Source organism: Orenia marismortui DSM 5156 (genome assembly GCF_000379025.1).
In the GTDB taxonomy this organism is placed as follows: domain Bacteria; phylum Bacillota; class Halanaerobiia; order Halobacteroidales; family Halobacteroidaceae; genus Orenia; species Orenia marismortui.
In genome coordinates, this window is the sequence record NZ_KB900617.1 from 858,687 (window position 1) to 916,357 (window position 57,671).

A 57,671-nucleotide genomic window follows, 5' to 3' on the forward strand; every position below is an offset into this window, starting at 1 on the left:
TCAAACTATATAGAGTTCGAAATTTTAACACCTATCCTAACTTCACTACTTACTAGTTCTTCCTGTCTCACCTTAATATCTTAATCCCTATATTCATAGCACTCCTGAGCACGTCTCTAAGCTCTCACCAATNGCACCTCTCAGTTTACCATTACTTAGGTTATGGTGTTCTCTAGGTTATCCATACTTTACAGTTATGATTTCCTGTTTGTAATTCTACTAGAACCCACTATAGTACTAGTGTTTAAACCACTCAAAATTAAGATATCATTAGTAATCAAATCTTAAACTTCAATAACCTAGATATCCTTCGCTATAATCAACTTTCGTTGATTTTTTTCTCACTACTATGATATCTTCTGAACTCTAATATATCATCACTCTGGCTTTCCTGTTGGAGTTATACCATCACTTATCTCTATAGATTTCTATAAAGAATTATATTAGAGATTCCCTCGGTCAATTACGTAAACCCTACAATCATTCCGACCCTAATCACACCTAGTTTTCTAACATGGGCACTTCCAGTTACACGTATTTACCAGCGCTACCTGTCTCTCCTTTGTACAGAGCCCCAAGCTAACATTGGACTTCCCCGTTTTTATGGCGGGTCGCCAAAGCTAAATGCCACCTCTGGTTCACATATTGTTCCGGACTGATTGCTCATCTCAAACTCTTCAGATTCTACCTCACGGTAGACACCCTACTACTGTTGATTTCACACACCGTACTGGCGAAAACAGCATGGATAGGATTTTCACCTACTGTTTACTAAATCTACGAGGCACACATAAAAAAGAAGTAGACAGAATCTACTTCTCTCTTATTAATAAATCTGCTATTTCATTATCCCCCATCAAATCTTCAATATTTTCTAATCCTAACTCTTGGAGAGTCTTTAGAACATTCATATTGTCAAAAGGAGTCATAATTAAAGAATCTTCACCTGATTCATTGATTATCATAGTAGCTTTCTCTTTGTCAATATTTGTTCTTGGCCCTCCAACACAGCCACCATCACATCCCATTCCTTCTACAAAGTTAGCATCTATATATTCTTCTGAATTTAATTTGTCTAATATATCTTTACAGTCTTTAACTCCATCAACCTTTTTAGCTTTAAGTTTTATTAACCGTCTTGGAGCTATTCTGTTAACAACAGTTTTTACGGAAAAACTCACTCCCCCTGTCCTACCATAGATTCTTCCAGCAAAAGATGCTTGATCCTTTTCATCAGCAGGTAGATCCTTTATATCAATCTCTAAAGCTTTAAATATCTCATCTAATTCACTATAAGTTAATACAAAATCAATTGCCTCTTTTAACTCCGGCTCTTTAGCTTCAGATTTTTTAGCTATACAAGGTCCTATAAATACTACTTTAGCTTCAGGATATAATTTTTTTAACATTCTGCCTGATAAAACCATTGGTGAAACTGAGGGAGACAGATGTTCAAATACTTCTGGATATTTACTTTCAACAAGTCTAATCCAAACTGGACAGCAACAACTTGTTAAAAAGAAATCTTTTTCACTTGTCACCAATTCATCAAATTCAAAGGCTTCTTTGATTGTTAACATATCTGCAAATAAAGCTACTTCTACCATATCTTTAAATCCCATATATTTTAATGCAGTTCTTATCTGCCCTAAAGAGATATGATCACCAAATTGACCTACTATTGATGGTGCCACTGCAGCATATATGGGGGTTTTTTCATCTTTTAAATAATTAATTATCGGCATAAATTCTATCTTATCTGCTATTGCTCCAAAGGAACAACTACTAACACAGGTTCCACAGTTTAAACATTTATCATTTACTATTAGTGGCCCTTCTCTCCTCTTATACATTTGTGCTTCATATTTACAAGCTTCATAACATTCCCTATTTTCAATCTCCTTACCACAGGATTCACATCTGCCCTCTATCTTAGTTACTATTGGCTTATCCACATGAGAAATTTCTTTAATCTTCTTTAATTCATCAGAAAATGGCCTATTTCTACTCGGATCAAGTCCCATCACCACTCGAATATGATCTTTGATAAATGAATCCTCTTCATCTGAATATCCATACTTTTCTTTAATGTATTCTACTAATTGATCTAAATCTTCACTCTTTAATAGCTTATTATTCCATTCTCTCTTAACTACTTCTCTAAAAATCTCCATCCGTTTGCTTTGAAATTCTGTGAATTGCTCCTCCATAATTTATCCTCCTAGCTAGTTTCTATTATTTTGTCCAAATTAAAATTAAAAATTATATAATTTAAAAGTAATCATATTCAAAAACAAATTAGGATAAGCTTTGATACCTATCCTAACCTCTCTAAACTTAATATTTTAAAATTAATTATTAGTTTTGACTAAATTGTAAGCTTTAAGCACAAATTCACGAACTTCTTTATTATCAGACCAATCTATTGTATTACTATCTGACATAATATACTTTAAAAATATAATCCATTCTTTTTCTTCTAATGAGTATTGGCTGGTATCTATAGTTTGTGATTTGAGGTAATTCCTTATAATCTCCTCCCAGGGAACAGGTTTATTATCCTTTAATGTCCCTTGTTGGCAAGCTTGAAAATAAGCCCATAAAGCCGGCAAAAATAGTGAATTATCTTCTTCATTAGGACTATTATCTTCTTGTGATTGTAAGGTTACTTTAATATCTTCTGGATCAATTGGTTCTGCAGAATTAATCTTAAAGTATTTCTTACACCTAATTCTAGTAGAAGCCTTGGAATTCTCCATACTTCTCCCCCCTTTTTATATGTTGTGAAGCGTAGGGAAAAACCCTACACTTCATAATCAACTTGAAACTCCTCAAAATCTTCTTCTATCATTGTTAAAATCTTCAATAGGCCCTAAGTCTTCAATTTCTATATTTTCAACATCAGCTTCAATAACTAAGTCAAAACAAATACCAATTGCTCTATCAATATTAATTACTTCTTTAGCATTATTACAATCCTTTCTTCTTTTACCTTCTAATTCTTGAGTCATCTAATCACCTCCCCTTTCCTTTAGTTTATATTATGAATTAATGGTAAAATATGTTACAAGCTGATTGTATTATTCATAAAAAAAAGACAGACCCTTTGGTCTGCCCTTAGTTAAATATTATATTCCTAAAATTTACTTTACCTTTGCTATTAAAGATAATAATTATTATCTAACAGCTATTATTAATCTCAAACACCTAAATGCTTCCTTTTTTCCATATTATGCTGATTGAATATATAACAAAGTACAAAAATACTAATCCTTATTCTATCAAATCATAAGTAATACAGACAGGTTTATTATTTCTAGGATCAGTTACTATTTCAGCATTAATATTAAATACTTTTCTTAAATTTGATTTTGTCATAACTTCCTCTGGTTCTCCATCACAGACTATCTTTCCATCCTTGATAGCAACCATATAATCAGCAAACCTGGCTGCATTATTTAGTTCATGAATTACTAAGACGACTGTTCTCTTCTCAACTTTATTTAACTTTTCTAATAGCTTTAAAACCTCTAATTGATGTGCTAAATCTAGATATGTAGTAGGCTCATCTAATAATAGAATTTCTGTCTGTTGAGCTAATGCCATCGCTATCCAAACCCTTTGCCTCTGACCTCCAGATAATTCATCTAATAATCTGTCTTTATAGGGTTTCATTCCTATTACCTCTAACACACCATCAATAATTTGATAATCTTCTTCTTTTAGCTTAGCAAAGCCACTTTGATAGGGAAACCTACCATAGGCTATCAACTCCTCTACCGTCAAACCCTTAGGAGCTTGTGGACTTTGTGGTAAGACTGCCATTACTTTAGCTATATCCTTTGAATCCTCAGTAATAATATCCTTGCCCTTTAAATAAACACTACCACTTTTGGCCTTTAAAATTCTAGCTATTGTCTTTAATATAGTCGATTTCCCACATCCATTAGGTCCAATAATAGTAGTAATCTTCCCCTGAGGAATCTTTAAATTCAATTCTTTTACAATCTCTACATCGCCATATGCTATTGATAAGTCTTGCGTATTTATACAGTTCATCTATAGTCACCTCTACTACTCTTTAATCATTAAATAAATAAAATAAGGAACACCAATAATCGACATCACAATTCCTACTGGCAACTCTATAGGCGCTAGCAGATTTCTAGCTATAGTATCTGCTGCTAAAAGAAGTAAAGTTCCCACTAATGATGCAGTTGGTATTAACATTTTATGTTTGGCTCCAACTAATCTTCTTGATATATGTGGAGAGATAAGACCTAAAAATGAAATACTACCAGCAACAGCAGTAGCTACTCCAGCTAAAGCAACACTAGCAAGCAAAAGTACTCTTCGCTCTTTTTCAACTTCAACTCCTAAGCCTATTGATAGCTCATCACCTAAATTTAAAACATCTAGATATCTTGATTTATAAAAAGTAAGAACAATAAAAAATAATAGCCACGGTAGAATTGTAAATACATACTTCCAATTACTTCCCCAAATACTTCCACTAGTCCAAACCATTACCCGATTAAACTCCTGAGTAGTAAATTTTAATTGAAAGACTATTAACAAAGCCTGAAAAGCCGCATTGATACCTATACCAATTAAGATAAGTCTAGTGGCATTAATACCTTTCTTCCAAGCAAAAGTATAGATTAAAAATGAACCTAATACAGCCCCTAATAAAGCTATCAGAGGCATGGTAAAGATTGTGGTATTACTGATTCCAGCATAAACATTTCCATTCATATAATAGATATATATCACTACAGCCAAGGCTGCTCCAGAGTTAATACCTAATATTCCAGGATCAGCCAAATCATTTTTGGTAATTGCTTGTAATACTGTACCTGATATAGCTAATCCAGTTGCAACAAGGATTGCTAAAATGATTCTAGGTAGTCTAATACTAAAGATTACAATTTCCTGTTTATTTGTTCCTTGTCCTAGTAAAGTTTTGATTATATCCCAAGTATCTATAGAGAAAGAACCTAGATTTAAGCTGATGATAAAAGTTAGGATAATCAAAGTAATCAATATAATTCCAGTTAAAATAAACTTCTCTCTTTTATTTGTGCTCATCATAGCCCTCTAGACCTCCTTCTCACAAGATAAATAAAAAATGGAACTCCTATCAAGGCCGTTAGAGAACCTACTGGTGTTTCATAAGGATGATTAATCATTCTTGCTATAATATCACTATAGACCAATAAATTAGCTCCTAATACCAAAGAACATGGAATAATATATCTATAATCTGGACCTATTATAATCTTTACAACCTGAGGGATTATCAATCCTACAAAAGTAATATTTCCTGCTACTGCTACTGCACTTCCACTTAGTAATATTACAATCAAAATACCAATAAATCTTATTCTATTAATATTCTCCCCAAGACCAATGGCTATCTCTTCTCCCAAACTTAAAACAGTTATTTTTGGGGAAAGAATAATAGCAGCCAATAGACCAAAAATCCCTACAATAGATAATAAATTAACTCCTGACCACTGAGCCCCAGCTAGACCTCCTGTAATCCAAAAACTCAATTGCTGAGATAGATTAGCATACATCGCCATAGCTGTAGCTAGTGAGATTAATAATGTTCCCAAAGATGTTCCTGCTAAAACAAGCTTTACTGGATCTATCCCTTTTACAGATTTAGAACTTAAAAAATAGATAAATAACCCACTAACACTGGCTCCAAGAAAAGCCAAGAGCATTAATCCTACACTGCCTATACTCTGTTGCAGTACAAAAGCAATAGCTACTGCAAAGGTTGCCCCTTGTGTAATTCCCATAATAGAAGGTTCAGCAATAGGATTTCTAGTTATTCCTTGCATAATCGCCCCTGATACAGCCAAAAAAGACCCTACCAGCGCAGCAGAAAAAGCTCTAGGCATTCTGATATCTCTAATAATTTGAGAATCAACTCCATCTCTTACCTCAAAAATACTAGAAAATACTGTAGATAGACCAATATCCTTAGTTCCTAAGGATATTGAGACTCCTATACCTAAACAAAGAATAAGTAAACCAACTATTATTAAAAGAGAACTTATCACTATTCTACTTTTATTTCTGTTATTATTTATAGATTCAACCATCTCCATCTTTACTGTCATTCCTCTCTTTATTAAAAAAGTGACTACCAAGGTGTTTATCTCCTTTGCTCTCACCCCTATATACTTCTATTTATTTTGATAATTTCTCTGCTATTATGTCTAATAATAGCTTTCTACCAATTGGATTATAGCCTTGACCAAAGTATGGAGTACTCTCAAAAATACTGACATTACCTTCTTTAACAGCTCTAATACTCTTCCAGACTGAGCTTCTTTCTAAGTCCTTTTTAGCTCCTTTTGTTGCTATAACTATGATATGATCAGCATCAATTTCAGATAGACCTTCCATAGTTACAACTGGTAGACTTATTCCTTTTTGATCAGGAAGGTTAGCTGGCTTAGCTAATTTCATATCCTCATAAATAATTGCACCAATACCGCCATTACTAAAGATATAAAATTGACCACCACTAGCTAATACTGTTAAGTAAGTCTGCTCACCTTTTGCTTTAATAATTTTTTTGGCTATATCTTGAGCCTTGTTATCATAATCCTCTAGCCAATTTTGAACCTGCTCTTCTTGTTTAAATAATCTAGCCAATTCATTCATTTTATTTTTCCAATCATTAGCATAGTCTTTTATCATAACTACTGGAGCAACCTTCTTTAACTGATCATAGATCTTCTCTTGCCGTCTGCTCATAATAATCAAATCTGGATTACTCTCTAAAATTCCTTCAATATCCATTGTATCCATCATAGAAAAACCAACAATCTTTACCTCTTTCATTTGGTCTTCAATATAACTTGGAAACTCACTTGTATTATAAGGATCAGTATTTGCTGTAGCAACTAAATTTTGTTTCATAAGTAATAATTCCTCGCTAGAACCTGATATGTCAGCAATGCGCTGTGGATTGGCAGGTATGAAAACCTCTCCTGTTATTGTATTAACTATTCTTCTTTTATCTGCCCCTTTATTATCTTTAATGTTGTCTGTAGCTTGATTTTGACATCCACTAAGAACAATTAAAGCTAATAGAACAAAACTAATAATTCTTATCTTTTTCATCCTAACATCACCTTTTTTTTTTAGGGATTACCTCTCAACTTTATTATCTATAATAGTTTAAATGTCAAACTCACCTTTAATTAAAGATGAGTTTGACTAAATAGACTTTTTGATTTTGACTATTTACTTATCATTAATTACTATCTTCATAAAAATAATTCTAGAATTTTCGTTCTATACCTAAGTAGACATTTCTAGCAGGCATAGCATAAGCACCAGGTGTTACCCAACCACTACTACCACTACTTCTTACCTCATAGGCTTCGTTAGTTAAGTTATTCCCCTTTAAAACAAGCTTAGTCTTATTATCAAGATGATAATTAACTCTCATATCTACAGTTAAATAAGACTCTGAAGTAAATCTTTCTAAGCTGCGCCCATTAGCACCTTGTAAAGCTAATTCAGCATTCCATAAATCCTGATCATAACGAAGCTTCATATGATAACCATGTGGTGTACTATTATCAAGATCTTCATAATAATCGCTATCAGCACCATCTTTATTTTCAATCTTTAAATAAGAGTATCCCATCGCTAGATTCCAACGATATGATAGCTGGCAGCTTAAATTAAGATCAAAACCATACTTTTTCTGACGATCAATATTAATTGCTAATGTTCTCCCATCATCACTAGTTCCATAACTGATAGCATCTTCTAATTGGCTACTAAAAATACTAGTTTGTAGCTTAGTCCCTTTACCTAATTCTGTATTTAAACCTAAAGTTATAGTATCTCCAGTCTCTGGGTTAAGATCTGGGTTCCCAACCATCCATTGAGTATCAGAAAAAAGATCTTCAACTAAAGGAGCTTTTACAAACTGCCCCCAGGATAGATAAAAATTAGTATCATTATTAATTTCACGATTAGCTGTTAGGTTTGAAGTGCTATGTCCTCCAATAATACTATGATCATCATAACGACTTCCAGCAGTTAAAGTCCATTGATCTGTTACTTGCCATTGATCTTGCAAATACAGAGCTTTAGTAATATAAGAGTTATTAATTCCCTGACTACTATAATCAGAGTCTGTCTGTCTCCACTCTGTACCATAAACTAATTTGTGAGAGTCAGTTAATGTTGAACTTTGTTGCCAGTCCCCACCAATAGCAATATTATCAAGATCATAGCCAGAACCATTACCATAATCAATCTCCTTCTTAGAGGAGTTACGATAGATACGGACTAAACTATCACTTCCTAAATTATAAGTTAAGGCAATATTATTATCTACCGATGTTCCATTTCCATCAGGATAATAATAAACATCACCACTAGAATAACCTTCTGGTGCCCAACTAAAGCCAAAATTACGATCTGTATAATCAAATTGCAATGATAAAGAACGTTGATTGTTTAACTCCTGATCTAAGCTTAGAGTTAAAGATTTCTGGTCATAATAACTTTGATCCATCGTCTTGATTTTACCGGTCTTAGCCTCTTTATACTCAAAATCATCTTGTTCTTTTACTTCTCCAGTAATATAAAAACCTAATCCATTATCAAATTTATTCTCTGCAGTCAGACTATGTTTCATAAATCCCCAGCTTCCTGTCTCTTGGGAGAAGGAGACTCTTGGTTCAGTTGCTTCCTTGGTAATAATATTAATTACACCACCTACAGCATCACTACCATATAATGAAGAACCAGCTCCTCGAACAACCTCAATCCGTTCAATATTTTCAATAGGGATATTATTAAAATCTACCCCCCCTTTACTACCACTCTTTACAACAAAATCCCAGTTCATTCGACGACCATCTATCATCACTAATACTCTTCGATCACCATTTAGTATTGGAGTAGAACCTGTAGGATCAGTCTCCATATTCACATTAGATTCACTTAAAATTTGTTCTAAATTGACAAATCCACCTTCTTCAATATCTTCACTAGTAATTACAGTTACATCAGCTCCAGCCTCTGTCTCCTTAACAGCAATTCGGTTAGCAGTAACTACCAGAGTATACTCCTGTTCATCAGAGCCACTCTCCTCAGCAGTAACTGCTGTTGTTGTTAAACCAATCAATAAGAAAAATAAAGAAATTGATGCTAAAATCCTTCTATAGTTTTTCAATTTTAGTTCCTCCTAATTATTTTTGATAGCAAACTTTAAATAGCACTTTAAAAAAGAGTAATATATATAACACAAAAAAGAAATCATATAATTATCCACAGCCCCTGAAAGCAGTTGCCCTTTACTTCTTGAGAAAGTACTCTTATGGTATAAAAAACTAATTATTATTTGATTTTAATCGGTGAAAACCTGTGACAAAAATATCAAATTCTTATCACTTTGTATATACTAAAACATTTAACACTCCTTATGTAAGTTATTACAAATAGTTATTTCAACTCAAACACAATAGCAACACGCATTGTAACCAGATTATTACCACTTCTTTTAGGTATCGGTGGAAAAGGTGCCGACCTCTTTAAGGTAGCTATGGCTTCATGATCAAGACTTGGATATCCTGAGGAATTAACCACTCTTGATTTTTCCAACCTTCCATCACTCCTAATCACAAACTCTACTAAAGCCTTTCCTTCAAACTCTTGATCCCTTGCATATTGCGGATAACGCTTAGCAGCAGCAATCCTTCTTAGCACCATCTGGAAATAGCTTTCAGAAATCTCTTGTTTTTGCACACTATTTTGAGCTAAAGAGTTGTCAACTTCTTTAGTTGTTTGTTTTTGATTATTGGCAATTGGCCTTGACTTCTGTGCTCTTTCTTCTGCTACTTGTTCGGTAATTGATTCAGACTCCTTGACTACTTCCTCTACCTCTTCAGAAACAGGTTTTGGCTTTTCAACCGCTTCCTCTACCTCTTCAGAAACAGGTTTTGGCTTTTCAACCACTTCCTCTGCCTCTTCAGAAATAGGTTTTGGCTTTTCAACCACTTCCTCTACCTCTTCAGAAATAGGTTTTGGCTTTTCAACCACTTCCTCTACCTCTTCAGAAATAGGTTTTGGCTTTTCAACCACTTCCTCTACCTCTTCAGAAACAGGTTTTGGCTTTTCAACCACTTCCTCTACCTCTTCAGAAATGGGTTTTGGCTTTTCAACCACTTCCTCTACCTCTTCAGAAATAGGTTTTGGCTTTTCAACCACTTCCTCTACCTCTTCAGAAATAGGTTTTGGCTTTTCAACAATCTCTTCCATATTTGTAGAGGATGGACTATTTTCTCCAACCCGCTCTGGAGCTGGTGCTGCTGCAAACTCGATAGACATTTCTGTTGGAATTTCTACCACAGTGGAAGAATCATCATGAAATTTCCATGCTAAACCTATCAATAAACAGTGGATTACAAGAGCAAGCAACAAAGCTGGTCGAATAAAATTATCATTTCCCTCCATCGCTCACACCTGCTACTTGCTCAGTAGAGATGACTAAGTCTTCCCCATTTGACTGTCGTGCAATATCCATTATCTTTACTACAAAACCCATTGGAACACTTTTATCTGCTTTAAGTACAACCTTTTTTGATTGCTTATCTACTAGTTTTTGAGTAAGTAAATTATGTAATTGCTCAATTTTCAATTCTTGTTGATCTAAAAAAATCTGTTGCTGCTGATCGACATAGATTACTAATGGCTCATTCAGCTCTTGATTCTCTCCAGTTGTCGCTTCTGGCAACTTAAGCTCAATACCACTATCAGTTACAAAGTTAGAGGTTAACATAAAAAAAAGCAAGAGCATAAATACAACATCAATCAACGGAGAAATATCCAAAGACATCTCTACACCCTTTGGTCTCTTAAAATCCATACTCCATATCCTCCTTAGTTTCACCAAGCTCCGATTGCTTTTCTCCTAACCATTCTGATAAAAGCTGAACAGCTTCTTTCATATTGTTATAATAACCATCCAGCTTACCTTCAAAGTACTGATAGAATAACATAGCCGGAATAGCAACTGTTAAGCCAGCAGCAGTAGTAATTAAAGCCTCTGATATTCCTCCAGCCAATACACTAGGATCAACACTTCCTCCTAATTCATAAATCTTCATAAAAGCTTTGATCATACCAGTCACAGTTCCCAATAAACCAATCAACGGAGATACATGGGCTATAATCCCTAAACCTCTAATATTCTTACCCATCTTTTGTAGCTCTTTGGAGCCTATTCGTTGTAAAATTCTATCTCGTTCTTCCCGTGGTTTCTGGTAATTTTTAATTCCAGTACTTAGAACCTGAGAAACTGGACAATTAGTATCTTCGCAAACTTCCTTAGCTTCTAAGGTTCTATGTTGATAAACTAACTGTTCAACCTCTTCTAGTGTCTTGTCAGAGCAATCTTTTACTTTACTAAAATAATAGCATCGCTCTAAAACAATAGCTAAAACTATGGTAGAACAAATTAATAATGGGTACATAAAAACCCCACCTTTTTGAAATAACATATAAATATTCATATTACTTACCTCCATCTTCAAAGTAAAATACAATCATAATAACACTTAATATTTTTAATTCATCATATAAGAAAATTTTAAGAATAAACCTTTTTAACCTGAAACGAAAATCATTTTCATTTTCAACCACAAATTATTTTATCAGCCATTTTTATAAATGTCAAATGATTATCTTGTTGTATATATATAAATTTATTGGCATTAGTCGGATTAAACAACAAAATGGACTATAACTAAATAATCTTTTTAAAGCAGACCAAAATCTGGTCAAAACTTGATTTTAATAAAGTAAACCTTTTAACTATCAATCTGACCACTTGTCATTTAGAAAATTTAGTTATCCAGCTTCCTGCTTATTAGCTTTTATGTAAATTTATTTACTAAAATTAATCTCTCAAAAATGGTTAATACCTAAAAAATAGATTACAATGATAAATTTTAAAGGTGAATATAGACTCCTTTTCTACTATAAAGATATTGATAGGTAGAGTAGATAGTTTAGAACTTAGTAGAGATAATCTAATTATAGATGCGCTATCAATCAGCAAATTGAGATAAAATTTAAAGTTAAAAAGATCAATTATAAATGAATTGAAGAACTATAGATTAATAATTGAGGATTTAAGATAATTTGTGTATAATATGATTTATGACCAAAAAATGATCAATTTCTTATAATCTACTTTCTAAATTTAGTGACATATAAAATAATATTTCTAGTGAGCAAATTTAATTTTAATATAATAAATATAAGTGATTATAAGAAGCTAATAAAATATAAGATAGAAGGGATAATATGGAGAAAAGAAAAAAATTATATCAACTTGCAGGACCTATTTTTATTGAGGTTTTACTATTTATGCTACTGGGAATAGCAGATATATTTATGTTAAGTCAATTTGATGATAGGGCTGCTGGTGCCGTAGGAGCAGCTAATCAGATAATTGCTAATTTAAATTTAGTATTTGCAATAATTTCAGCAGGAACAGCGGTTTTAGTAGCTCAGAATATTGGAGCAAGAAGAACACAAGAAGTTGAAAAGATAAGTGCTATATCTCTTATTGTAAATCTGTTAATAGGATTGATTATAAGCATTAGTATGATTTTTGCTGGAGAATACATATTGACTAAAATGGGAGTTACTTCAGACTTGATGAAGTATGCTTCTGAGTATATTGAAATTGTAGGTGGAGTATTATTCTTCCAAGCACTATTAAGTCCTTTAATTGCTATTATTAGAAGTCATGGTTATGCTAAACAAGGGATGATGATAACTGTTGCTATGAATGTTATAAATATTTTGGGTGATGCAATCTTTATATTTGGTTTATTTGGGGCACCAATTTTAGGTGTTAAAGGTGTGGCAATAGCAACTACTTTCAGTAGAATAGTGGCAACAGTAGCTGCTTTTATCTTCTTATTTAAAAAGCTATTACCAGTAACTATATTCTCTCATTTAAAGGAGAAACCAATGAAAGTACTTAAGAAACTATTTAAAGTAGGATTTCCAGCAGCGATGGAAAATATGTCATATAACGTATCTCAGACAGTAATCATGAGCATTATACTGATCAACCTTGGTGAATTACCATATATAACAAGAACTTATGTTTGGACAATAGGTTGGTCTGTCATGCTATTTTCAATAGCTATTGGACAAGCAAGTCAAATAATGATTGGCCAGCTGGTAGGGGCCAATCAAATAGATGCAGCTTATAAAACTGGTATTAATAACCTTAAAATTTCTATGCTTATTACAACCTTAGGTAGTATAGTGATATTCTTTTTTGGAAGTTTTTTTATGAGCCTTTATACCGATAACCCCAAAATTATACTGTTAGGATCTTCAATTCTGATGATAGATGCCTTTTTGGAACCAGGAAGAAATTTTAATGTTGTACTTATTAACAGTTTACGGGGTACTGGTGATGTAATTTTCCCTGTGGTGATGGCCATTATCTCTATGTGGGGGGTTGCAGTTTTAGGTGGATACTTCTTTGGAGTAGTTTTGGGCTATGGACTTCCTGGTATCTGGGTAGGGTTGGCTCTTGATGAATGGATTAGAGGAATCTGTATGTTACTTAGGTGGCGTAGTAGAAAGTGGACTAAGAAAGTAATGGTGCATAGTAACTGATTACAAATATACAAAAAAAGATAGACCCTGCCAGGGTCTATCCGAATTAAATATTATATTCCTAAAATATCCTTAACCTCTGCTTTAATTGCTGTAGTATTACAATTTCTATTATGTCTAATCTCTTTCTCTTCCAATCCTTTTAATCCTCGATGAATCTCTAATCCAGTTACTTCATTTAATTTCTTTAAGATCTTAAATTCATTCTCTGCTGCAACATCTCCCTCTAAAGCTTCAAGTACTGACTTGCTAAACTTATAAGGATTTGCTGTAGAATCAATTATTGTTATTGTATTATCCCTTGTTTCCTCTACATACTTTTGATAAGAATCAACTCCTACAGCAGTATGAGTATCTAAAGTATAATCATATTCTTTAAAAACTTCTGTAATTATATCTTGCGTCTCCTCTTCTGTAGTCCATTCCCCTACAAAAAGACCTTGAATCTTCTTTCTAGTAGCTTCATCAACCTCAAATTTTCCAGTCTCTTTTAAATCTTTGTACCATTGATTAATCTTATCAGCATCATGTCCAGTCATCTCAAATAAAAATCTTTCTAAATTAGAAGAAATTAAAATATCCATTGATGGACTGATCGTCTTATGAAAATCACGATTAATATCATAAATACCTGTATTTAGAAAATCCGTCAAAACCTTATTTGTATTAGATGCACAGATAAATTTATTAACTGCTAATCCCATCTGTGAAGCATAATAAGCTGCTAGGATATTACCAAAGTTACCTGTTGGTACAGAAATATTTATCTTCTCTCCTTTACTTATGCTTTCATCTCTTAGTAAATATGCATAGGTTGAGAAATAATAAATAATCTGTGGTACTAATCTACCCCAGTTAATAGAATTAGCTGAAGAAAATTGATAATTGTTTTGATTGATTAAATTGTTAAATTCTTTATCAGCAAAGATCTCCTTAACAGCACTTTGACAGTCATCAAAGTTACCTTCAACACTAACAACTACAGTATTATCACCTTCTGTTGTCAACATCTGAGCTTCTTGCACCTTACTAACTCCATCATCAGGATAGAAGACAATAATCTTTATTCCATCTACATCCTTAAAACCTTCTAAAGCCGCCTTACCAGTATCTCCAGAGGTAGCAACTAGAATTACAACCTCTTTATCTGAATCAGACTTATTAATAGCCTTTACTAACAGATGTGGTAATATTTGTAATGCCATATCCTTAAAAGCAGCTGTTGGACCATGCCATAGCTCTAATATGTACAGATTATCATCTAACTTCACAACTGGAGCTATATCCTGATCTACAAAACTATTTTCATTATATGCTGCCTCAATAACCTCTTTTAATTCTTCTTGACTATAATCTGTTAGGAATTTTTCTAATATTTGATAAGCAATCTCTTGATAATTAAGCTCATTCATCTGATAAATCTCATCTTGACTAAAAGCTGGTACAGTTTCAGGTACAAATAATCCCCCTTCAGGTACCATCCCTAAACGAATTGCTTCTGCTGCACTAACCCCTTCATAATTTCCCCGTGTACTGATATATTTCATCCTACTCCATCCTTTCTGCTCGAATATATTAGTTTGCTTAATTATATCAAAGGAAGGTGTAGTTGACAATGTAGAATTGATAATTAATGGATTAAAAATTTTAATCTATTCTATAACAAGAAGATTGCCACTATTGTTGTTACTACAAGACCAATTACAACTGGTACTAAATTTCTTCTAGCTAATTCAAAAGGGCTTACATCACAAATAGCCGCTACTGGAATAATTGCCCATGGTACTAAAGTACCACCTCCTACCCAAATAGCTGCTATTTGACCTAAAGCAGTGAGAGTATCTATTCCTGAGCCAATAGCTGTAGCAAATAATTTTGCTACAGAACCTGCTAAAGAAATACCTGAAAATCCTGAACCATCTAAACCAGTAATGGTACCTACAATTGTTAAAGTTATAGAGGCAATAGCTTTGTTAAGAGGTACAGTTTGGGCTAAAACAACTCCTAAATCGTTGACTAAACCAGTAGAACCTTCTGGTAAGACATTACCAAATACTGATACAAACCCCATATCCCCCATATAAAAGAATGCTGCTATTGGAATTACAGGGGCAAAGACTTTAAAACCAAACTGTAAACCTTTAATCAAATATTCTGTTATTTCTTCTAAACCTTCATTTTTATACGCTAATAAAGTAATCAAAGTAAAAATAAATATAGAGGTTCCACCAATTAAAGCAGTAGCATCTCCCCCCTGTAAGTTAGCCAAGACCATAACTATTATATCTATAGTAAACAATATAAAAATTAAAATTGCTAATATTCTTTTGATATTTGTTGATAAAATTCTTTTAAAAGACTTATTATTACTCTGATCTTCACTATTACTATCAAAATCTCCAGCTTTAATCTTTAATAGACCCTTTTTCATATCATGCCTTAAAAATAAGAAAGCTGTTAAAGTGGTTACAAAGCCCATAACTAATACTAGGGGAATACTTGCACTTATTACATCAGCGACGGGAATACCAGCTGCATCAGCTGTTAACTTGGGAGCTCCTTGAATTACCAGGTCACTAGATAGAGCAATACCATGCCCAAATAAATTCATAGCAATAGCTACTCCAATAGGTGGCAGCCCTACTTTAATTGCTACAGGTAATAAGACAGCTCCCATTAATGCTGTAGCTGGAGATGGCCAGAAGAACAAAGATATAAGCATCATTAAAATACCAATAACCCAATAGGCTAAAGTCGGAGTCTTTATAAATTTAGTAAAAGGTGAGATCATAACTTCATTGATTCCTGTATCTTGAAGCACCTGACTCATAGCATAAACAATTGAAATAATCAAAATAGTACCCATTAACTCTTTAATAGCGTAAATCAAACTACTAAATACACCAATTACTGATTGAGATAAAGAACCTGTAGCTAAAAGTCCCAACATAAATACTCCAATTAAGCATACCAAGGTAGTATCTCTTTTTCGAACCATGGTTCCCACAATAAATAAGATAAAAAGCAAATAAACCCAATGCAATATATTAAGGTTAATATTCATAGACTCCCCTCCTTTCAATAGAAAATATATTCTCTGATTTGCATTAGCTTATGCCTATAAAAATCAATTAGTGAAAGAAGTTAAGAGGACTGATGATTTAAAACTCTAGCTAATATACAATTCTATTATCTTAATAAATAAGAATATTAACTAATATCCCATAAAATCATTAATTAAATTTATACTCAAAAAATAAAGACTGCTGATATGAACGTTCATATCAGCAGTCTTTATTTTTCTTATTTAATTTTCACTACTAATCCTTACTTCATGCTATTTCCTATTAACTTAAGACTTTCTCCTATCTGATTTAATTCTTGAATTACTTGTATTACATTTTGACCATCTTTTTCTGATTTTTTCTTAAGATATATCTCTTTTATCTCTTGCCATCTCTGCTGTTGTTCTTCTGTCATTCTATTACTGATCTCATAGAATTTCAACAAACTTGCTTCTGCTTCAGTTGCCAAAGTCTGAGCATCATTAATATAACTATTCTCTACTAATCCCTTGATTTCATTGTCATTCATAATTGGAACTACTTTTTCTACTATTTTGTTAATATTTCTATAAGAACCTTGTAATTTAAATGGTGGTTCTGTTCTGTATTCATCACTTTGAGATGAGGAATAAATATACTCCATATTTACCTTCAAAATTTCATCTCTTATCTTCAGACAGCTTTCTAATACACTTAAAGCCTCTTCTATTTCTTCCTCAGTATAGCTTCCATTTAAATCAATATCTCCCCTATCTCCAGTATCAATAGCTTGAATCAATTTATAAATATCTCCAGAATCTTTCATATAGATATTATTTAAGTAAGTATTTGAAGTAACAGCATTCTCTATATAACTGAGCTTAAAGGCCTCTTCATTCTCCCTTAACATATCACCTAAGTTATAAACATCAGCTCTATTTGCTAACATATCAGGAATCTTAAACTTATCACCACTTTCAGTATAAGGATTTCCTGCCATTACCACAGCAACCTTCTTACCTCTAAACTCATAGGTCTTACTAACCCCATTATAAACACCTTCAATCTTTCTCTGCCCATCACACAAAGAGATAAACTTCTGCAAAAATTCTGGGTTTGAATGCTGGATATCATCTAAATAAATCATTACATTATTTCCAAGTTCAAAGGCTAAATTTAATTTTTTCAACTCTTCTCTCGCCCCTGCATTTTTAGCTTCTGCTGGATCAAGAGAAGTAACACCATGACCAATTGTTGGACAGTTCACCTTGACTAACATCATACTCAATCTATTAGCAACATACTCCATTAGGGTAGTTTTACCATAACCTGGTGGAGATATCATTAGTAACATCCCCATGTTATCAGTTCTCTTATTCTTTCCTGCTGTACCTATCTGTTTTGCTAAATTATCACCGATTAAAGGTAGATAAACTTGGTCTATTAACTTACTTCTTACAAAGGAGGTTAAGACCTTAGGTTGTAAATCATTAAAATTAATTTTATTTTTTATCTCTTCAATCTTAGCAAATTTTAATTGCTGGAATTTTTGATATTGTGGTATAATCTTATTTTTGAAATTATCTAACTTATGAAGAAAATCTATCAGATTAATTTGATATTTACCATTATCAATCACCTTATGAGTACCTACTAACTTATCTATAATCATTTCTGATTTTTTATTAATTGCTCGTCGATTGGAATAGTCACCTAAGATTAAACTCACTAAGACTTCATAGATATAGTCATTAAACTCTAACTCTTCTTCATATAAGTAAGATTGAACCCATTCATTCACTAAAATATATCTTCCTTCTAAGTCATCACTTAAATTCTCTAAGGATTTTTTGAAGTCTTTTTTTCCTCCCTTTGAGATTAAAAAGTTATCAAAATTCTCATATATCTCTGCTGCTTCTACACTCAATACAAAAGTTTCATTCTGACTTATCTCTTTTGCTAAATATTCAGCAATTTTTTGATTATCATCAGTCTCTATCCAGGGATTTTCATCTACAAAAGATTCTACCTCTTTAGCTAGACTTGGAATAAATCCTTCTATTAAGCCACGTTTAGAATATTTTGAGATCATATTTACAGTCTTTAATCTATTTTGAAGCTTCTCTTTTCTTTCTTGAATTAAGCCAAATTGCCAAAATAAATTGGCTACAGCTCTAACTTTTGGGTTATAAGAAGCTAATTCTAACTCCCAATATATATTAACTAGAGTAGATAATATTTTATACGCATCATGATCATGAACACCTTTAGTATAATACTCATTAGAATGCTCTTGTATATACTCTTTTATAATCCTATTTAAAGTCTGTTCATCTTTTTGATACAACTCTTCTAAAGAATTATTCTCTTGATAATTTTTAAAGATATTATATGCTAAAAACTCTCCTCGATATACTTCTTCATTTTCAGAGATAACTTTCTGGTCCCAAACCTCTTGATAATTGCTAAATTCTTCTGCATCTACCTGCTCCCAAAAGTCGGTACCAGAAATATGAAAATAGAATCCATCCTCTTTTTTAAGTAGACTAAGCTCAGGCTTTTGATTGTTTACAAGGAAATGATTATTCCCAAACTTAATAGTATTCTCATCTAAGAATAGTTCCTTTTTATCCTTTAATTGCTTAATACTCGACTCTTTTAAAGACTTTAACTTATTTTCAATATCATCGGCTTTAGTACTATCACCAAGCTCTATCAACTGTTCTATAATATCTCTTATCTTATCTACCATAGGGCTAGTTGATAATAGTTCATTAATAGAACTTACTTCTTCAAAAGATTTTACCCTGTTTTTCAAACTTTTAAAGATTCTATCGGCAGCATTACTCAAAGAATCTATCTTTTTATTCTTCTTTTCAATTAATTGTTGCTTTTTGGACTCAAAGGTTGAGATTACTTCATCCCTTTTTTCAGTTAACATTACTAAAAATTCATCAAAATCAGAAAATTTACTTTCTAACTCATCAATCTGAACTATTATTTTGGACATATAATCTTCGGTTTTTTCTACATTAGTAGATAAATCTAAATAGTTGGATACAGAATGAGTCAACAAATTCAGCTTGGAATAAAACTCCGCCTCTTTTTCTCTAGCATTCAAATTATCTATCTTATTCTTTAATTTAGATTTACTTTGATTCAAATTGGAAAAAAGCACAGAAATCTTATCGATTATCTCAGAAGTCTTAGTTGCATCTTCAATCTTTAAAGTATTTACTATATTAATTAGCATTTCTAATTCTTCTGATACTTTGACTATCTTTTGATTCAGTTCTTTTCCATCTACAAGCTTTTCAACTGTAGTTAAATTATTCTCTATGGACTTTACCTCTTCAATATAAGGATTTAAGCTTTCATCTTTGAGGAGAAAATTAGTACAATCCAATGATAATTTATCATTCTTCTCTTTTATCTTTTTAGATAGATCTTCAACCTTCTTCTCATCAATAAATTGTAAATCCTTAAGTGCTGAGATCTCTCCTCTGACCTTTCTTATTTTAGTCAGATATTTTACAAAGTCATTGATATTTTCAAAGCTAGTATAGCCAATAGCTTTACTAATATCCTCGACCTTCTCTTTGACCTCATTATAGCTATTAGTTGTATTCTCTTTAATCTTAGTAACCTTATCAAACTCTTTAATCGCAATTGCCCCTGCTTCTTTAATTTTAAGCAGTGACTCTTTTATATTAAAGGCTTCCTTTTTGTCTAGCCAGAAATAATTATTGATAATATTTTCAGCATCTTTTACTATATCTACATATAAACCATAGTAGCTATCATCTTTTTGAGATAAGCTATAAAGCGAATAACAATCAGCCATCAATCTAACTATCTCTTTATTTCCGATATTATATAAGAATTCGTCCTTCTTCTCATCCTTTTCTTCTAATATATCTTTTACAAAGGAAGTCTGCCAAATTTGAATGGTATGATTTCTTTTAGGCTCTTGTCCTGCTTTAAAGATAATCAATTCTCCATTATCAAAATGTGAATATCCATTACAAATTATTGGCGTTTCAATATCTTGATGAATTATATTATAATTATGAATATAGTACTCTCCTGTTACTATATCATAGAAGATATATTGATAGTCTTCACCATTTATAGAAGCTTTTTTATTTTGAAAGACTACATTCTGATAATCTACTTGAAATTTTTTAAAACCTCCTGCTTGTAAAAAGATACCATCAGGAAAGATTATTCCATGGTCTTCTGGCAATAAAACTACTGATTTTGCTATAGAATCTATCCGCTGTACTTCCTTCGTCTTCTCATTAAAGACAATATATCTATAATTCTCTTCTTGGTAGGGTTTTATCTTAAGTAAAATAAGATTTCCTACTATAGAATAGAAGATATCAGCATCATCAAGCTTTTGATCTTTTTGCTCTACTTCTTCTGCATAAATACCTTCTCCAGAATTTGTATTATCCTCTATCTTTAAGGTTAACGTCCCACCAATAGTTTCTACAAATATACGATCTTCAATGGAAATATGGGGATGAAGACCAGCAACCTGGTCTTCTCTTGTAGTTATTTTCCATTCTATTTCTTGTTGGGTAGGATATAAAATCTCATGACTAAACCTATTACCCAAATACTCTATACTTTTATCTTCTTTGATTACCCATTTAAAACTCTTGATATCATCTACCTTATCTCCATTTTGAAAGACCATATAAATAAAATTATCTTTCTCATGAAATTTCGTAAAAAAACTATCTTTATAATATTTATACAACTCTTTAAAATCACTTTTAAATTGCTTATCATTTAATAAAGAATAATCTTCACGAACAAATCTATCGCCATTATAAGTATATATAGAAAATACATCACTCAATTTACTTTCTGACTTTAATCCTAAGTGAACATTATATCCCAAAATAACTTTATTTCCTACTGGGACTATATCTCTAGGGATACAACTATTTTCTGTAACTATAGCTTCACTCTTCTTTAAGGTGTTTTTTATTTCGCCATATATCTCTATTCTCTTTTGATCTAATTTCTCTAATTTTTCTTTTAACTCTTTAGTTCTTTCAGTTAATCTATTTCTAATAACATTGTAAGAAGCAAAATTCTCCTGTTTTTTTTCTTGCTTAACTTCTTCCCCCATATCTATATCTATCCCCTTACCCAATTATTGATTTTATTGGATCATTTTCTACTCCAAGTTCTTTAGCTTTATCTAAGATCTTAGTTATAGCTGTGCTTGGAGTGCCATTAGAATCATCCATATATTTCATTATAGCACTAGAAATTGTAAGGTTCTTTATTGCTTCAGTATCAACATTAAAACTATTGATTAAAGTTTTTAACTGCTTTTGAAAATTATCTATATCTCCATTAAAAAATGTATCCTTTACATCGGTTAAGACATTAGAATTATTAACCAATCTATCAACTTGCTTTCCAGCACTAATTGAATTTATTAGCTTATCAAAGAAGATTGAGTCTCCACCAACGATATCAACATTAGCATTCTTCAATCCGTCTTTCATTATTTCTGCTTGTGCCCTTGCTATCTCTGCTTTAATACCTATCTCTGCTAGTTCTACTTCCTTATCCTTATTTAGTTTTAATTTAAACTCTTCATGCTCTTTTCCTACAGAATCCAACTTTTTCATTGCTTCTGCTTTTCTGTTAATTCCTTCAGCTTCTGCTAATGCCTTTTCTCTAGTTACTTGTGCTTCTGATTCACCTTTAACTTTAATTGCTTTAGCTTCTGCTGCTGCTTGCATCTCTTCAACTTTAGCTTTTGAAGCACCTTCTGCTTCAAAGGCCTCTGCCTGTGCTTTCATTACTCTAGAATCAGAGATTCCTTGTACTGAAGCTTCCTCTGCCTTAGCATCTGCCATAATCTTAATAGACTCAGCCTTCTTATGGGAGGTCTTTAGTTCAGTATCTGCCATTATAACCTCTTTTTCAGCTAATTCTTGAGCACTTTGTTTTTCTGCCTCAGCAAGTTTGATCTTGTCAATTGCCTTAACTTCTGCATCACTTTCAGCCTTTGTAACATTTACCTGCTTATCTCTATTAGCCTGAGCTATCTCTATAGTATCCTTTATCTTCTCTTCTTCCTCTGCTACTGATTTCTCAACCATTACTCTTTCTCTAACTACTTCTTGCATACTCTTCTTCTCTTTTTCTAAATCCTTTTCCTTAGCTATTTTGGCAAGAGAAACTACTTTCTCTCGTTCTGTTCTTTCTATTTCTGTCTCTTTTTGTGCTCTTTCTTGTTGTACAGATTCTGTTCCTTCTTTGGATACTCTAGCAATAATTATCTGTCTATCTTTATTCTCTTCAGCAATTGAAATCTCTTCATCAGTCTTGATTCTTGTTCTTTCTGCTTTTAATCGCTCTTCCTCTTCTACAATTTTTATTTGAGAATTTTCTCTAGATTTCATATTAGCTATTTCTCTCTTTTGCTTCTCTTCTGCTTCAGTCTGCTGTCTTTCCAATTCTAAAACAGCCTCTCTGGCACTTACATCTTGTTTAACAATTGTCTTCTCTTTATTTCTTTTAATTTCATTTGATTTCATTGCCTGAGTTGCAGTTAATTCAATAATCTTTTTAATACCTTCTGAGTCAAGTACATTATTCTCATCTAAATTCTCTACCTTTGTCTGTTCTAAATAATCAATGGCAGCATCATCTAATACATAACCATTAAGATCAGTTCCTATCACTTGAAGAATCTCTTCTTTAAAAGTATCTCTTTCAGTATAAAGTTGCGTAAATTCAAATTTCTTTCCAACTGTTTTTAAAGCTTCTGAAAATTTAGCATCAAAAAATTCCATTAAAGTAGCAGTATCAGATGCTTTTTTAGTTCCTAAAGATTTAGCAACTCTTAGTACATCCTTCTCTGTATGATTTACCCTTACAAAGAAAGCTACCTTGATATCGGCTCGTAAATTATCTTTACATATCAGTCCAGCTTTGCCACTTCTCTCGATCTCTACCTTTTTAATAGATACATCCATCTTCTCCCAATGGTGCAATATCGGAATAATCCAGGTTCCAGTAAAGGAGACCTTTGACCCTCCAATTCCATTCTTTACAATAGCAGTTCCTTGATCTACTTTCTTATAAAATAGTGTTAATAATATAGGAAAGGCTATAAAAATTAAAAAGGCCACTCCTCCAACAACATATAATATCATTTTTAACATTAAACATTCCTCCTTGACACTATATAATTTTTATGTAAAAAAAGCTTATCTCATCTTAATATAAAAGATCTTTAGAGACATAGCTTATATAAACTTTATAAATAAATTCACTTACTTCCCACCAGCTCAAAAAACTCCTTAGCTATTAATAATCTAAAAAATTATAATACCGCCACAGACTAGACCCCAATGTCATAAAGCTATACTGCAATAAAAAAGAACTTAATGTTAATTATCTTAAATTTATGAAAAGTTCCTCTCTCTTAAGAATAAGAGAGAGGTTAGGAGATTTCTTTTATCACGGAGTGGTCGTTAGACCCGTAGAGAGAGTTGTGAGTTTTTAAAACCTCGAACTCTCCCCTTAATCCCCTCTCTTCATCCCAAGCGAGGGGAAAAACATAACCCCTTTCAAAACATTTGTGAATTAATGGTATTGTAAATTGATGACATTGGGCTGAATCCTGTGGCTAATAAATTACTCATAAATAGTTGAACATTTAACTATTTCATCTTTCTATTAAATATTTAACTTCTCTTTTACAATATATAGTTCTTTCCCTTGAACTTTTGATACTACAATTATTTGACTACCCTTCAAAATGTTTTCTCCTAAAGACTTTACATTAATTACAATAGGATATCCATTAACTATAATTTCAGCCTGAGCAATATTTCCAGAATTCAAACTGGACTTCAAAACACAGCTCTGACCAATAATCTTAATATCACTTCTGTCTTCCATAGAGGCAAAAAATCCTTTCAATGGCTCTGTAAGTCCTTTAGTTATAAAAATTGATATTATAAAATTCTGTACAAATATTAAAATCCCCAAAAAGGAGTTTGGAGAAATATTCGTATAATAAACTAACATGGTCAAAGACCATAGTACAAGAAATAAAATAGTACCGTAAAACATAATAGGCACAGCACCAATATTTAAAAATTTTAATATCTTTACAGAATAATATTTTACTGTTCCCAGCTCTGATTTTATTTCTTCAGGATCAATTCCACCATCAAAGTACATATTAGATGAAAAGTCCACCTCTAAGTCTAATTCAAAATCTATAGTATCAAAGGAGAATATGCCCAATATTATTAAGAGCCAGTAGGTTATTACCATAATTAAAAAAATAGAAGGTAGTATATTGATTCCAGTAAAAGCAAATTGAATATATTCCATAATGTCTCCTTTCTATTTAGTGTCAGGCAATTCTTTATTCTTAGGAAATTGTTTTTGACATAGGCTTAAGGATTTATTTTTAAACCTGAAGCTAAAACTCGTAGTGAGTAAATCCACAAGTCTCAATAATTCCTTGTCTTTAAATTTTGAGCTTCGGTCTTTGATTTTAAATTTTTAATTCTAAATCATAAATTGCCCTTATATTCGTATTGATTTATTCGATTTGCCATCTTCTGTAAGTCAGCAATACTTAAATCAAACTCCTTCTTGGCCTGACTTGAAGATGTTTTAACTCTTCCTAATTTTATTTTCATATTATCTATATCTGTCATTGCTTTTTCATTAATAGATAGATATCTATCTATAGAATCTAGTTCGCCTAAAATCATCCCTTTTCTCTTTTGCAAAGATATAAGCTCTTCTCTCATCTCAGTCGTTAAATCTGCTTTGTTTTCCAACATATCGATCCTAAAGTTTATGTAACCTAGATTAACATCTTCTATTGATTGATAAATATTCTTTATCTTTTCTAAATTATCTAAAATATTATAATAAACTTCTTCGGTTACGCTCATAAATCTTTCATAAGTTATCTCTTCTTTATCTAGCTTAATATCTAGGATATTTTTAAACTTTTCAAATTTATCAATTAACCTGAGTAATTGATTTAAAGCCAGCCTAGCACTTTCTTTATAATATTTAGAACTTGTTAAATCACTAAATTGTAATTTTAACTCTTCAATGAACTCTATAATTCCTTTATTGTATGAAATTGAAGCTTCTGATAGCTTTATATCTTCCAAATCCTTTAATGGAGATTTTTCAGTTTTAGCTTTGAACTTTGTTCTATCTAATCTCAAGTTTAAAACTTCGACTAATAACGCTCCTACTATAATTCCAAGTCCAAATTTTTGAAGCGAGTCTGAAAAGAAAATAACTTCTATAGCTATTACAAAAGGGATCAATTTCTTTATGATTTTTTTCTTATCCACCTTTATACTCCTTAATTATTAACTTTCTTATTATCGATCTTATCTTCATCGAGCAGATTTATATTTTTAGCCTTAGCAAAACCTTTAATTTTTTCTTCCCCTGCTGTAATAAGTTCGTTAAACTCTTCTATTGACTCTTTCATCTTTGGTAGAGATTTAAGCCTAAAACTTGTTATTTCATCCATTGCATCATTTATGTCTTTAAAAGCCTCTTTTAATTTATCGGCTTCCAACATAGATGAAGAAGCTTGCTTTTGAATTTCAATTCCCTGTTCTTTTAATTTTTCAGCAGTCCCAGCTATTAAATTATTGGTAGCAGCATTTAAAGCGTTTATCTTATCTAATACAAGTTTCTGATCTGCAAGAGCTTGAGAAACTATTATCGCTATTTCTAAAGCATTTACTGTGACCATCTTTGCTCTATCTATTCCCCTAATTAATTCCTTATTATTCTTCTTTATAATTTCTATCGCAAATATCCCTTGTTGGTTTATAGACTGTTGTTGCTGTAAGTCCATTACCCTTTGTCTTAGAGGGAATTGTATCTCTTCCATTAAAAATTTCCTTTTATCTTCATCTCTTATAGATTCTATTTCTACTGATAACCTTTTATCAATATAATTACCCATTTCTATATATTTACTTAATCTCTTAGTCAAATTATACATATCTTCTTGGTCATAAGTTAAAGTAATATTATCTCTTTTTAATATCCCTTTAGATTTCTCCAAACTTTCTATAATCTTATTAATTATTTCTTCTGAACTCTTATATTTATCAAAGTATTTATTCACTGGATTGAAAATTTTAAATATTCCCTTGCTTCTTTTTGTAAAATCAATATCACTTGGATCTAAATCTTCTACAGTAGACTTTAGTTCTAATAAAGAATTAGCTACTCTTTCTCCATCTGAACTTTTTGCAGAAATACTCTGAACAGATGTCTTTAACTTGGCACTATTTAATGAACTTTCTTTCTGCACATCTATTCCAAGCTTATCAATATTGCTAATCGCTATATCTCTTTCTTCTACTTCTTTATCATTTAGCATTAATAAGCTTTCAATAAAGTCTTCAGATTGCTTTTCAAGTTCAGTTAATTCCTCTTTAGGAACACTATTTTCTTCCTCAATCTTCTCTTTTAGCTCTCTATCCTCTGGTAAAATCAAAGAAAAATCATTACTCATTATTACCCTCCCTATTCTATCCTGATAATTTTTTTCTTATTTCTTAGTCTAAAAATATAAGCAAGTTTGTAATTAAAATCATTTTATTTTAAAATTTTACTTATAATTGCATTTTTAATCTATCATGTAAAATTATAGATGTCAAGCGATTTTATTATTAAAAAATCAGCTCCCAATTTGCATCAAAGCTTTAAATCTCTAATTATTAAATTTTGATAATTTAGTTTGTACCAAGTTAAAATAAGCGTTTTTGTTATTTGTTTGATATTTTATTATTTATATCTTTTAATACTATATATTACAAATCTCTATTCGATTCTTACTTTTATAATTACTAAAAACAAAAATTAATCTTTAAATCATAGAGCTAAATCCCTTATTAATCATCAAAAACCCGACCATTAATGGTCGGGTTCTTTTAACTATATTTTTTAACTCTTTATCAAAATCATCTTATTGCTCTATCATTTCATCTTCATCTAATTTAGGTTTCCATAGTATTTGCAGATAATAACTAATAACTAAGAAGACTACCCCAAATCCAATGAATAATAATATCTTCCAAATTGCTTCTACATTTGCTAAATCTATCATAAACAACTTTCCAACTACCACAAATAAGGTAGCTACTGCTGTACCTATAAACAATCTCTTATCTAATCTAAGCCCAAAAAGTAAGATACTTATCGCATATATTCCCCAAGCTACTGTTACAGATCCTTGCCCATTTGCTAAATGAACAAACTCTTTATAAAGTAATATTAACATACTCAAATAAGAGAAAAATCCATATACCAAGGCTTTAGTCTTATCACTTTCAAAATAAGCATAAATTGCAATACAAAGTATTACTAAAATATCAGCTAAGGCCATTATATTAAGAATTGGTACTCCCAATCTTATTTTAAATATTCTATAAACTACCCAAACAGCTAATATAGCAAAAACAACTTGAGAAGAAAATTTAGCAGTTAAATCTAGACTTCTTTTAGCATCAAAATGTAGTAACAAACCTAGTATTGTCCAAGAGATAATTATATAGCTATAACCATTATGCAGACCTTCAAACTCTCTGTAGAATATTCCTGCTAATAATAAAGCCGATAATAATTTGTAATACTTTAGCTCAATTTCTTTTCCGTATAATTTAATTGTTCCTCCTATAAGAGCTATGACAATTGCCTCTGTAATCACAGCAAAATTCAGTATTGGATAATCAACTAAGTTTAAAAATATCCTAGCAGAAATCCAAAGAGCTAAAGCTCCAAAGACAAAGTCAGCACCTACCTCAAGATCAAAGTTATCTTTTCTTTTAGCAATAATATAAAGAATAGTTGCTTCTATTACCCAAACTAACATTGTATACTCATAACCCCTAATAAAATTAGATAGGAATTGATATGAACAAAGCAAGAATAAAATATGAGATAATAATAAATAGAGATTCTTCATTCTCTTCTCAACAATTTTCTTTCCTACTAGCGCTATACTAACTAAAATAATAAAGTCTGTTAATACTCCAAAGCTAAGAGCAGGTAGATAACCACTTATTCTTGAACTTGCTCTAGCTACTATCCAAATACCTAAAATTGCAAAAACTAAATGGCTAAAATCATTTAAATAATTAAGCTTCTTCTTTTTAGCAATCAAATGTACTATTATTGCTTCAACAGTCCAAGCTAACATAATATAACTATAACCAAAAGTAATTAACCCTCTAAATAACCAAGCTAAAAATAGTAGATTAGCACCTACTAGATAATATCTCTTATCTACAGAGTTTAGCTTCTTAGATATATACACAGCACTTGCTATAATAAGCAGATTAACTATAGAACCTATACTTATGAGTGATAAACTATCCCATCCTAAAGTTATTCTTAATCCTACCCATAAAGCCATTAAAATAAAGGTTAAATGGGCAGTTAACTTCAAATAATTGTAATTTTTAGACTTAGCTATTAAATGGACTATCAAGCCTTCTATTAACCAAGCTAAAAGTACATAATTATAAGCTAAAATTGATAATTCTCTAAATAACCATCCTAAGATCATAACTAAAGCAATTACCCTATAAAGAATTTTTTCTTCTCTCTTTATAATTTTACTTATGCCTAAAGCTGAAGTAATAATTAATAAATCTACTAAAGCGGTCAAATTAAAAACAGGTGTTGTTAGATAATAATAACTAAAGCCTCTTATTAATCTATAACCTAAGATCACTCCTAAAATCATAAATACATAATGAGCACTTAAGGTCATAAATCTATCAGAATCTCGATAAGCCAAAATATGAATAATAACTGCTTCTAAGACCCAAGCAATCATCACATAATTGTAGCCTGGAAGTGCTGATAATTCCCGCCATGCTAAACCAAAAGCAGCTAGATAACTTCCAATCTTATAAAGAGTATTATTTTTGCTTTTAACATTATCTAAGCTGGACATTATAAATCCAACAGCAATGATTATAATATCAGCTAATGACTGCATATTAAAGACGACCATTCCATTAACTGTTTCTGTTATAAACCAGTACCCACGCCATAATAGTAACGCTCCAAAAACTAGATGTGAAGCATTCTTAAGCAGTTTATTATCATACTTTTTCGCAATTATATACTCTGCTAAAGCTTCAGCTGCCCAAGCAATAGCAATTAGGTGATATCCGTTTGGAACTGGTGAAAGTTCACGCCATAATAGAGTTAAGATTGCTAAATGACCAAAGAATAATTTATAGATCTGTGATACCCTTTTATCCTTAATATTTTTAGTAGTAACTAATCCACATATAATAATTACTATATCAACTATGGCTTGAGTATTTAAAATAGGAAGACCTATTAAATCATTCATAGCTAATCTTAATCCTAGCCAAATAGCTACAACTACAAAGATTAAATGAGACATTAAATTCATAATCTTATCTTTAAGTTTAATTGACACTAATATCAATGCTGTTGTTTCTAATGCTAAAGCTGCAATCAAAGTATTCCCCTCTACCAAAATAATCAATGTCATAGTAAGTAATACAAAAGCCATTAGAATATGTACATACTCTAACTTTTCTTTTACTTTAATTTTTTTAAGAATGAAAGCAACTGCCTGATAAACTACACTTCCAGCTAAAGCAATTCCCCCCCACCTTAAGCTACTATTTCCTAAATCCCAAATTCTATAACCAACCTTCCAAAGCTTCATTGAATATAACAATGAGATTAATGGAGTTATAATTACTAATAGATTCACATGCCTATTTACAAAAGCCATCATATCCTCTGAAAGATGATCCTTTAAAAAATCTAAACTAGGTTTAGACCATTTATTTTTATTCTTTGACCATAAAACCTCACGTAATACTGGAATAATCCAATATATAAGCCAAAAGAATACAATTGCTACCTGAACTGCTCTTCTTTCCGCATAACTTATATCACCAATTAAACCTAAAGAGATTAAAGGCCAACCTCCTAATACAGATACCCATAACAATAAAGGCCATCCTTTATATAAGTAGACCAAAGATGTTCCACCTACAATAAAACATAGATATAACATTAAGTTAACTAAGCTTCCCTCTCCACTGTATAATAAAAATGGAGTTCCTACTCCACCAACAAAACCTATTAAAGCTAATACAACCTCTTCTTGCCTAATTGATAGGTAATAAGCATATAATGTTACTGCTAACATAAATACGAAGGCAAGTAAATAAGGAACTATTTCATATAATTGAAAGGCTGCAAAACCACTAGCATATAAGGCCGCAATCCCTCCTCCAATTAGCACCTGCCCAAATCTTGCTCGCTTACTATACACTCTAAGTCCTATAACTTCAAGGGTAATTCCTATTGCCAAGCCTATACCAACCTTAATCTGTGGTGTAACCCATCCCTGATTAAGTGAATACTTAAATAAAAATATAATCCCTAATAATAATAATCCAATCCCTATCTTATTTAACCAATATTCAAAACTAAGCATCTTTTCAAAATCAAATTTTGATCTCTTACTCCAAATAGCTCTATCAAAGGGCTCAATCACCTTTCCTCTTAACATTTCTTTAAACTTTTTCATTCTGTCTGCTCGTTCTTGTTTAACCTCTTCATCAAGTTGATTTAATCTTTGCTCAACACTTGTATCACTTTTAATATTATCGTCTAGATGATTATCCTCTTCTTCTTTTACAGCAAATTGCTTCCAATAATCCTCCTTTGAACTATCTTGGAGATTATTAACTTCTTCCTTTGTCTTAACTATAGTCTGCTCCTCTATATTATCTACTGTAGTATCTGATTCTTCTTCAGTATCAGCCTCTTCTTCTACTTCTATTGCAATACTAGTTTTATCTTCTATACCAGCCGCTGTGACATCTACTTTCTCTTTTTTCTTATCTTCTATAATCTCTTCTTTTATAACTTCTCCTTTTTCTGTTTCATCTACTGCCTTTTGCATTTCTTCATTTTCTAATTCTACCTTTTCCAATTCTTCTCTAACTGAACTTTCTTTTAATAATTGTCCATCAATTTTTTCTTTAAAATTACTAAATTCTATAACTTCACTCTTTAAATATCTAACTTCCTTTCTTAAATTTTTAATCTCATTACTTAAATTAATTAAAATAATTATAAAAATAATAATTAATATAAAAGAAAACACTATCCCCACCCCTTATCTTATTATTAGCTATCTACTTATAACACTCTCTTAAACAACTATATAAGCTGAACTAATAATTTTCATAAAAAATATAACTAAAAAACTTGTTTTGTTACAAATTTAACTAATCTACACGAATAATTTTAAAAAATTAAATTATATATAGAACATAAGAAAGAATTTAAATTTACTTAGAAACAAATTGAAACCCAAGCTTTTTTTGACGCTGATTAAAACCTGATTAAGTTCTGACCTTATTTATTCCGTTAGCTAATAGCCAATAGCTAACATACCTGCGTAAATCACCCAAGAGTACTTCCTCAGTCATTCCTCTCTGGGTTTGGACAGATCCCCCTTCATGAAATTTAAATTTTAGGTATATAAATTAATTCTTCAGTCCTTTATTCGTATTAATTCGTGGCTAAAAATTATTTTAGTAAATACTTATGTTTTAATGAAATTTTTTAAATTCAATCTATATAATAAGAAAAGTCAAATCAATCTATAACTTTAATTCATCAAAATAAGCTAATTACTGAAATATAACGGAAGTTAAAATTTTACAATTAAAATTATAGCAATTATTTCATCAAAAATCAATTTTATCTTATGTGATTATAAATTGTAATATGATGATTAAAAAAGATATTGCGACAATTTTAGCTTCTGGCTGTTGGCTACTAACCGCTGGCTTAGAGCTTATAAAAACAATACTAATAGCTAGAGGCTAACAGCTATAAGCTAGTGGCCAAAGTATCTCTTTATACTCAAAATATAACTCTCTTATTGACTCAAAAATCATTTTGAATAATTTGACAATACGATATTATACATGTATAATATATAACAAGTAGAATATAAATTAAAGGAGTGATACTTATCTCTTTAAAACATGGAATCTTAGGATTATTATCCTACAATGATATGACAGGATATGATTTGAGTAAATACTTTGATCAATCTCTTCAATTCTTCTGGAGTGCACAAAAAAGCCAGATCTATCGAGATCTTGGTAACCTTGAAGAAAAAGAATTTGTAGTATCCAAAATAGTCCATCAAGAAGGTAAACCAGATAAAAAGCTTTATTCAATCACTAAAAATGGAGAAGAAGAATTAGTCAATTGGATTAATCAATATTCTTTTGAAGATTCAATGAAAATCAGAGATTCTTTTTTGATGAGAATATTTTTCAGCGCTAAAGGAAATAACCAAAATTTAAAAATAGCATTACAGGAATATATTCAACAGCATCAAATCTATCTAGATAACTTAGATAATATAAAAAAGAAGTATATTAAAGAAGATTATCTAGGAGATAGTAATGACTATATTTATTGGGCGATGAGTATAAAAAAAGGATACTATAACTTTAAAGCCAATATTGAATGGGCTAATGATATTTTAGAGATGTTAGATAACTTATAGGAGGTGGATAATTTGGAGAATATATTAATCTTAAATGGTAGTCCACGAGGAAAGAAAGGTAACACAGCTAAGTTAGTTGATAATTTTATTACAGGTCTTAAAGAAGAGAGTTCTAATCTTATTATTGAAAATATTGAATTATACAAGAAGAATATCAATTCTTGTACAGGATGCTTTTCTTGCTGGAATAAGACTCCTGGTAAATGTATTTTTAATGATGATATGAAAGATCTAATTTCTAGTTATGTTAATGCAGATTTGGTAATTTGGGCTACCCCACTTTATCATTTCGGAATGACTTCTATAATGAAAAGGTTCACTGAAAGAACCTTGCCAATTAATAAACCAGATATAGTGAAATATGATGAAACTTATACCCACCCTCAAAGATATGATATGAATAATAAAAAAAATATACTAATATCTACTGCTGGTTTTCCTGAAGCTCATAACTTTGAAGTATTAATAGATCAGCTAAACAAAATAACTGGAGGCAAAGTTAGTGAAAGTATTCTAACTGTCATGGGGGAACTATTATCAGTCAAAGCCTTAGAAAACAGAATATCCTGGTATTTAGATGCTGTTCAGCAAGCAGGTAAAGAATTTATATCACAAGGCTCCTTAAACAAAAAAACAAAAGATCTTTTGAAAAAAGAATTAGTTCCTATCGACGATTTTGTTGAAATGGCTAATTTAACTCAGAAAACAGAAGAAAAAATCACAACAGAAAAATCACAAAAAGGATATAATCTATTAAAGTTGATGGGCCATAGCTTTGTTCCCAATAATGCAAATGGCATTGATGCTATTTTAGAGATGGAATTTACAGACTTGAATGAAAGCAACCACTTTATTATTAAAGATAACAGCTGTCAACTAAAAAAGGGGCCTAGTAATAACTTTAGTGCTAAGATCATTACAGGCTATGAGATTTGGCAAAAGATTTCTCAAGGAGACTTAGATGGACCTCAAGCAATGATGGATGGACTTTATAAAATAGAAGGAGATTTTGATTTGATTCAAAAATTAGACAGAATCTTTGGTTCATCTAAGGGAAAACAAGATAATAAAAATCAAAAAATAAATATAGATTCCCGATTAGTTGGTCAAAAAGCAATGGGAATCTCCTTTATTCCTTGGGTCTTCTCTTGGATCTTCATTGAATCAAATCTCTTAGCAGGAGTTTTATTACCTCTATTACTTAGTTTAGGACTGGTTGCTATCAAAAAGAAAAAATATGAGCTTACTTATTTTGAAAAAATGAACACTCTATATTTCTCAATCTTATCCATTATTAGTCTTTTTGATTATCAGCTATTAAGTAATATAGGCATTGAGCTTAACTACTTTGCAGTAGCTTCAATCTGGGGTCTATCAGTCTTATTTAACACTGCTTTGACCAGCGATTATTCAAAGTATGACTATGAAGAAGATCTAGAAGATAATCCTATATTTATTAAAACCAATGATATTCTAACTCTATTTTGGGCATTAATGTTTGTTGGTCAAGGTGTAGCTATGATTATTTTAAAGAATTATAGCTATTTAAAATACTCTCCACTACTATATATATTAATTTTAGTAGCCATTAAATTTACTAATTACTTTTCCAAGAAATATCCTGAATATATTGCAAAAGGAAAGCTTAAAAAAAATATCTTCTCCTCTTAATTCTACAATAGAAGAATGAACAGATATAAAATAGCATAAGAAAGATTTCAACAATTCTTCAAGAAACGATAGTAATAAAGTATAACCTGAAGGTCTTCCTAAAGGATAACCTTACTAAAGTATGACCCAAAGAACAGTCCTTAATACTACTTCAATCTTGCGCAATTAAAATTGGAGAATCAGTGTTAAAAACACTATGCTTTGATTAAAATTGGAGGTGATTTTATGAAAAGAGCTAGTAGTAGCTTATATTTATTAATTATATTAATTCTTTTGTTAATTGGAGTGTTAGAGGTTAATGCTATGAGCAAAAAAACTTATGCTAAGTCTACTTTAAAAATTAAGGTAGCTAATGGCAAAGATTTCAGTGTAGTAGGAAATGTTAAGATCGTTGATGACTTTCAAATGACTCCGCTAGATAGAAAGAGAAGAATCTGGATATACCTGCCACCTGATTATAATCAAAGTAATAAAAGATATCCTGTTCTTTATATGCATGATGGTCAAAAGGTCTTTGATATGCCTGTAGGACATCGTGTAGAATGGGAGGTAGATGAAAGTCTGGAGAGATTATTTAACGAGAATAAGACTGATGGAGTAATCGTAGTAGCAGTAGAGCACGGAGGGGAAAGCGGGAATTATTATAGATATCGTGAATACGCTCCTTGGAGCATTTATAATAGTCAAGGAGAAGCTCCTCCAGTAGAGGCAGATGATTATGTAGAGTTTATCGTTAGTAAATTAAAACCTTATATCGATAACAATTATAGAACATTGAAAGAACGTGAGCATACTGGAATCGCTGGTTCTTCTTTAGGAGGATTGATCTCTTTATATGCAGGGCTTAAATATCCAAATGTATTCTCTAAAATAGGTGCTTTTTCCCCATCTTTATGGGTTGGTTATAATGAGTCTAGTAAAGGAAATGGAATGATCTTTGATTGGATACAAACTAGAGAAATACAAGAAGAGATGAAGATATATCTCTATGTGGGGGGACAAGAAGTTGGTGGTAATTTAGAACAAAGCAAGTTCTTTAGGAATAATGTAGTTTCCTTTTATAATTTGTTACAACAGATAGGTTTTAAGAAAGATGATTTAAAGCTAGTAATAGATGAAGAGGGCAATCATTATGAAAACTACTGGGCAAAATATTTTCCAAAAGCCTATCTCTGGTTATTTGAATAGTTAAATTCATCATCTAAATTGCAGGTTGGTATTTTAGCTGCTAAATTACACTTTAATTTAAAAATAAGTAATTGGTGCTAACCATAACTATAGTTAGCGACTTTGGATGAAGTCTTTAAAATTATAAACAAAAGAAATGCATATTATCCTAAAGATTATAAATATAAAAGTAGCATTTTAGGTCAAGTTATAGGGGATATCGAAATAGTAGGTAAAAATAATGGAACTTAAACAGAATTATGTCTAAAGAAAGGAAGAGGCTCTAGCTAGAGCCTCTTCCTTTCTTTAAACTAATTTTTCAGCTCACCATCAATACTAATTGTAACAATTTCTACTTCTAAATCTGATTCAGCTTTTCTAACTGCTTCTTCTGCAATTCTTACCATTCCACCACAGCAAGGAACTTCCATCCGAGCCACAGTAATACTATTTAAATCATTATTTGCAATAATAGAGGTTAATTTATTTACATAAGCCTGCCCATCATCTAGCTTCGGACAGCCCATTGCTACTGCTTTTCCTTTTAATAATTTCTGATGATAATTTGCATAAGCAATTGGAACACAATCAGCGGTAATTAATAAATCGGCATTTTTAAAATATGGAGCCATTGGAGGTACTAAGTGAATTTGAACTGGCCATTGTTGTAATTCAGATTGAATTTCTACATTATTATTATCCTTTGAATCTTTATCCATAACCTTCATTTGCTTACCTGGACATCCACCCTTAGCCTTCTTCATTACTCTCATTCTACTTCCTGGACAGCCTCCACTACTATGATTTGAAGATGAATCAGAATTATTAGCTTCATGCTCTTTTTGGGCTTCCATCATTTCTTCTACTGCCTCTTCACCTCTTAAACTTCTAACATGTTCTGCCGTTGCATCTAAGTCAAACTCTTTAGCTTCCCGTTCTGTAATAACTAAAGCACCTGTTGGACATTCACCTATACAATCACCAAAGCCATCACAAAAACTCTCATTTACCAACTTTGCCTTACCATTCACAATCTGTAATGCTCCTTCATGACAACCTGTTACACATAAACCACAACCATTACATTTATCTTCATCAATTTCAATAATCTGTCTTGTAGCCATATTAATCTCCTCCTTAAAAATTCAATTTATCCTAAACTATTTTATATAAAATTGCATTTGTTATCAATAAACTCTTAACTTAATTAAATTATAATCCTTTTCTAATCTTACTTCTGTGAAGAGTATCACATAGAGTAAATTTGATTAATTTTAAATTTTAATTGTGGTTATAATAGTTATATATTTAGCTAAACAAAGGAGGTAATTGTAGTGAAGAAGAAGGTATATCTTGAAAATATAGAATCAGAAGAAGATTTAGATCTAATTAAAGGGAATTTAAAAGAAATAGATGAAATTAAATTTGTTAATGTAGATGCTAAAGATAATAGCATCACTGCTACACTAAAAAAGCAGATTACTGATCAAAAGATTAAAGAAGGAATCAAGACTGTTAGTGACTGTCATGTAGAAAAAATTTATGATTTAGACTGAAATAACCTAACTAAGGATTAGCTAATCCTTAGTTAGGTTATTTTTATTTTAATTTATAATTTATCTCTTAGCTCTTCTATTTCATCTCTAATTTGGGCTGCTAACTCGAACTACAAGTTTGCCCTACGAGTCTTAAAAATCCAAGACTCTTCGTAAGAGTTCAATCATCATAGTTTAGTGCGTAACTCCTCAATCTCGTCCCTTATCTGAGCTGCCAGTTCAAACTCAAGGTTCTTCCTACGAGTTTTTAAAATACGAAAAACTCTCCGTGACTATTAAGTTTACAACTTATTTCTTAATTCTTTAATTTCATCGCGAATCTGTGCCGCTAACTCAAATTCTAAATTCGCCCTACGAGTCTTAAAAATCCAAGACTCTTCGTAAGAGTTCAATCATCATAGTTTAGTGCGTAATTCTTCAATCTCGTCTCTAATCTGAGCTGCAAGTTCAAACTCCAAATCCTTCGCTGCTTCTTCCATCTCTTCTTCTAATTCTGCTATCTCCCTTAAAATCTCTGCTTCTGACATCTCTTCTAGCTCTTCTTCATCTAGCTTGTAATCTTCTCTACTTTCAACTACCATATCAACTGGACGAAGTACCTCTCTAACCTTCTTCTTAATAGTCTGAGGAATAATATTATGTTCTTCATTAAAATCCATCTGTAACTGACGACGACGGTTAGTCTCTCCAATAGCTTCTTTCATTGAATCGGTCATCTTATCAGCATACATAATCACTCTACCATTAGCATTACGAGCAGCTCGTCCAATTGTTTGAACCAAAGATGAAGTTGAACGTAAAAAACCTTCTTTATCTGCATCTAAAATAGCGACTAAAGACACTTCAGGAATATCTAATCCTTCTCTCAATAGATTAATACCCACCAAAACATCAAATTTACCTAAACGTAAATCTCTAATAATCTCTAATCTTTCAATAGTATCTATATCTGAATGAAGATATCTAACTTTAATTCCTGACTTTTCTAAATAATCTGTTAGATCCTCTGCCATTCTTTTAGTTAAGGTTGTAATTAATACCCTTTCATTTCTAGTAATTACTTGATTAATCTCACCTAGCAAGTTATCAATTTGATTTTTAATAGGTCTTACCTCTATCTCTGGATCAATCAAACCAGTTGGACGAACAATCTGTTCTACAACCTGCTTACTTCTTTGAAGCTCATAATCTGCTGGTGTAGCAGAAATATATACAACTTGGTTAATCAAGCTTTCAAATTCATTGAATTTTAAAGGGCGATTGTCTAAAGCAGAAGCTAAGCGAAAACCATACTCTACCAATCTTTCTTTTCTAGATCTATCCCCTGCATACATCCCTCCAATTTGAGGAACAGTTTTATGAGATTCATCAATGACTAATAAAAAATCATCAGGAAAATAATCAAGTAAAGTTTGTGGTCTAGAACCAGAAGCCCTTCCTTCTAAATGTCGAGAATAATTCTCTATCCCAGAACAGAACCCTACTTCTGACATCATCTCCATATCATACTTAGTTCTTTCTTCTAATCTTTGAGCTTCTAATAACTTCCCTTCACTTCTTAACTCTTCTAACCTCTCTCCTAACTCTCTTTCAATTTCTTCCAAAGCACGTTCAATCTTATCTTCTGGAGTAACAAAGTGGCTAGCAGGATAAATTGTCAATTCACCTAAATTACCTAAAATTTCACCTGTCAAAGTATTAATCTCTTTAATTTGATCAATCTCATCTCCAAATAATTCAACTCGATATGCCTTATCTTCATACGCTGGAATAATTTCTATAACATCACCTTTCACCCTAAAAGTCCCTCGGGCAAAATCAATCTCATTTCTTTTATATTGAATCCCTACCAACTCACGAATTATATCACTTCGATCTTTAATCATTCCTCTTTCTAAATAACAGGTCAAATCTAAATAATCAGCTGGATTACCCAATCCATAAATACAGGAGACACTAGCTACAATAATTACATCATCACGCTCAAATAAAGAACTAGTTGCCGATAATCTCATCTTATCAACCTCTTCATTAATTGAAGCATCCTTTTCTATATAAGTGTCTGTTTGTGGTACATAGGCTTCTGGTTGATAATAGTCATAATAACTAACAAAGTATCCCACTTTATTTTCAGGGAAGAACTCCTTAAATTCACTACATAATTGTGCAGCCAAAGTCTTATTATGGGCTATAACTAAGGTAGGCTTTTTTACTTCCTCGATTACATTTGCTATAGTAAATGTCTTTCCTGAACCAGTTACCCCTAATAATGTCTGTTCCTTCATTCCTTCCTCCATGCCTGAAACTAATTTTTCAATTGCTTTAGGTTGGTCGCCTTTAGGAGAATACTCTGAAACCAGCTTAAAATTAGGCATAATTTATTTTCACCTCACCTTTTTATAATATAAAATTTAGTTTATTTAGGAGTTAGGTGTTAGGCTCTAGGTTCTAGTAAAACATAATACCTAACACCAGAAAATATTACAATATATTATTATAACCGAAAAAGCACCCACAAAAGCAGGTGCTTAGTAAATCTAAACTAAATTCAAAATCTATTCAAGCAAATCTGACACATATACCATCTTAACTCCCATATCTTCAATAGTAGGAATTAATTCTTGAATAGCTAAAGCAGTATTAGATCTAACATGTCCAATTATTACTAACTCTTTCTTTTCTAAGGCTATTTTAGCTAAACGAAGTATCATCTTCTTAACTTCCTCTTTTTTATCAATATTATCAATAAATAAATAATTTAATGTAGTTGGAACACCATATTCTTTAGCAGTTTCAAAGCCTACAGACTTCTGTGAAGTACTACTATCTAGATAGAAAAGATCTCTTTTCTTTAATACCTCTATTATAGCCTTCATTACATGGCTATCAGCAGAAGCTTTAGATCCCATATGATGATTTGCACCCACTACTTCTACTAAACTATCTAAGTTTTTCTCAAATACCTCTTTAATCTGCTTAGAATCCATCTTGCTATAAATAGCACCCTTACCTGGATCTACTTCTGGATTAGTAGGCTCTAATGGTTGATGTAAGATCAATTCATGATCTGACTCTCTAATCAATCTAGCATCCTTGTCTGAATATGGTCTAAAAGGTAAAACTGCCATAGTCAAAGGTCTTTCAATACTTAACATTTCTTCTGTTCCCTGCCTATTAAAGCCCCAATCATCAATTACAATTGCTAATTTAGCTTTTGGTTCTGGCTGAATAAATTCAAGATGATGAGTCTTAAATTCTGCGCTATTAGATTGTGCTTTAAATGCAATATCTATAACCAACCTTTGCTCTGATTCATCTTGACTCCAATCAGCTTTAACTATTGGAAAGTTTTGATCTAGCTTATTAATTAGTTCATCCTTCAGACTAGATAAGAGTCTAATATTTGTATCAAAAAGAGGAACTTCTAACTTACGATAGTTATATCTCCAAGTAAATTTATAATCTTCTCTCTGAACTTCTTTATCCTTTTGTGATGATTCTGATATCAGTATCTCTTTATCTAGATTAAATTCTTTTAAAATAGAATCTAATTTATTATCAAATTGATTGCTAAGTTTACTATAATCTACCTTTATACTCTCTAGTTCTGTATCTTGATTAGATGTTGTTGGTTGACTATCTTGAGAACATGCTGACAATAACAACAATAGAAGCATAGAAAGTAAAATAGTCAATAACTTATCTATATCCATCGCTATTACCCTCTCTAATTTAATTTTTCTTCTAAAATTTCAATAGCTTTCTCTAGTTGATCATCTATTTCTGTATCTGGATTATACTTAATCTTTACATCAGGTTCAATACCTTGGTGATGAATAAACCTTCCAGCTGGAGTATAATACTTAGCTGTAGTAAGCTTTACAGCTGAACCATCAGCTAAAGGAACTACACTTTGCACTACCCCTTTACCAAAGGTCTTATCTCCAACTATTACTCCTCGATGATTATCCTGAATAGCACCTGTTACTATTTCAGAAGCACTAGCACTACCACCATTAACTAAGATAACTAGAGGTTCATCAATACTCTTAATCCCTCTAAATAATGGTACTGCTTCTTTTGCTTTACCTCTTTCTTTCACGTAAACAACTGCTCCTTTATCAATAAAATTACTTGCTACTTTAGAAGCTTCACCTAACAGTCCTCCTGGATTATTTCTTAAATCAAGAATAAATGCTTTAGCTCCTTCTTTATGTAGCTTATCAATCTCATCAGCAACCTTTTCTCCTACATGATCAATAAATTGAGTTAAACGAATATAACCAATATTTCCTTCTTTCATCTCTGAAGAAACATAAGACAGCTCAATATCTTCTCTTATAATCTCTACATCAAATTTATTAAACTTATCTCCATTTTCTTTTTCTTTATTAGCTTGATCCTCTTCCTGATCTATTAACCTTTTTATTGTTAGAGTTACTTTAGTACCGGCTTCACCTTTCATCATTCCTACAGCTTTCTGCATTCCCATACCTTTAGTATCTACTCCATCAATTGCTACAATCATATCTCCACCAAGCAATCCTGCTCTCTCACCAGGTGTATCCTCCATAGGTGATACAATTGTAAGTTGCTCATCTTTCATAGTAATAACAATTCCAATCCCACCATATTTACCTTCAAATTCTTCCTGCATATTTTCAAAGTCCTGAGGTGGTAAATATCCTGTATATGGATCATCTAAGGTCTCTAACATACCATCTATAGCACCTGTTAATAACTCATCAGCATCTGTTTCTTCAACATAGCTTCTTTTAACTAAATCTAAAATAACAAAAAGTTTCTTGAACATATTTAATTCATTTACTTGGTTTGCTTGCACTTTATGAATAAAAAATCCTGTTGCACCTGCAGTTACTAACATTAATAATATTAGCACTGTACTTATTACTCTTTTTTTATTAAACATCTATTTTCCTACCTTCCCACTTAGTTTATTACATTTAATTCTACCATTTTTTTTATATTTCCGCAAACAATCCACCTATGATCAGACTATATATTATAGTTAATTGTGGATAATTTTAATCTTCTATAAAAAAAATACTACCACTATATTTTTATTCCATTTTAAATTATATGATTTAATACACTATTAGTATAAAGCAACATTGAAAAGTTAAATGATCTTTACTATCTAAATTAAATACTGTAATATTTTCTTATTTCTATCAATAATTCTAATAATTATTTAGGATTAAAATTAAAAACCAGAATAAAAATTCAATTATTCCAAAAAATAAACTAACAAAGGAGGCGATATCTTGACACAAATTACACTAACTCAAAAAGAAAGAACTCTTCTAGAAGACCAAAAGAGCCATGAAGAGATCTGTATTCAAAAGTATAAACATTATGCAAATCAAGCTCAAGATCCAGAATTAAAGGCACTATTTAATTATTATGCAGATCAAGAGCAACAACACTTTGATACTGTTAGCCAGATGCTCAATGGTACTATCCCTCAGATAAATCAGGGAAAGCAACAGCAAAATAATCAACCTCAGATAAGCCAAGGAAAGACTGGAAATGACGCTGACTACAAATTATGTACTGACCAGCTAATGACTGAAAAATACGTATCTTCTACTTATAATACTAGCATCTTTGAATTTACTAATTCTAAAGCCCGACAAGTTCTAAACCATATCCAAAAAGAAGAGCAAGAGCATGGAGAAGGTATCTTCAACTATATGCAAAGTCGTGGTATGTATAATCCAAAATAAACTCTAGCTACTAACTATTAGCTGTTTTACATTAGGCAAAAAATATCTTTACTATATAAAAACACCCTATAATAAATACTCTTTTTAGAATTATTTTATAGGGTGCTTTTTTTAAGATAACTATGTCTAGTTTTTACTTATTAATTTAAAATCTTCTTGACTAATAGCAAATAGCTAAGAACCAACAACTAAAACAGCAATAAACTCAATGCCATTACTGCCATTCCAGCTACAAAACCATAAATCACTTGGTGACCATGTCCATATTTACGAGAAGTGGGCAATAACTCATCAATAGATATGAATACCATTATTCCTGCTACACTTCCAAATAGAACTCCAAAAGTTAATTCACTAAAGAAGGTTCTAAAGACAAAATACCCTAAAATTGCTCCTAAAGGCTCAGCAACTCCAGATAGAAAAGAGTATATAAAGGCTTTCTTCTTATCCCCTGTAGCATGATAAATTGGTACTGAAACAGAAATCCCTTCTGGAATATTGTGTATCGCAACAGCAATAGCAATAGATATTCCCAAAGCTGGGTCAGACAATGCTGAAGCAAAGGTAGCTAATCCTTCAGGGAAATTATGTATTGCAATTGCTAAAGCTGAAAACATTCCCATTCTTAATAACTGGCTCTTGTCATCTATTGTGTCCTCTTGTAAATCTCTAATTTCTCTCTTATCTCTAGCTTCATGAGGATTCTCTGCTTCAGGAACAAATTTATCTATAATTGCAATTAAAGCTATTCCCAAAAAGAAGGCCCCCACTGTAGCCCATTCGCCATTTTCCGCACCTAAAGCGACTACTAAAGAATCTTGAGCCTTTGGTATAATCTCTATAAAAGATACATAAATCATTACCCCGGCTGAAAATCCTAATGATGTTGCTAAAAATGATGTATTAGTCCTTTTGGTAAAGAAGGCTAAAGCACTTCCAATTCCCGTTGATAATCCTGCAAATAATGTTAGCAAAAAAGCAATTAAAACATTATCCATTTTAACACCTCATTATATTATCAGTAATTATCTGATTAATTATAAATTAATAGCCTTAAAAATAATTTAACCCAAAGCTACATCTAAAGACATCATTACTGCAAAGCCAAGCATTAAACCAGCTGTAGCTATATGACTATTACCTTCTTGATGAGATTCAGGAATCAATTCTTCACCTACTACAAAAATCATTGCCCCGGCAGCAAAAGATAAAGCATAAGGCAAAATAGGTCTCATCAATAATACAGCTGCTGCACCAAGTACTCCTGCAATTGGTTCAACTATTCCTGATGCTTGACCATACATAAAACTCTTCATTGGTGATAATCCTTCTCTTCTTAGAGGTACTGATACAGCTGTTCCTTCTGGGAAATTTTGAATACCGATACCTATAGCCAGAGCTATTGCCCCTGCTAAAGAAGCTGAGGGCAAATTAGCACCTACTGCACCAAAAGCCACCCCTACAGCTAAACCTTCAGGAATATTATGTAAAGTTACTGCAAGTACTAACAAAACACTTCTTTCCCAACTAGTTTTAACCCCTTCTGCTTTACCTTGAGATAGGCCGGGATGAAGATGAGGTAAATATCTATCTACAAACCTTAAAAATACTCCTCCTAATAAAAATCCAATTACCGCTGGAACCCATCCAGGAATACCTAAGTTTTCTGACATCTCAATAGCAGGAGCTAGTAATGACCAAAAACTAGCTGCAATCATTACTCCAGCTGCAAAGCCTAACATTCCATCTAAAAACTTTCTATTTACTTCTTTAAAAAAGAATACTACTCCTGCTCCCAAAGCAGTTAAAAACCAAGTAAACAAGGTTGCCAACAAAGCTTGAGTAATAGGAGTTAATTCTTTAAACCATTCCAAAAACATAAAATCATCCTTCCTTTACTATTAATAATAGTTATTAATTATATTATAATATATTATCTTCCATAAGTAAATCAAAAATCTATCTGATAATTATCCAATTTTAAAATATAATTAAAATTAACTTTAATTATAACAAGAAAAAATAAATAAAAATTTATAATCCTCTACTTCTTATTCTGCTTCTAATCACATAAATAATTATAAGATAAAAATTTAAGGAGTGTCAATCCATGCTTTCTCCAAGTTTAGAAGATTACTTAGAAGAGATATACCGTTTTTCTAAAGAATTAGGATTTGTTAGAACCACAGATATAGCAGAAAAACTTAATGTTTCACTTCCCTCGGTAACAAAAGCTGTTAAAAGGCTAAATAAAAAGAACTATCTAAATCATGAACCCTATAAAAATATTAAACTAACTCAAAAAGGAAAAAAGTTAGGCGCATTCCTAGTAAGAAGAAATAAAACTTTACAAGAATTTGTAGAAATAATCGGTAGTAAGTCTAATAAAGCTGACGAAGCTGAAGCAATGGAACACTATCTTTCCAAAGATACTGTTTCAGCAATAACATCACTAGTAGAATTCTTAAAAAAAGAACCACAATTACAGAAAAAATTGTTAGAATTCAGAAATAAAAATAACTAATATAGTAACAGGTAGAGGAATAATCCCCTACCCTTTTATTTTATAAAAACAAAGCAGTAAATATTTGATTGACTAAGAAACAGACTATAATTCCAACAATAAGCGGCATAATAGCAGCAAAAATAGTCCATTTCCAACTATTAGTCTCCTTCTTAATAGTTATTAAAGTTGTTCCACAAGGAAAATGTAATAAAGAGAATAACATTGTACATAAAGCTGTTACCCAAGTCCAACCATTATTAACTAATATCCCCTTTAAAGCCTCAGCACTATCAGGCTCAATCATAGATCCTAATGAAAGATAACTCATCACTAATATCGGTAATACAATCTCATTAGCTGGTAAGCCTAAGATAAAAGCTAAGAGAATAAAACCATCTAAACCAATCAATACTGCAAAAGGATTAAGTAAATTGGCTAGATAATCAATAATACTTATCCCACCAACAGTATTATTGGCTAGAAGCCAGACAATTCCTCCTGCTGGTGCTGCTACTATTATAGCCCTCCATAATACAAATAAAGTTCGATCTATAAAGGAACGAACTAAAACCTTTCCAACTTGTGGCTTACGATAAGGTGGCAGCTCTAAGGAGAAAGAAGAAGGAACACCTTTAAGCAGAGTCTTTGACAATATCCAAGATATTAACAAGGTAATTGTAATACCGATTAAAACCAAGAGTACTACCATAGCAGCTGCTCCAATTGAACTACCCTTGCCACCGATAGTCCCTATAAAGATCATAGATAAAATTAATAAAGTAGGAAATCGTCCATTACAAGGAACAAAATTATTGGTCAAAATAGCCAATAATTTCTCTCGGGGAGATTCAATAATTCTAGCTGCAATTACCCCTGCTGCATTACAACCAAAGCCCATACTCATAGTTAAAGACTGCTTCCCATTTGCTCCTGCCTTCTTAAAGAAGTTATCAAGATTAAAAGCTACCCTTGGCAGATATCCCAAATCTTCCATTAAAGTAAAGAGTGGAAAAAAGATAGCCATTGGTGGTAACATAACCGAGACAACCCAAGCTAAAGTTCGATAAGTACCATCAATTAAAAATCCACGTAGCCATTCTGGAGTTCCAATAAAGATCAATAAATTACTAAGTTGACCTTCTAACCAGAATAATCCTTTAGCTAATAGCGCTGATGGATAATTGGCTCCAACAAGAGTAAGCCAAAAAACTCCACCTAACATAAGTAGCATAATTGGAAAACCAAGCCATTTCGAGGTTAAAATATCATCTATTCTTTCACCTAAACAAATCTTTTCTTCTTCAACATTAACATTATTAATAGTAATTTTTTCTGCTTTGCTATAAATATCTTTGACCACCTGATCCCTCAATTCCTGTCTTTCCTTTTCACTAAAAGAATTTGATATCTTAGATAATAGATCACTTAATCCCTTATTCTTAGTCAAATCCATAGAAATCAGCCTCACTCTCTAAATTTTCTCTAAAGTAGTAGTTCCTCATTGACTCTAAAATAGTTTGGTCACCTTCTAATAACCTTAAAGCCAACCAACGTAAATTCAAGCCATCAGATAATTCACCTAAAGCATTTTTGATATCTGGTAATAATTGATCGATTGCCTTTTCAATTTCTGATGAATACTTTACTCTTACTGGCTTTACTCTCTTCTCCTGCTCAACTATTGCTGTTACTATATTTCTAAGCTTATCTAAACCAATCTCATCACGTGCTACAGTAGGAACAACTGGTATCCCTAATTCCTTTTCCAACCCTTTGATATCAATCTGAATATTCTTTCTTTCTGCCTCATCCATTAAATTTAAACATAATATTAAATTTTCAGTTAGCTCAGTTACCTGTAAAACTAAATTTAGATTGCGTTCTAAATTAGTAGCATCAGCCACAACAATAGTTGCATCTGGTTTGGCAAAACAGATAAAGTCTCTAGCTACCATCTCTTCACTTGAACTAGCTAATAATGAATAAGTACCTGGCAAATCTACTAAAGTATATTCCTGTCCTTGATTCTCATAATAACCCTGAGCCTGGCTTACAGTCTTACCAGGCCAATTTCCTGTATGCTGTCTTAACCCTGTTAGAGCATTAAAAACTGTACTTTTTCCTGTATTTGGATTACCTGCTAAGGCAATCACAGGGCTATTATTTTCTGGGTCAATATTAAAAAATTCTCTTAATAAACTTAAGCCACTTGATTCTGCTGTTAATCCCATCAACTCAACCTCCTAGATATATTTTATATATATTAAACCTTCTAAACTAGGGTTTATAATTTTAATACTAATCACCTCACTTCAATCAAACTAGTCTCTTCACTTCGTAAAGCAATTACAGTTCCTCTAATTAAATAAGCTGTTGGATCTCCTGAAGGACTTCTTCTTTTTCCTATTACTTCAGTGCCTGGAATCAATCCTAAATCCAACAATCTTCTCCTTTTAATACCTTCAGCCTTGAGATCAACTACCTGACAACTTTCTCCTAAGGGTAATTGAGTTAATAACATTTGCTCCACCTCCTAAATTTATTAGTCTAGACTAATAATCTTAACCTAGGTTAACTTCCTTTTGCTCCATATTATGTGCTAAATCAAAAGTTGTGTAGATAAATTTTTATAAAGCTTCATTGTAAAATCAAATTGAACAAAATAAAAATAGCCATAGGGCACCAACCTGTAATATAATTAAATCACCACAAAATAACCAGTTACAGGAGGGTGCACACTATGACTTACTTAAATGATACACCAAAATCCCGAAAAAATAAACACCTAAATGCTTATGAACGTGGTCAAATTGCATTATTACATTCCGAAGGAATGAATCCAAATGCTATTGCAAAACGTTTAGGTAGAGCTTCTAATACCATTAGAAACGAACTAAAACGTGGTACAGTTTCTCAAATTAAAGCTAATAAAAAGATTATGGTCTATTACCCTGACACTGGTCAAAGAGTTTATGAATCTAATCGCAAGAATTGTGGTCCTAAATTTAAACTTTTGCAATGTGAAGAGTTCATTGATTATGTTATAGAACAGTTCTACGAAAAAGGACATTCTCTTGATGCTATATGTGGTGCAGCAAAACTTCATAATAAATTTCCAAAGCCAGAGATGGTATCTACTAAAACGCTTTATAACTACGTCAACGCTGGATTATTGACAATTAAAAACATTGATTTACCTTTGAAGCTTAAGCGTTCTTCAAAAAGAAAGCACACTAAAAATAATAAAAAGAAGCTTGGTACAAGTATAGATCAACGCCCTGAAAGTATTAATAATCGTAGTGAGTTTGGTCACTGGGAAATTGACACTATGATAGGCAAAAAGACTAAAAATGAATCAGTTTTACTTACTATGACAGAACGTATGACTCGTAAAGAAATTATTCGTAAAATCCCTGCCAAGACTGCTCAAGCAGTTCAAGATGCTATTTTAAAGCTCGTTAATGAAGCAGGAGATTGTTTTTCCAAAGTATTTAAAAGCTTCACTTGTGATAATGGCTCTGAGTTTGCTCAAATGTCATTTTTAGAGCAAATTAGTGATACTAAAGTATACTTTGCACATCCATATTCATCATGGGAAAGAGGAACTAATGAGCGTCATAATGGTCTTATAAGACGCTTTATCCCTAAAGGTAATAGTCTAAACCAATTCTCTATTGAATCTATTGCTAGAGTCCAAAACTGGTGCAATACTTTACCAAGAAAAATCTTAGATTACCTAACCCCTGATGAAATATTTGAAGATAAATTAAAACAAATTCTTTATGACTAAATAACCAAATTATTACAGTTTGAAAATGTTCAATTTATTATTGCAATTTAAGAAATTTTTATAAATTAAATCTATTTTTAAAATAAGTCTATAGTTTTAAATTTAATTAACTTTTCATATTTATATTACAGATTAAATTATTACTTTCTATTTAGTTCTTATTTAAGAAAACTAATAGAAACATTTATCTAATAATATTTACTCTCTATAATTTTTAGCTATTAGACTATATTTAAAGGCTAAGGTTATAAAAAATAGCCATAAGAAAAAATTACAAGTATTAAATATTTTATTTGGATAATCCTAATAAAAACCCAATATGTAGTGTTATCTTCTATTTATTACACTATATATAGTTCTAAAGTGTTTGACAGATAAATCTAAATGAGATAAAATTATCACTGTAATTTATGCTATAGGAGGTAATTCAATGATTAATAGGTACATACAAAAGAGGGATGGTAGAAAGGTTCCTTTCAAAAAAGACAAGATTCAAGAAGCTGTTAATAAAGCAGCTAAAGCAGTTGGAGTAGAATCAGATATTATTGGTGAAGAAATTAGCCAAGAGGTAATATCTTATTTAAATATCTTCTTTAAAGGTGAAGGTATACCAACTGTAGAACAGGTACAAGATTTAGTTGAAAAGATTTTAATTGAAAAAGGATATGCTGCTATAGCTAAAGCTTATATCCTATACAGAGAACAACATGCTAAATTAAGAGATACAAAACAATTATTTGGTGATGCTATAGAAACTATAGAAAACTATTTAGATCGTAGTGATTGGAAGGTAAATGAGAATAGTAATATGGGATATTCTTTACAGGGGTTAAATAATCATATTGCTTCTGAAATCACTGCTCAATACTGGTTACAAGAGATCTATCCTCAAGAAATTAGAGATAAACACTTATCAGGTGATATGCATATCCATGATTTAAGTAATTTAAGTGTTTATTGTTGTGGATGGGACCTAAAAGACTTACTATTAAGTGGTTTTGGGGGGGTTTCTACTAAAGTAGAAAGTAAACCACCTAAACACTTTAGAACAGCTTTATTACAGGCAGTAAACTTTTTCTATACATTACAAGGAGAAAGTGCTGGAGCTCAAGCCTTTTCTAGTTTTGACACATATTTAGCTCCTTTTATCCATTATGATAAGCTAACTTACAAACAAGTTAAACAGGCTATGCAGGAGTTTATTTTTAACTTAAATGTTCCTACCAGGGTAGGTTTCCAAACTCCTTTTACAAATATAACTATGGACTTAATTTGTCCAAATATTATAGCTGATGAACCAGTAATTATTGGTGGAGAAGCTCAAGATAAGACTTATAAAGAATTCCAAAAAGAAATGGACATGCTTAATAAGGCTTTTGCAGAGATTATGTTAGAGGGTGATTCCAAAGGCAGAGTATTTAGTTTTCCTATTCCAACCTATAACATTACAAAAGACTTTGATTGGGATAAAGAAATTCTAGAGCCTGTTTGGGAAATGACTGCTAAGTATGGTATCCCATATTTCAGCAACTTTGTTAACTCAGATATGAAACCTGATGATGTTAGAAGTATGTGTTGTCGTCTAAGACTTGATAATACTGAACTAAGAAAACGTGGTGGAGGATTATTTGGAGCTAATCCAATGACAGGAAGTATCGGGGTTGTTACCTTAAATATGCCACGTATTGGTTATCTAGCCGAAGATGAAGAAGATTTCATTAAGCGTACCTATGAATTAATGGATTTAGCCCAAGAAAGTTTAGAAATTAAAAGAAAGATTCTGGAAAGATTAACTGATAAAGGTTTATACCCTTACAGTCAATTTTATTTAAGAAATGTTAAATTACGCTTTGATGAATATTGGAAGAATCACTTCAATACTATTGGTTTAAATGGTATGAATGAAGCAACTATTAATTTCCTTGGTGAAGATATTACTCATCCCGAAGCTAAAGAATTTGCTATTAGAATAATGGATGCTATGCGTGATAAATTGGTAGAGTATCAAGAAAGAACAGGTAATATTTATAACTTAGAAGCTACTCCTGCTGAAGGTACTTCGTATAGATTTGCTAGTTTAGATAAGCAAGAATTTGGAAATGAGATTATCTGTGCTAATGAAGATAGAGTTTTAAATGAAGATGCAGATCCTTATTATACTAACTCTACTCAAATACCTGTAGGATATACTGATGATATCTTTGAAAGTTTAGAGTTACAGGATCAACTACAAAAGCGTTATACTGGAGGAACTGTTCTTCATGGATTTATTGGAGAGAAGATGCCTTCTACTCAAAGTACTAAATTATTAGTTAAAAGGATTGCAGATAACTTTGAATTACCATACTATTCAATTACTCCAACCTTTAGCGTCTGTCCTACTCATGGATATTTGGCTGGAGAACATGAATATTGTCCTAAATGTGATGCTGAAATAGAATATGAGAAAGAAGATACTGCTTAAGAGAGGTTGTTTATAATGAAAATTTCTGGATTACAAAGGACAAGTTTAATTGATTACCCTGAACATATTACTACTATAGTCTTTACTCAAGGTTGTAATTATAAATGTCCTTATTGTCATAATCCTAGTTTGATAGCTAATTCATCTCCTGATGAAAGTTATCTACCTTTAAAAGATTTTTGGCAATTTATAGATAAGAGAAAAGAATTAATTGATGCAGTTACTATTACAGGTGGAGAACCAACATTACAAAAAGGACTAATAGATTTTATTAAAGATATCAAAAAAAATGGTTTAAAAATAAAACTTGACAGTAATGGAAGTAACTTTAAAACCTTAAAAAGAATAATTGAAGCTAACTTAGTTGATTATATAGCAATGGATGTTAAAGCTCCTTTAGATAAACATTCAAAGATTACTAAGAACCTAAACACAAAAGAAATATCTAAAAGTATTAATCTAATCAAAGATTCAACTATAGATTATGAGTTTAGGACAACAGTAGTTCCAAGTATTCATTCTAAACTTGATATTAAGGAGATTGGAAAGCTAATTTCAGGAGCTAAACGCTACTACATCCAAAACTTCCGACCAATTAATACTTTAGATAAAAAATTGAAAGGTGTTACTCCTTTTCCACCTGCTAAATTAGAGGAATTTAAAGATATAATTTTACCTTATGTTCAAGAAGTTCAAATTCGTAATTAAAATTACAAGGAGGAGATAAATATGAAACAAGATCAAAACAGACAAAAATGTGAAGTATATTCTCGAGTAGTTGGTTTTTTAACTCCAGTAAGTCAATGGAATCGCGGAAAAAAAGAAGAATGGATAGATAGAAAGACTTATGATAAAGCATTAAAAGAGGCTAATTAAATTTAATAATTGATAAATATAAAAAAGCAGTTGAGAAAATCCTCAACTGCTTTTTTATCTCTCATCTCTCATCTCTCATCTCTCATCTCTCATCTCTCATCTCTCATCTCTCATCTCTCATCTCTCATCTCTCATCTATTATCTATTATCTATTATCTATTATCTATTATCTATCCTTCAATAACAAAGCATCTTAGTTAATTCATAATTTTTAGTATTAAACTTCTTCTTATCGCTATTAACTACTTTTAAATCTACAGCTTTTACAACATTATTTCTAACCCCTACCATCTTAGAACTTTCTCCTTTAACTAATTGATTAACAGCTTCTGCCCCTAACTTACTTCCCAATACTCTATCAAATGCCGTTGGACGTCCTCCTCGTTGTTGATGGCCTAATAGTGTCTCTCTCACTTTAAATCCTAGCCTCATCTCTAACTCTCTACTAATCTCATCAACCTTACCTACACCTTCAGCCATTAAGATGATTCCATAATTTTTACCCAGCTCAAACTTTCTTTTTAAATTAGCAGAGATTTGATCATAATCTACCTCTTGCTCTGGAATCAATAAAGCATCTACACTTCCTGCTAAAGTTGAAGTCATAGCAATCTCTCCTGAATGACGCCCCATCACTTCTATTACAAAAACCCGTGGGGTACTACCTACTAAAGCTGTTGCTGTGTCTAAAATTCTATCAACAGTTTCAGTTACAATATTACAAGCAGTATCAAAACCAATAGCATAATCGGTTCCAGTAATATCATTATCGATAGTACCAGGAACCCCCATAACCTTAATTCCTGCTTCAGATAATTTCTGGGCACCTTTCATTGAACCATTACCACCTATAACTACCAGCCCATCTAATTCTAAATTTTTAATATTATCTAGTGCTTTATTAAACCCTTCTTTCCTTTGAAACTCTTTAGTTCTTCCAGTCTTGATTATAGTCCCACCATAACTGACAATCTCTTCTACATCTAATATATCTAAGTTTCTATATCTTCCCTCTAACAATCCTATATATCCTGCTTCTATTCCTATAACTTCTAAATTATGATATGTACCAGCTTTTACTACAGCTCGCAAGGTAGCATTCATCCCTGGAGCATCTCCTCCACTTGTTAAAACTCCAATCTTTTTCATCATGCACCCCCTGAATTTAATTTTACCTTTATCTATTTTTTTATTCTTACTTAAATTGCAATATTAAATTGAACTAGTTTCAAACTGTAATAATTTGGTTAATTAGTTATATAGAATTTCTCTTAGTTGATCTTCAAAAGCTTCATCAGGAGTTAGGTATCCTAAAATTTTTCTTGGTAGAGTATTACACCAGTTTTGAACTCTAGCAATAGATTCAATAGAGAATTCACTTATACTTCTGCCTTTAGGTATAAAACGTCTTATGAGACCATTATGACGTTCATTGGTACCTCTTTCCCATGATGAATAGGGATGAGTAAAATATACTTTTGTATCAACTATTTCTTCTATAACACCTAGCTCTGAAAATTCAGAGCCATTATCGCAGGTAAAGCTTTTAAATACAGTAGAAAAAAGCTCTCCAGAGTCTTTGATTAGTTTTAATATAGCATTTTGAACAGATTCAGCTGTTTTACCAGGAATTTTACGAATGATTTCTTTACGAGTCATGCGCTCTGTCATAGTGAGTAAAACTTCATCATTTTTATTCTTTTTACCAATAACAGTGTCAATTTCCCAATGCCCAAATTCACTGCGATCATTAATATTTTCAGGGCGTTCATCGATACTTGTGCCAAGTTTCTTTTTATTACGCTTAAGACATTTTGATTTTGAAGAACGTTTAAGCTTCAATGGCAAATCAATATTGCTAATCTGAAGTAGTCCAAGATCTATATAGTTATATAGAGTTTTAGTGCATACCATCTCTGACTTTGAGAATTTGTTATGCAGCTTTGCTGCACCACAAATAGAATCAAGAGATTGTTTATGCTCGCAAAATAACTCTATAACATAATCAATGAATGTTTCACATTCTAAAAGCTTAAATTTCGGTCCGCAATTTTTACGATTAGATTCATAAACTTTTTGACCAGCGTCAGGGAAGTAAATCTCTACAGTTTTATTGCCTTTAATTTGGGAAACTGTACCACGCTTTAACTCGTTTCTAATTGTATTAGAAGCTCTACCTAGACGTTTTGCAATAGCATAAGGCGACATTCCTTCGGAATGTAACAATGCAATTTGACCACGCTCATAAGCATTTAGGTGTTTATTTTTTCGGGATTTTGGTGTATCATTTAAGTAGTCCATAGTGTGCACCCTCCTGTAATTTTTTGTTTTGTGGTGATTCAATTATATTACAGTTTGGTCCACTATGGGCATTTTTTTATTAGTTCAATTTAATTATACAATCAACCTTTTTTATTCTTAATATATATTTTAAAATAAAACATAAGAAAGATAAAGAGACAGTTGCGGAGTTAGTGTACAGTTGACAGTTTACAGCTAAGTTCAAAAGCTCACAACTCTCTCTACGGGTCTAACGACCACTCCGTGATAAAAGAAATCTCCTAACCTCTCTCTTTATCTAAAGAGAGAGGAATTTTTAAAGTCCTCTCTTAAGAATAAGAGGGGATTTAGGGGAGTTGTGATGTCTTGACTTTTAATTTTAACTGTCAACTGTACACTACCACCTAGCACCTAAAAATGTCACTTTATCCCCATATTGTAATCTGTTATTCAAAAAATTTATAATTCCTATCAAATAAGGAACGGCTCCCACCGTCCCTTATAGCTAATCTATTATATTACATTAAAATACCAGCAATTGTAGCAGTCATATAAGTTGCTAATGAACCAGCAATTAATGCTCTAACTCCTAATTGTGCAAGTTCTCCTCTTCTTTCTGGAGCTAAACTTCCTAATCCACCAATTTGAATAGCAATTGATGAGAAGTTAGAGAAACCACATAATGCAAAAGTAGCAATAATTTCTGCTTTATTAGATAATACACCTTCTTTAAGCATTCCAGCTAAGTTACTATAAGCAACAAATTCGTTTAATGCCATCTTTTGTCCTAATAAAGTTCCTACTTCTGTAATTTCAGAGACTGGAACACCCATTACAAAAGATAATGGAGCAAAGATATAACCTAAAATTTGTTCTAAACTTGTTCCAAGATAACTTAATGGGTAGTTAACTAAAGCAATAATAGAAACGAAAGCAAGTAACATTGCAGCTACATTTAACGCTAATTTCAACCCTTCACTAGCACCTTCTGCAGCAGCATCTATAACATTTGCATTGTCAATTTCTAAGTCTACTTCCATCTTTCCTGAAGTAGCTGATTCTTTAGTTTCTGGCACAACAATCTTAGCCATTAATAATGCAGCTGGAGCAGACATAATACTTGCTGCCAATAGATAACCAGCATCAATACCCATTCCAATATATCCAGCCATTACACCACCAGCTACAGTAGCCATACCTCCAGTCATTAATGCCATAATTTCTGAACGAGTCATAGTTGGTACAAACCTCTTTACAACTAATGGAGCCTCAGTCTGTCCAACAAACACATTGGCTGCAGCAGATAGAGATTCAGCACCACTTAAATTCATAGCTTTTTTCATTATTTTCGCCATAAATTCTACTACTTTTTGAATTACTCCAAGGTAGTACAATACAGACATTAATGAAGAGAAGAAAATAATCGTAGGAATTACAGCTAAAGCAAAGCTAAATCCTGTATCCATTAAAGATCCAAATAAGAACTCAGCCCCTTTGGTAGAAAATCCTAAAATTTTAGCAATAAAATCACTTAATCGTTGAAAAATTGCCTTACCGATAGGCAATTTTAAAATTACAAAAGCAAATGATAATTGCAATAATAATCCACCAATTACTGGTCTTAAATCAATCTTCTTTCTATCTTCTGAAATAAGATAAGCAATTGCTAGTAATACAAACATTCCAATAACACCAATTAATTTTGACATATTAATAGCCCCCTTGTTATTTTTAATTTTTTATAGTTTATATTCAGAGGCTTATTAATAGTTATTGGTTATTAGACGCCAACTTATTCATAGTAATTTAAAATTACTTATTAAAAATTAAAACTAGATTCTGACAATAACTATTATCTTATCAGACGTCTAACAATTAATATTATAATTCAGATACAGAAATTTGTCAACTTCATTTCCTTATATAATTATTGGTTTTTTATCAAAAAACATCTTTATTTATTTATTTTTTATAACCATTTCTTTATTTTAAAAATCTATAACAATTTTATAAAATACTTTTCATAAATACTAAGCCTAAATAAACACCGAAAACACCCATAACTCCTGCTAAATTTGGTGGTGCTGGAGCTGGTAAATTTAAAAAAGAGAATAAGGCCCCAACTATAAACCCTGATAAAGTAGCCGTTAGAACTTGAATCATCAGATTTCCTCCTCTATTAGTTACTTCCCTCTCCCACCCACTCACTTATTTAAGTGAGTTGAATAAA

At 31.6% G+C, this 57,671-nt stretch carries 45 protein-coding genes and 1 pseudogene; 11 read left to right on the forward strand and 35 right to left on the reverse strand.

The genetic code is table 11. The features are described 5' to 3' along the window. Positions 1-812 precede the first annotated feature (812 nt). The 11 genes from OREMA_RS0103800 to OREMA_RS17125 all read right to left on the reverse strand — a co-directional run bounded on the left by OREMA_RS0103800 (position 813) and on the right by OREMA_RS17125 (position 11,558). A complete protein-coding gene (locus OREMA_RS0103800) occupies positions 813-2,210 on the reverse strand; it encodes a [Fe-Fe] hydrogenase large subunit C-terminal domain-containing protein (protein ID WP_018247956.1) in 1,398 nt (465 codons plus the stop codon). 141 nt (positions 2,211-2,351) lie between these two features. After that, positions 2,352-2,759: a hypothetical protein gene (locus OREMA_RS0103805; protein WP_018247957.1), complete on the reverse strand. Its 408-nt coding sequence runs from the start codon at positions 2,757-2,759 to the stop codon at positions 2,352-2,354. Between the two features lie 72 nt (positions 2,760-2,831). Beyond that, the gene (locus OREMA_RS0103810; protein WP_018247958.1) at positions 2,832-3,011 is read right to left on the reverse strand and encodes a hypothetical protein; all 180 of its coding nucleotides are present in this window, start codon (positions 3,009-3,011) and stop codon (positions 2,832-2,834) included. Positions 3,012-3,273: 262 nt separating this feature from the next. Further along, positions 3,274-4,059: an ABC transporter ATP-binding protein gene (locus OREMA_RS0103815; RefSeq protein ID WP_018247959.1), complete on the reverse strand. Its 786-nt coding sequence runs from the start codon at positions 4,057-4,059 to the stop codon at positions 3,274-3,276. A 15-nt stretch (positions 4,060-4,074) separates the two neighbouring features. After that, entirely contained in the window at positions 4,075-5,091 is a 1,017-nt protein-coding gene (locus tag OREMA_RS0103820) for a FecCD family ABC transporter permease (RefSeq protein ID WP_018247960.1), read from the reverse strand. Further along, entirely contained in the window at positions 5,088-6,113 is a 1,026-nt protein-coding gene (locus OREMA_RS0103825; RefSeq protein ID WP_040657290.1) for a FecCD family ABC transporter permease, read from the reverse strand. The genes OREMA_RS0103820 and OREMA_RS0103825 overlap by 4 nt, the downstream gene beginning before the upstream one ends. A gap of 88 nt (positions 6,114-6,201) precedes the next feature. After that, positions 6,202-7,143, reverse strand: coding sequence for an ABC transporter substrate-binding protein (locus tag OREMA_RS0103830; RefSeq protein WP_018247962.1), 942 nt, complete (start codon positions 7,141-7,143; stop codon positions 6,202-6,204). A 160-nt stretch (positions 7,144-7,303) separates the two neighbouring features. Continuing rightward, complete coding sequence (locus OREMA_RS0103835; RefSeq protein WP_018247963.1) at positions 7,304-9,220, reverse strand: TonB-dependent receptor plug domain-containing protein; 1,917 nt, start codon at positions 9,218-9,220, stop codon at positions 7,304-7,306. Positions 9,221-9,489: 269 nt separating this feature from the next. Further along, complete coding sequence (locus OREMA_RS0103840; RefSeq protein ID WP_018247964.1) at positions 9,490-10,500, reverse strand: energy transducer TonB; 1,011 nt, start codon at positions 10,498-10,500, stop codon at positions 9,490-9,492. Then, a complete protein-coding gene (locus OREMA_RS0103845; RefSeq protein WP_018247965.1) occupies positions 10,487-10,912 on the reverse strand; it encodes an ExbD/TolR family protein in 426 nt (141 codons plus the stop codon). Before OREMA_RS0103845 ends, OREMA_RS0103840 begins: the two co-directional genes overlap by 14 nt. Continuing rightward, on the reverse strand, positions 10,902-11,558 hold the full coding sequence (locus OREMA_RS17125; protein WP_018247966.1) for a MotA/TolQ/ExbB proton channel family protein: 657 nt from the start codon (positions 11,556-11,558) through the stop codon (positions 10,902-10,904). Before OREMA_RS17125 ends, OREMA_RS0103845 begins: the two co-directional genes overlap by 11 nt. A 796-nt stretch (positions 11,559-12,354) precedes the next feature. Here OREMA_RS17125 and OREMA_RS0103855 point away from each other — a divergent pair. Then, on the forward strand, positions 12,355-13,692 hold the full coding sequence (locus OREMA_RS0103855) for an MATE family efflux transporter (RefSeq protein WP_018247967.1): 1,338 nt from the start codon (positions 12,355-12,357) through the stop codon (positions 13,690-13,692). Between the two features lie 53 nt (positions 13,693-13,745). On the opposite strand, the gene thrC is transcribed toward OREMA_RS0103855, so the two are convergent. From thrC to OREMA_RS0103895, 8 genes are all read right to left on the reverse strand, one after another. Further along, positions 13,746-15,239 (reverse strand): threonine synthase, encoded by a 1,494-nt coding sequence (gene thrC, locus OREMA_RS0103860; protein ID WP_018247968.1) that lies wholly within the window; start codon positions 15,237-15,239, stop codon positions 13,746-13,748. Between the two features lie 110 nt (positions 15,240-15,349). Continuing rightward, entirely contained in the window at positions 15,350-16,756 is a 1,407-nt protein-coding gene (locus tag OREMA_RS0103865) for a hypothetical protein (RefSeq protein ID WP_018247969.1), read from the reverse strand. 263 nt (positions 16,757-17,019) lie between these two features. After that, on the reverse strand, positions 17,020-21,882 hold the full coding sequence (locus tag OREMA_RS0103870) for a DNA repair ATPase (RefSeq protein WP_026188901.1): 4,863 nt from the start codon (positions 21,880-21,882) through the stop codon (positions 17,020-17,022). Positions 21,883-21,898: 16 nt separating this feature from the next. After that, the gene (locus OREMA_RS0103875) at positions 21,899-23,938 is read right to left on the reverse strand and encodes a flotillin family protein (protein ID WP_018247971.1); all 2,040 of its coding nucleotides are present in this window, start codon (positions 23,936-23,938) and stop codon (positions 21,899-21,901) included. Positions 23,939-24,455: 517 nt separating this feature from the next. Next, positions 24,456-25,121, reverse strand: coding sequence for a hypothetical protein (locus OREMA_RS0103880; protein WP_018247972.1), 666 nt, complete (start codon positions 25,119-25,121; stop codon positions 24,456-24,458). A 185-nt stretch (positions 25,122-25,306) separates the two neighbouring features. Beyond that, on the reverse strand, positions 25,307-26,113 hold the full coding sequence (locus OREMA_RS0103885; protein WP_018247973.1) for a hypothetical protein: 807 nt from the start codon (positions 26,111-26,113) through the stop codon (positions 25,307-25,309). Between the two features lie 11 nt (positions 26,114-26,124). Then, positions 26,125-27,300, reverse strand: coding sequence for a toxic anion resistance protein (locus OREMA_RS17130; RefSeq protein ID WP_018247974.1), 1,176 nt, complete (start codon positions 27,298-27,300; stop codon positions 26,125-26,127). 453 nt (positions 27,301-27,753) lie between these two features. Next, positions 27,754-31,959, reverse strand: a complete 4,206-nt coding sequence (locus OREMA_RS0103895) for a DUF2339 domain-containing protein (protein WP_018247975.1) — start codon at positions 31,957-31,959, stop codon at positions 27,754-27,756. An 870-nt stretch (positions 31,960-32,829) separates the two neighbouring features. Here OREMA_RS0103895 and OREMA_RS0103900 point away from each other — a divergent pair. The 3 genes from OREMA_RS0103900 (at position 32,830) to OREMA_RS0103910 (ending at position 36,243) form a co-directional block, all read left to right on the forward strand. Beyond that, on the forward strand, positions 32,830-33,384 hold the full coding sequence (locus tag OREMA_RS0103900) for a PadR family transcriptional regulator (protein ID WP_157279991.1): 555 nt from the start codon (positions 32,830-32,832) through the stop codon (positions 33,382-33,384). A gap of 12 nt (positions 33,385-33,396) precedes the next feature. Next, on the forward strand, positions 33,397-35,055 hold the full coding sequence (locus OREMA_RS0103905; RefSeq protein WP_018247977.1) for an NAD(P)H-dependent oxidoreductase: 1,659 nt from the start codon (positions 33,397-33,399) through the stop codon (positions 35,053-35,055). 225 nt (positions 35,056-35,280) lie between these two features. Further along, entirely contained in the window at positions 35,281-36,243 is a 963-nt protein-coding gene (locus tag OREMA_RS0103910; RefSeq protein WP_018247978.1) for an alpha/beta hydrolase, read from the forward strand. A 290-nt stretch (positions 36,244-36,533) separates the two neighbouring features. On the opposite strand, the gene OREMA_RS0103915 is transcribed toward OREMA_RS0103910, so the two are convergent. Further along, positions 36,534-37,346 carry an ATP-binding protein gene (locus OREMA_RS0103915; RefSeq protein WP_018247979.1) on the reverse strand — a complete coding sequence of 271 codons (813 nt, stop codon included), beginning with the start codon at positions 37,344-37,346 and terminating at the stop codon, positions 36,534-36,536. A 210-nt stretch (positions 37,347-37,556) separates the two neighbouring features. Here OREMA_RS0103915 and OREMA_RS0103920 point away from each other — a divergent pair, with 210 nt between their 5' ends. Beyond that, complete coding sequence (locus OREMA_RS0103920) at positions 37,557-37,778, forward strand: hypothetical protein (protein WP_018247980.1); 222 nt, start codon at positions 37,557-37,559, stop codon at positions 37,776-37,778. A 53-nt stretch (positions 37,779-37,831) separates the two neighbouring features. On the opposite strand, the pseudogene OREMA_RS19395 reads toward OREMA_RS0103920, so the two are convergent. The 6 genes and pseudogenes from OREMA_RS19395 to OREMA_RS0103935 all read right to left on the reverse strand — a co-directional run. Beyond that, positions 37,832-37,888: pseudogene (locus tag OREMA_RS19395) on the reverse strand (UvrB/UvrC motif-containing protein); the annotation flags it as partial. 57 nt (positions 37,889-37,945) lie between these two features. Further along, the gene (locus OREMA_RS19400; RefSeq protein WP_083900073.1) at positions 37,946-38,032 is read right to left on the reverse strand and encodes a UvrB/UvrC motif-containing protein; all 87 of its coding nucleotides are present in this window, start codon (positions 38,030-38,032) and stop codon (positions 37,946-37,948) included. 27 nt (positions 38,033-38,059) lie between these two features. Further along, positions 38,060-38,170 (reverse strand): UvrB/UvrC motif-containing protein, encoded by a 111-nt coding sequence (locus OREMA_RS19405; protein ID WP_083900060.1) that lies wholly within the window; start codon positions 38,168-38,170, stop codon positions 38,060-38,062. Between the two features lie 3 nt (positions 38,171-38,173). Then, positions 38,174-40,153 carry an excinuclease ABC subunit UvrB gene (uvrB, locus tag OREMA_RS0103925; RefSeq protein ID WP_018247981.1) on the reverse strand — a complete coding sequence of 660 codons (1,980 nt, stop codon included), beginning with the start codon at positions 40,151-40,153 and terminating at the stop codon, positions 38,174-38,176. Positions 40,154-40,333: 180 nt separating this feature from the next. Then, entirely contained in the window at positions 40,334-41,491 is a 1,158-nt protein-coding gene (locus OREMA_RS0103930) for a divergent polysaccharide deacetylase family protein (RefSeq protein ID WP_018247982.1), read from the reverse strand. Positions 41,492-41,505: 14 nt separating this feature from the next. After that, entirely contained in the window at positions 41,506-42,708 is a 1,203-nt protein-coding gene (locus OREMA_RS0103935; RefSeq protein WP_018247983.1) for a S41 family peptidase, read from the reverse strand. 355 nt (positions 42,709-43,063) lie between these two features. On the opposite strand from OREMA_RS0103935, the gene OREMA_RS0103940 reads away from it, so the two are divergent. Continuing rightward, the gene (locus OREMA_RS0103940; RefSeq protein ID WP_018247984.1) at positions 43,064-43,525 is read left to right on the forward strand and encodes a spore coat protein; all 462 of its coding nucleotides are present in this window, start codon (positions 43,064-43,066) and stop codon (positions 43,523-43,525) included. Between the two features lie 188 nt (positions 43,526-43,713). On the opposite strand, the gene zupT is transcribed toward OREMA_RS0103940, so the two are convergent. Further along, the gene (gene zupT, locus OREMA_RS0103945; protein ID WP_018247985.1) at positions 43,714-44,523 is read right to left on the reverse strand and encodes a zinc transporter ZupT; all 810 of its coding nucleotides are present in this window, start codon (positions 44,521-44,523) and stop codon (positions 43,714-43,716) included. Between the two features lie 66 nt (positions 44,524-44,589). Then, positions 44,590-45,399, reverse strand: coding sequence for a ZIP family metal transporter (locus OREMA_RS0103950; RefSeq protein WP_026188904.1), 810 nt, complete (start codon positions 45,397-45,399; stop codon positions 44,590-44,592). A gap of 236 nt (positions 45,400-45,635) precedes the next feature. On the opposite strand from OREMA_RS0103950, the gene OREMA_RS0103955 reads away from it, so the two are divergent. Further along, on the forward strand, positions 45,636-46,049 hold the full coding sequence (locus OREMA_RS0103955) for a metal-dependent transcriptional regulator (RefSeq protein WP_018247987.1): 414 nt from the start codon (positions 45,636-45,638) through the stop codon (positions 46,047-46,049). A gap of 40 nt (positions 46,050-46,089) precedes the next feature. Here the strand turns inward: OREMA_RS0103955 and OREMA_RS0103960 are convergent, their stop codons facing one another. From OREMA_RS0103960 to OREMA_RS0103970, 3 genes are all read right to left on the reverse strand, one after another. Then, entirely contained in the window at positions 46,090-47,484 is a 1,395-nt protein-coding gene (locus OREMA_RS0103960; protein ID WP_018247988.1) for a nucleoside recognition domain-containing protein, read from the reverse strand. Continuing rightward, the gene (locus OREMA_RS0103965; protein ID WP_018247989.1) at positions 47,471-48,262 is read right to left on the reverse strand and encodes a FeoB small GTPase domain-containing protein; all 792 of its coding nucleotides are present in this window, start codon (positions 48,260-48,262) and stop codon (positions 47,471-47,473) included. Before OREMA_RS0103965 ends, OREMA_RS0103960 begins: the two co-directional genes overlap by 14 nt. 71 nt (positions 48,263-48,333) lie before the next feature. Continuing rightward, a complete protein-coding gene (locus tag OREMA_RS0103970) occupies positions 48,334-48,552 on the reverse strand; it encodes a FeoA family protein (protein ID WP_018247990.1) in 219 nt (72 codons plus the stop codon). 219 nt (positions 48,553-48,771) lie between these two features. Here OREMA_RS0103970 and OREMA_RS0103975 point away from each other — a divergent pair, with 219 nt between their 5' ends. From OREMA_RS0103975 to nrdD, 4 genes are all read left to right on the forward strand, one after another. Further along, positions 48,772-49,821 (forward strand): IS30 family transposase, encoded by a 1,050-nt coding sequence (locus tag OREMA_RS0103975; protein ID WP_018247991.1) that lies wholly within the window; start codon positions 48,772-48,774, stop codon positions 49,819-49,821. A gap of 430 nt (positions 49,822-50,251) precedes the next feature. Continuing rightward, positions 50,252-52,285, forward strand: a complete 2,034-nt coding sequence (locus tag OREMA_RS0103980; protein WP_018247992.1) for a ribonucleoside triphosphate reductase — start codon at positions 50,252-50,254, stop codon at positions 52,283-52,285. A gap of 15 nt (positions 52,286-52,300) precedes the next feature. After that, the gene (locus tag OREMA_RS0103985) at positions 52,301-52,993 is read left to right on the forward strand and encodes an anaerobic ribonucleoside-triphosphate reductase activating protein (RefSeq protein WP_018247993.1); all 693 of its coding nucleotides are present in this window, start codon (positions 52,301-52,303) and stop codon (positions 52,991-52,993) included. Between the two features lie 21 nt (positions 52,994-53,014). Next, positions 53,015-53,161: an anaerobic ribonucleoside-triphosphate reductase gene (nrdD, locus tag OREMA_RS18800; protein WP_018247994.1), complete on the forward strand. Its 147-nt coding sequence runs from the start codon at positions 53,015-53,017 to the stop codon at positions 53,159-53,161. A 177-nt stretch (positions 53,162-53,338) separates the two neighbouring features. Here nrdD and OREMA_RS0103995 read toward each other — a convergent pair whose 3' ends face one another. From OREMA_RS0103995 to OREMA_RS0104010, 4 genes are all read right to left on the reverse strand, one after another. Further along, positions 53,339-54,310, reverse strand: a complete 972-nt coding sequence (locus OREMA_RS0103995; RefSeq protein ID WP_018247995.1) for an ATP-dependent 6-phosphofructokinase — start codon at positions 54,308-54,310, stop codon at positions 53,339-53,341. A gap of 102 nt (positions 54,311-54,412) precedes the next feature. Next, entirely contained in the window at positions 54,413-55,462 is a 1,050-nt protein-coding gene (locus tag OREMA_RS0104000; RefSeq protein WP_018247996.1) for an IS30 family transposase, read from the reverse strand. A gap of 497 nt (positions 55,463-55,959) precedes the next feature. Further along, positions 55,960-57,150 carry a NupC/NupG family nucleoside CNT transporter gene (locus tag OREMA_RS0104005; protein WP_018247997.1) on the reverse strand — a complete coding sequence of 397 codons (1,191 nt, stop codon included), beginning with the start codon at positions 57,148-57,150 and terminating at the stop codon, positions 55,960-55,962. A gap of 298 nt (positions 57,151-57,448) precedes the next feature. Further along, entirely contained in the window at positions 57,449-57,604 is a 156-nt protein-coding gene (locus OREMA_RS0104010) for a XapX domain-containing protein (protein ID WP_018247998.1), read from the reverse strand. Positions 57,605-57,671: the final 67 nt, after the last annotated feature.

Excerpts from the sequence above, each read along its gene's own strand:
- OREMA_RS0103800 (WP_018247956.1), bottom strand. The coding sequence starts at position 2,210 with ATGGAGGAGCAATTCACAGAATTTCAAAGCAAACGGATGGAGATTTTT.
- OREMA_RS0103805 (WP_018247957.1), bottom strand. The coding sequence starts at position 2,759 with ATGGAGAATTCCAAGGCTTCTACTAGAATTAGGTGTAAGAAATACTTT.
- OREMA_RS0103810 (WP_018247958.1), bottom strand. The coding sequence starts at position 3,011 with ATGACTCAAGAATTAGAAGGTAAAAGAAGAAAGGATTGTAATAATGCT.
- OREMA_RS0103815 (WP_018247959.1), bottom strand. The coding sequence starts at position 4,059 with ATGAACTGTATAAATACGCAAGACTTATCAATAGCATATGGCGATGTA.
- OREMA_RS0103820 (WP_018247960.1), bottom strand. The coding sequence starts at position 5,091 with ATGATGAGCACAAATAAAAGAGAGAAGTTTATTTTAACTGGAATTATA.
- OREMA_RS0103825 (WP_040657290.1), bottom strand. The coding sequence starts at position 6,113 with ATGGTTGAATCTATAAATAATAACAGAAATAAAAGTAGAATAGTGATA.
- OREMA_RS0103830 (WP_018247962.1), bottom strand. The coding sequence starts at position 7,143 with ATGAAAAAGATAAGAATTATTAGTTTTGTTCTATTAGCTTTAATTGTT.
- OREMA_RS0103840 (WP_018247964.1), bottom strand. The coding sequence starts at position 10,500 with ATGGAGGGAAATGATAATTTTATTCGACCAGCTTTGTTGCTTGCTCTT.
- OREMA_RS0103845 (WP_018247965.1), bottom strand. The coding sequence starts at position 10,912 with ATGGATTTTAAGAGACCAAAGGGTGTAGAGATGTCTTTGGATATTTCT.
- OREMA_RS17125 (WP_018247966.1), bottom strand. The coding sequence starts at position 11,558 with ATGAATATTTATATGTTATTTCAAAAAGGTGGGGTTTTTATGTACCCA.
- OREMA_RS0103855 (WP_018247967.1), top strand. The coding sequence starts at position 12,355 with ATGGAGAAAAGAAAAAAATTATATCAACTTGCAGGACCTATTTTTATT.
- thrC (WP_018247968.1), bottom strand. The coding sequence starts at position 15,239 with ATGAAATATATCAGTACACGGGGAAATTATGAAGGGGTTAGTGCAGCA.
- OREMA_RS0103865 (WP_018247969.1), bottom strand. The coding sequence starts at position 16,756 with ATGAATATTAACCTTAATATATTGCATTGGGTTTATTTGCTTTTTATC.
- OREMA_RS0103870 (WP_026188901.1), bottom strand. The coding sequence starts at position 21,882 with ATGGGGGAAGAAGTTAAGCAAGAAAAAAAACAGGAGAATTTTGCTTCT.
- OREMA_RS0103875 (WP_018247971.1), bottom strand. The coding sequence starts at position 23,938 with ATGTTAAAAATGATATTATATGTTGTTGGAGGAGTGGCCTTTTTAATT.
- OREMA_RS0103880 (WP_018247972.1), bottom strand. The coding sequence starts at position 25,121 with ATGGAATATATTCAATTTGCTTTTACTGGAATCAATATACTACCTTCT.
- OREMA_RS17130 (WP_018247974.1), bottom strand. The coding sequence starts at position 27,300 with ATGAGTAATGATTTTTCTTTGATTTTACCAGAGGATAGAGAGCTAAAA.
- OREMA_RS0103910 (WP_018247978.1), top strand. The coding sequence starts at position 35,281 with ATGAAAAGAGCTAGTAGTAGCTTATATTTATTAATTATATTAATTCTT.
- OREMA_RS0103915 (WP_018247979.1), bottom strand. The coding sequence starts at position 37,346 with ATGGCTACAAGACAGATTATTGAAATTGATGAAGATAAATGTAATGGT.
- uvrB (WP_018247981.1), bottom strand. The coding sequence starts at position 40,153 with ATGCCTAATTTTAAGCTGGTTTCAGAGTATTCTCCTAAAGGCGACCAA.
- OREMA_RS0103930 (WP_018247982.1), bottom strand. The coding sequence starts at position 41,491 with ATGGATATAGATAAGTTATTGACTATTTTACTTTCTATGCTTCTATTG.
- OREMA_RS0103935 (WP_018247983.1), bottom strand. The coding sequence starts at position 42,708 with ATGTTTAATAAAAAAAGAGTAATAAGTACAGTGCTAATATTATTAATG.
- zupT (WP_018247985.1), bottom strand. The coding sequence starts at position 44,523 with ATGGATAATGTTTTAATTGCTTTTTTGCTAACATTATTTGCAGGATTA.
- OREMA_RS0103955 (WP_018247987.1), top strand. The coding sequence starts at position 45,636 with ATGCTTTCTCCAAGTTTAGAAGATTACTTAGAAGAGATATACCGTTTT.
- OREMA_RS0103960 (WP_018247988.1), bottom strand. The coding sequence starts at position 47,484 with ATGGATTTGACTAAGAATAAGGGATTAAGTGATCTATTATCTAAGATA.
- OREMA_RS0103965 (WP_018247989.1), bottom strand. The coding sequence starts at position 48,262 with ATGGGATTAACAGCAGAATCAAGTGGCTTAAGTTTATTAAGAGAATTT.
- OREMA_RS0103970 (WP_018247990.1), bottom strand. The coding sequence starts at position 48,552 with ATGTTATTAACTCAATTACCCTTAGGAGAAAGTTGTCAGGTAGTTGAT.
- OREMA_RS0103975 (WP_018247991.1), top strand. The coding sequence starts at position 48,772 with ATGACTTACTTAAATGATACACCAAAATCCCGAAAAAATAAACACCTA.
- OREMA_RS0103980 (WP_018247992.1), top strand. The coding sequence starts at position 50,252 with ATGATTAATAGGTACATACAAAAGAGGGATGGTAGAAAGGTTCCTTTC.
- OREMA_RS0103985 (WP_018247993.1), top strand. The coding sequence starts at position 52,301 with ATGAAAATTTCTGGATTACAAAGGACAAGTTTAATTGATTACCCTGAA.
- nrdD (WP_018247994.1), top strand. The coding sequence starts at position 53,015 with ATGAAACAAGATCAAAACAGACAAAAATGTGAAGTATATTCTCGAGTA.
- OREMA_RS0103995 (WP_018247995.1), bottom strand. The coding sequence starts at position 54,310 with ATGAAAAAGATTGGAGTTTTAACAAGTGGAGGAGATGCTCCAGGGATG.
- OREMA_RS0104000 (WP_018247996.1), bottom strand. The coding sequence starts at position 55,462 with ATGGACTACTTAAATGATACACCAAAATCCCGAAAAAATAAACACCTA.
- OREMA_RS0104005 (WP_018247997.1), bottom strand. The coding sequence starts at position 57,150 with ATGTCAAAATTAATTGGTGTTATTGGAATGTTTGTATTACTAGCAATT.
- OREMA_RS0104010 (WP_018247998.1), bottom strand. The coding sequence starts at position 57,604 with ATGATTCAAGTTCTAACGGCTACTTTATCAGGGTTTATAGTTGGGGCC.